Raw genomic sequence first — 43,475 nt, 5'->3', positions numbered from 1 at the left:
AGATTGATGGTTTCTGTCGCTTCAAAGATACTGTCATCAATGATGGGGATGGTGACGGTTTTACTGGTTTCTCCGTTGGCGAAGTTAACCGTAATTGCGGTGTTATTGTAGTCGCTTCCTGTGGTCGCTGTTCCATTTGTTAGGTTAATAGTTGCACTAACTGCACCATCACTTCCATTGGTACGAGTTAAAGTAACTGCGGTAACAGGGGTTCCATTTTCATTGATGGAGTAAGTCCCGTTGCTAAATTGAATGACTCCTGGTACTGCGTCATTATCAATAATCGTTAGGGTGGCGGTTTGTTGGGTTCCTAAGGTTGCGCCACCTGTGGGATTAGAAAGGGTTAAGTTGACGGTTTCTGTTGGTTCATAAATGGTGTCATTGATGAGGGGAATTGTCACCGTTTTACTGGCTTCTCCATTAGCAAAGGTGACAGTAATGGCGGTATTAGTATAGTCGTCTCCTGCGACTGCACTGCCATTACTAGGGGTTAGAATAACGCTAACTTCACCATCACTTCCATTAGTCCGAGTTAAGGTGATATTGGCGGTTCCGTTTTCGTTGACGGTGTAGTTGCTGCTATTGAGGCTAATAATTCCCCGTTGCGGTAAGTCATCGTTAAGAATGGTTAAAACTGCTGTAGTTTGGGTTCCTAATGTTGCGCCACCTTGGGGATTAGACAGACTGAGATTGATGGTTTCGTCTGTTTCAAATTGGCTATCGTTAACGATGGGAATGGTGACGGTTTTACTGGTTTCCCCATTGGCGAAGTTAACCGTAATTGGGGTGTTATTGTAGTCAGATGGTGCTGTTGCTGTTCCATTTGTTAGATTGATTCTGACACTAACTGCGCCATCACTTCCATTGCTACGAGTTAAAGTAACTGCGGTAACAGGGGTTCCATTCTCATTGACTGAATAAGTCCCATTGCTAAATTGAATGACTCCTGGTACTGCGTCATTATCAATAATCGTTAGGGTGGCGGTTTGTTGGGTTCCTAATGTTGCGCCACCTGTGGGATTGGAAAGGGTTAAGTTGACGGTTTCTGTCGGTTCATAAATGGTGTCATTATTGATAGGAATGGTGACAGTTTTACTGGTTTCTCCATTAGCAAAGGTGACGGTAATGGGTGTATTAGTGTAATCGTCTCCTGCGATTGCACTGCCATTACTAGGGGTTAGGATAACGCTAACTTCCCCGTCACTTCCATTAGTACGAGTTAGGGTGATATTGGCTGTTCCGTTTTCGTTGACGGTGTAGTTGCTGTTATTGAGGTTAATTGTTCCCCGTTGCGGTAAGTCATCATTAATGATGGTTAAAACTGCTGTAGTCTGGGTTCCTAATATTGCGCCAACCGTTGGATTAGAGAGGGTTAAGTTGACGGTTTCGTCTGCTTCCAATTGGCTATCGTTAACGATGGGAATGGTGACGGTTTTGCTGGTTTCCCCGGGGGCAAACGTCACCGTGAGCGGGGAGCTATTATAGTCACTCCCTGCGATCGCCGTGCCGTTACTTAGGTTGAGGGTGACACTCACCGACTCGGTAATGATGCCGCTACGCTCGATCGTCACTGGTGCGATCGCCATACCGTCTTCATTGACTCGGAACGTAGCGGCACTGAAGGAGAGAATCGCCGAAGCATTAATGCCAATCGGTACAGCACGGACATTATTTGTGTTATCGACCTCGCCTTGAGCATTGGAATTGTCGGCCACAAACAACAGGAAGCGATCGCCCGATACATTACCCGGTAAAGCGATGTTACGGCTAATGGTGTAGCTGGCTCCGGCGGCGAGGGGCGTTTGGCTGGCGATCGCTTCCGAGGTGATGAATATATCGGACGCATCGAGTAGGCTATCTCCTGACAGGTAAACCGCGTCCGACCAATCTGCCGAGGCTTCCGAAGTTCCCTGATTGGTGGTTGTCCACGACACAGCAATATTACTGCCCGTGATTGCGGTTGTTGGCGCATTAGCGGTGGAGACGATGAGATCGGGAGCCGTTACCACAATTTCAACGACTCGCTGGTTATTCGTCTCGTTGATTTCTCCCTGATTGCCAGAACCATCGGCCACGAAGATCAGGTAACGCGTACCGGGGGTAATACTGGCGAGGTTAACAGTTTTGTTGATCGTGTAGCTGCCGTCTGCCGCGAGGGGGGTTTGGGTGGAGATCGCTTCGTTGACGAGGAGCGTATCGGACCCGTCTAGGGTCTGGTTCAAGGATAGGTAAACGTAATCCCGCCAATCTTGGGGAGCTTCCCCTGTGCCTTGGTTTTTTACCGTCCAAGACAGGGTAATGGGGTTGCCGATGATGCCGCCACTCGGAGCGATCGCCGATTCCAGAACTAGATCGGCGGAGGAGATGTTAATCGGTAGGGCGAAAACGTTATCGTTCTCGTTGGTTTCACCCTGCCCATTGCCATAATTGTAGGCATCATCCGCAACAAAGAGCAGGAAACGATTGCCCGTTGTCGTCGTAGGTAGGGTGATATTAAGGGTTCCACTGTAATTGCTACCCGTTGCTAGGGGCGTATTACTGCCCGCCCAACGGGCGCCCAAGATGCGATCGCTTCCCCCACTAAAGGTCGCATCATCGGACAGGTAAACCGAATCGTACCAATTCGCATTCGCAGGAAATTGTCCCGAATTGGCCACTGTCCAGGTGACAGCGATTGTACTGCCTAGAGAAACCGAACTGGGTGCCGTCGCCCCCGTCACTGTCAGGTTCGGCGCGTTGAGGGTAAAGGGAACCGAGCGAACGTTATTATTTTCGTTGCTTTCTGCCTGATTAGCATTCCCATCGGCAACAAACAGCAGATAACCACTACCGCTTGAAGCCACATTCGGCAGGGTAATCGTCCGGTTAACCGTATAACTGAGTCCGGCGTTTAAGGGCGTTTGGGTGGCGATCGCTTCCGACGTAATCAGGGTATCGCTAGAGGGATTCCAGACCTCGTCCGTAGAAAAGTAGATGCGATCGCTCCAATCGGCGGGTGCTGTCACGGTACTGGTATTGGTAACTGTCCAGGAAACGTCGATCGCCCCTCCTAAAACCCCTGAACTAGGAGCCGTCGCTGCCGACACCGTCAGATCGGGAACCCCAATCGTGATCGGAACGGCACGAACGTTATTATTTTCATCCGTTTCACGCTGAGAGTTACCCCACCAATAGGCATCATCGGCTAGAAATAAGAGAAAATAGTCTCCGGCGGGACGGTTGGGTAAGGTGACATTACGAGTAAAGGTGTAGCTATTCCCTGCCAGCAGAGGGGTTTGGGTCGATATTAGATCACTGGCAATCCGAACGTCATTAAAGCCCTCAAAGGTATTATTTGTGGACAGATAGACCGAGTCGTACCAATCAGCCGCAGCATCCACCGTTCCTTGATTCGTTACCGTCCACGACACCGCAATACTCTGACTAGCAATGCCGTTTGTAGGCGCAGCCGCAGCAGAAACCACCAGATCGGGAACAGCGATCGCAATGGGCAGCGAGCGAACATTATTCTCTTCGTTGGTTTCCCCTTGCTGGTTACTGCTATCAGCACGGAACAGGAGATGATAATTCCCGGCAGCCACACTCGGCAGGGTGACAGTTCGCTCAATGGTGTAACTGCTGTTGGGATTTAAGGGGGTTTGGGCGGCGATCGAAACCGTGTCAGAGGTGATCGAACGATCATCAAAATCTCCCCAAATCGTATTCGTCGATAAACGAACTTCATCGCTCCAATCCGCCGAGGCTACGACATCACCCCCATTGGTTACTGTCCACGAGACATTTAGGGTTCCGTTAGTCACGGCTGTGGTGGGGGCGGTGGCAGCAGTGACGGTCAGATCGGGCGCGGTGAGGGTGATGGGAGTAGCAATGATATTATCGGTTTCGTTGGTTTCTCCTTGGGACCCTTGGGACAGAGAAGCGTCGGTGACAAATAACAGGTAGCGATCGCCAATACTGGTAGCGGGTAAGAAAATATTTTGATTATTGGTATAACTGGCATTAGGGGCGAGGGAATTCGGTCGGAAAAATTGGCCAATATTCACATCATTACTATCTAACAGCCCATCGTCGGATAAATAAACGCGATCATCCCAACCCGCAAGGGCAGAAACCGTTCCGGTATTGGTGACTCGCCAAGAGAGGGGAAGCGTTTGACCAAGTACCGCCGCCGAGGGAGGAGATGTGGGGTTAGAAATGACGAGATTTGGTGCGTTAACAGCGATCGCAACCGAACGAATATTATCGGTTTTATTACTCTCTAATTGCCCATTATAGTAATCTGTCTTAACCAGTAAATACCCGTTGCCCCCCACTGTGTCGGGAAGGGTGATATTTTGGGTAACGTTATAGGCTTCATCGGGATCGAGGGGTAGATTGGCAAAGGTAGAAGCCAAGATTTGCGTGAGATAAATATCGTCACCATTGCCAAAAACGGTATCCGATGAGAAAAAAATTCGGTCATACAACCAAGAGGTGTTGGTGACTCCCGTTCCTTGGTTCTGCACTGTCCAAGATACGGCGATTGTCTGTCGGGTGCTGGCGGTACTGGGGGCCGTGAAATTAGTAATAATTAAATTGGGTGCAGTAATATCAATCGCTTGAGCATAAACGTTATCGTTTTCGTTTGCTTCTGTTTGGTAGTTATAAGCATCTGTTCTCACTAGCAAATAACCGTTACTTACTACACTACTGGGTAAGGTAACGTTACGACTTACTGTATAGGTTTCATTGGGTTCTAAGGGTAATCCGTTGCTACTGGAGATAAATTGTTCAGTAAGATAAATATCATCACTATCCCCATAGATATCATTCTTGGAAAAAACTACCCGGTCATACCATAAAGAACTTCCTGTAGTCACAGAACCGTCATTTTTCCCTGTCCAAGATAGGGTAATAGTCTGACTAGCACTAGCGGTAGTCGGAGCGGTGACATTACTAATAATTAAATTGGGACTAGCAATATTAATCGCTTGAGTATAAACGTTATCGTTTTCGTTTGCTTCTACTTGGTAGTTATAAGCATCTGTCTTAAATAGCAAATAGCCATTACCTACTGCTGCACTACTGGGTAAGGTAACGTTACGACTTACTGTATAGGTTTCATTGGGTTCTAAGGGTAATCCGTTGCTACTGGAGATAAATTGTTCAGTAAGATAAATATCATCACTATCCCCATAGATGTCATTTTTGGAAAAAACTACCAGGTCATACCAGTTAGAACTTACTGTCGTACCTGAACCGTCATTTTTTCCCGTCCAAGATAGGGTAATAGTCTGACTAGCACTAGCGGTAGTGGGAGCGGTGACATTAGTAACAATTAAATTGGGTAGAGCTATATCAATCGCTTGAGCATAGACGTTATCGTTTTCGTTTGATTCTACTTGGTAGTTATAAGCATCTGTTCTCACTAGCAAATAACCGTTACTTACTACACTACTAGGTAAGGTAACGGTACTACTTGCTGTATAGGTTTCATTGGGTTCTAAGGGTAAGCCATAATAGCTGTAGATATAAGATTCAGTCAAATAAATATCATCACTATCCCCATAGATGTCATTTTTGGAAAAAACTACCCGGTCATACCAGTAGGAACTTCCTGTAGTCACAGAACCGTCATTTTTACCCGTCCAAGATAGTGTAATACTCTGACCAGCACTAGCGGTAGTCGGAGCGGTGACATTAGTAACAATTAAATTGGGTAGAGCTATATTAATCGCTTGAGCATAGACGTTATCGTTTTCGTTTGATTCTACTTGGTAGTTATAAGCATCTGTCTTAAATAGCAAATAGCCATTACCTACTGCTGCACTACTAGGTAAGGTAACGGTACTACTTGCTGTATAGGTTTCATTGGGTTCTAAGGGTAAGCCGTTGCTACTGGAGATAAATTGTTCAGTAAGATAAATATCATCACTATCCCCATAGATGTCATTTGTGGAGAATACCACTCGGTCATACCAGTAGGAACTTCCTGTAGTCAGAGAACCGTCATTTTTTCCTGTCCAATTGACAGTGAAAGACTGTCCTGAACCCACATTAGTAGGAGCAGTAGCCTCAGTAATCACTAAATTGGGCAACTCTCCCGTTAGGGTGATAGAGGGAGAAAATTCTGAGGTGTTTCCATCGGGATTAGTTGCTGTGCCAGTAATATAGCTATAGAGTCTCTCGGCATTAGGCAAGGAAAGGATAAAATCAGCACGACCATTATCATCTGTAGTAACAGTGATATAGGTACGGTAATCCTCTCCTTCTCCGTTACCACTAGGATCTTGTGTACGATTAGCAAAAATTTCAATCCTGTATTCCTTGTTGGCTTCACTATCTAGATAACCAATCAGGGTGGCTGTTCCTGCGACAACTTCAGCAGAGGTGAAAACGGGATAGTTTTGTAAAGCATTCGCTCCTGTATCGCTATCACCTTCATCATTAACGGTGACTCCATCCCGTCCTAAATCAATCCCTAAACCATAATTCTCATAGATACTATTGCCTTGAATAGTATTTTTCTGAGAGTTATCTACAGAAATGCCATTAGAGTTGTTATAGTTGATGGTATTTCCTGTAATTGAATTACCTTGTGCCTCTTCTTGGATACTCATCCCCTCGGCATTATTAAACAGAGAATTACCTGTAATTTGATTACCTGTTGCATCCGCTCCGCGAATAACAACACCGGTCGATTGATTATAATGGATGGAATTGCCTTGTACGAGGGTATTTTTTGCTCCGGCTAAATCAATCCCAACCCCATTAGGACGGGATGAAGTTCCCGATGAATCAAGACCAATGTAATTATTAATGACTTGGTTATTAATTGCAGTTTCACCATTAATTAATACACCTGTTCCCGTATTACCAGAGATAATATTCCTTTCACTGGTATATCCCCCAATCAAATTATTGGCAGATTCAATTAAAATACCGCCTTCTCTATTGCCCCAAAATCCCTCATAAATGTATTCAACATCACCAATATAATTACCTTGAATAATATTATTCCCTTGATCAATTAAGCGTATTCCATAACTACTAAACTGGGTAATAATTAAGCCACGGACGGTACTGTCACCGGCACTAATAACTAGACCTGATAATCCTTCACCTGCTTGATAACCACTAATTTGAATTATCGGCGTTCCCGCGTATCCCGGTTGACTGGTACCATCAATCAAGACAGGGGATGTAATTTCTGGCAAAGCCGATAAGGGAGTTATGGTATTTGTATAGTATCCACCCTCACCAATATTAAATACAATGGTATCTGTACCCGGATTATTATTAGACTCAGTTATTGCCCATCTTAGGGAACCTTCCCCATCATCGTTGGTATTAGTAACTGTGTAAGTAGTTCCTAGATTAGAGGTTGCAGTTGTTGTTTCCTGTACTGACAGAGGATTATTCATATCCTTAGCTCCAAGACAAAGAAGTTTAATACTGAGGCGTTCATCGTTGAGTATTTCTCAGGAAGTATAGCCTAAGCTACCTAGCTATGTCAAGAAGTTTTCAGTAATTTCATCTAGTCCTTTGAAAAACTTAACCAAATTTAGAGTATATAGCTATTGGCTATCCCCTTATTAGTTCTATATTCTGGGTTATAACTGTTGAGATTGTTTGGGCTGCCACCGGTAAGGCGATGTTTATATTCTTAAGTTATGTTAATAGCTTAATTTCTATGGTTTTCATAGTCTAAAAACAATAGTTATCCTCTTGTGTGAATAGGAGGAAAATCTAAGCTGGTATCTCCAATTCAGTCGCTCATAAGTGGGTGGGTGGAATTAAATATAAAATGAACGTAGGTTGGGTTGAAGCATGAAACCCAACGCCCGCATGGGTTACGCTACCGCTAACCCATCCTACAAATAATTGTGCCTCCCTACTTAACTAGATAATAGAAACTGTAGCGATTAATAAGTGCCTAAGCAAAATTAATTACACATTTAAGCCGCTACTCCGTCAGCTTTTTCAGTGACCAGTAAACAGTGAACTGAAAACTCAAATCTGATCCCTGATAGCTATCTCGGAGTCTCGGAGTCTCGGAGTCTCGACACGGCACAAATTCTCTCTAACTGGCGACTGTCAGAAATCCAGAAAACGAGTTCCTTCAAGAAACCAGTTTTCTCGATAATACCGTGAGATTGGGGGGGGATTATGGTGTTGAGATGAAGGTTATCTCTCAATTCCCCCCTCGCCATGAAAATTTTAGCGGGTGATGGACAAAAGGCGATCGCTAACGTCAAAGCTAGGCAGTTAAAGTATTTAACCAATTGATTAAATCTTCAACCGTAGAGAAGTCGAATAAAGCTTCTCCTAATGCTTCGACATCATCAATACTTAACTGCATGATTTTAGTTTCTAATGCAGGATTAATTTCCCCTAACTTGCGTTTAAGTTGGCGAATAATAAACGTCTTTTCGCGTTCGATACCTTGTTCAATACCTTGTTCGATACCTTGACGCATCCAACTGGTAGTAATTTGCATAACTCCCTCCTGTACGGGTTGACTAAATGTGCTAATCTCTTCTTGAAATTGTATCTCTTCGACCGGATTTAGATTGAGATAAGTATCAATAAATCCAGAAATTAATTGCATTCTCGCCGCATCTAACCGTAAAGTTATTAACAAGCGCAGACATTCCGCCTTAACTTTTGCTCGCTCTTTGTCGGCAATGTTCATCTTCGCCATCAAAGCCGAAGCAACCGGATTCGGCTGATTGAGAAAATCTCGCCAATTTAATCGATTTAATTGCACGACTTGATAGTTAAATTCTAATACCTTGAAATCGGGAAAATCGACTACATATTGACTAATTGCTTCTTTTTTTGGCTTTGAATAAGAAAAAATTACAATGGGATAAATCGGTAAGACAAATTTCTCATGAAAGCGAGCAAAATAAGTCAACATTCGCCGGTTAAACCCCTGGCGGGAACTTTGCTGCGCCTCCAGATGAATCAGAAAGAAAGATTCTTTTCCTCGAAACTTAACTTGTGCGACTAAATCGCTTTCATGCCTTTCTCCTTCCGTGACATCGGTAAATACTTCTTTGTCTAAAAAAGTAATCGAGTCCCTATCTAAATAATCCATCACTTGAGGAAAAAACAACTCAACAAATTCGACAAAAAAGGTGGAGATTAACTCCTTAAATAAGCGATCATGGTCAATATTATTAGTCATGTAATATAATTTTAACGAATCTGAGCGGTGAATGACTACCAGAAAATAACAACTTTTTGATTCTAACAAGTTTAAGGTTACTTTGTCTCCTGATACTAAATCTGGTTATTAAAGACTGATTATTTATTCCCCTTTTTGCATGAGGCATGAGTAGAAAACGGGTTTCTCCGAGAAACCCGTTTTCTGTGCGTTACTCAGTAATTACTACCACAAGCTACCGTTTAGTTAATGTTAGTTTCGCTTCTTTGCGGGGGGTATGGGAGAATAAATAAAGGCAATCTCCTGACTTGAAAGAGGGTGTAGGGTGTGGGTTGTGGGGTGTAGGGAAGGAAACCTCTTTCATCTGTGGGGGTGAAAATTTTTTCATCGGGACTGAATACTGAATACTGAATACTGAATAAGTACCTAAGCAAAATTAATTACACATATCTAACCACCTCTTGCCTCTTGCCTCTTGCCTATCTTCACTAGGAAATTAATTTTGCACGACTACTTACTGACTCCTGACTCCTGATTACTGTTTACTGATAACTGATAACTGAAAAGTTCCGCTAATCTTTAGATAAATTGCCAGAAACATACCAAGTAAAACCACCGCCGATAACTGCCATAACTGCTAAAGCTAATAATACCGGTCGGAGTCCGAATTGAGTTTCGGCGATACCCGCCACGGCTAAGGGTAAAGAGAGGGCAATATTAACGGCATTATTTTCTAAACCAAAGACTTTACCGCGCATTTCGGGGGGTGTATCTGCCTGTAGGGTGGTTTGCATGGGAACCCCGACTAAAGCGGCAAAAATCCCTAATAAAGCGGTCATAGCGAAGGCTAAAATTAAACTCTTTGTGGCTAGAGATAAACCGATTAAAGCTGCCGCCATACCCAGGGAACCCCAGAGACTTAATTGGGTGTGGGAGAATTTTTGGCCCCAATAACCCAAAGTAATCGCACTAACTGCCATTCCTGCACCACAGGAGGCTAATAAAAAGCCGAATTGAGAGGCTTTTAACCCGGGTAGTTTTTCCGCCATACTGACGGCTAATACCGATAGAGCAGCAAAAATACAGAATAAGATGACTAATTGAATCAGGGCGTTACGAACTTTATGATTTTTGTTGAGGTAACGAATGCCGTCGCGGATATCTTCCCAAACATGGGGCTGTTCTGCGGTAGGAATGACATATTTTTCGTTAGTTCGCAGGATAATTAGAATTAAACCGGCAATTATATAAAAAGCACCGACAATCATCACTTTGCCAATATCAAATTGTCCGGCTCTCGTGCCGAAAATGCTATCGGCAAAAGCTAATACCGGTTCACCGATGGCAAAACCGATAATTAATACCGCCATGGTGGTTAAAGTGTTGAGGGAATTAGCGGGTAGAAGATGACGACGTTTTACCACTAATGGCAGGGTAGATTGTTCGGCGGGGGCAAAAAATTGGGTTAAGGTGGAGACAAGAAAAGTAATGACTAACAACAGGAAAAAACCGAAGGGTAAGTTAAATTCTCCTTGTAGCCGGTAATGCCAATTTCTTAAACCGTCAGGCAACCAACCGAGGGGAACGGCTAAAGTTTGCTCGCGCACTAACCATAATAATAGGGGTATGACGAGGACAAAAGCCCCGCGTAAAAGGTTAGAAATAACTAAAACTTGTTTTTTTAACCATCTATCAACATATACACCCGCCACCGAACCCACTAACACCGCCGGAATTGTATTAGCAATCATTATCGCTGATACCCAGCCACTAATCGATTGATCGGCTTTTTGGTAATGGGTGGCAATTAGGGAGATCATCAGGACTAAATAGAATTTATCCGCTAATTGGGAAAAAATTCCCCCCGCCCAGAGAATGAGAAAGCGCGGGTTTTTTAGCACTGGGGCAAAACCCTGACTAGGATTGGATTTGGGCGCACGTTTAGGCAAGCGGTTCATGGTTTCTGCGTCGGATTGCCTCGGTGAGGAATCGGAAGAATTAAAAACAGGAGTGGAGGAGTCGCTAGAATTAGCGTCGCTAGTTTCTGAGTCAAACAGTTGCATTATGATGATTTTTGCTATCTGTTTAAAATTCTAAGGGAGATAAACCCTCAACTAATGCCGAGGAGCGAAAAGTTTTTCCTAGATGATATTGAGTATAGCGGCGCAGCAGGCGATCGAGGTTAATCCAAGCTAGTTCTGAGGTAAGGTTTTCTTCTGGGGGAAAATCGGTTTTTCCTAGGCATTGCAGTAATTGCAGTTCTTGCAACGTCAGTTTACTATCGATTTTGGGCGGGTTGATTGTTTCTGTTAGGGCAGCTAGATCTATTATTCCCCCTGCCTCGAAACTAAATCCTAGGCAATTGTCCCCAATTAAAGCTTTTCCCGTCAACAGGCAGTTATGGACTTGCGGCACTAAGCCGGCAATTGTTAAGAAATGAAAAATTGCTTGACAAAGGTAGGGAAGTATGTATTCATTCTCGTCGAGGACTTCAATTCTGGCCAGATGGCTGCAGATTAATTCGTATAATTCCCTCTGGGGTTGTTCGCTCAGAGCGATCGCCAAAACCAGTTCGCAGAGGTATTGACTAACGGTGAGTTTGGCGAGATTTTGACTTAATTTGGGATAAGATTCGATAGTTTCGGCTTGAACGACCTTATCTAGGGATTTTCCTGCGACTATTAACAGATTATTGACCACAAATAGTTCGCTTCTACCCCGCAGGGAAGATTTATACTTGCGCGCACCTGGAGCGATGGCTCTAATTAAACCATATTCGGCCGTCAAAATAGTTAAGAGGCGATCGGCCTCTCCGAAGGCCATTCCTTGCAGATTGATTCCAGTAGCTTGATAGGTACGAGACATCATTTAATAATTAACTAGCTAATTGTCTTCCCAAAAAGACTTGAGCTAATCACCAAGCAAAAGTGAATCAGTCAGGACTATGGGGGAGATGCTATGGAGGTTAGCGGACTCGAACCGCTGACATCCTGCTTGCAAAGCAGGCGCTCTACCAACTGAGCTAAACCCCCGATCTGGTTTTTAGGACACTTTCGTTATCATAACCTATAGTGAAAAATATTACAAGTTAATTTTCCCTTTGCTTGCCATGTCTTATCTAGTCGCCACTTTTTACCAGTTTGTGGCTTTGTCAGATTATCGTCAAAAACAGCCAGAAATACAAAAATACTGCCAAGAAAGAGGAATTAAAGGAACTATTCTTCTGGCAGCCGAGGGGATTAACGCAACGATCGCCGGGAACAGTCAAGCGATCGCGGAGGTGATTAGTTGGTTAAAAACCGATACTCGTTTAGCTAATCTAGAGGTGAAAGAGTCTGTTTGTGATTATTTGCCCTTTCAACGCCTAAAAATTCGCTTAAAACAGGAAATTGTGACTTTTGGTCAAGCCAAGGCTAATCCTCTCGAAAAAACAGGAATTCATCTCAAAGCTGAAGAGTGGAACCAATTGCTGAAAGAGCCGGACGTGGTAGTGATCGATACTCGTAATAATTATGAAGTGGCGATCGGTACTTTTGCGGGAGCGCTTAACCCAGAAATCCAGCATTTTCGCCAATTTCCTGAGTATATTCACGACAATTTTGATCGTATTAACAATAAGAAAATAGCTCTTTTTTGTACGGGGGGAATTCGCTGTGAAAAGGCGGCAGCTTTTTTATTAAATCAAGGCTTTTCTCAAGTTTATCAGCTAGAGGGAGGTATTTTGAAATACTTAGAAGAAGTTAGTCCTGATCAGAGTCTTTGGCAAGGAGAATGTTTTGTTTTCGATCAAAGAGTGGCCCTAACAGCTAATTTAGAGGTAGGACATTATGAAATGTGTCCCGCTTGCGGTCATCCCATCGATGCCAAAGATAAACAGTCCCCCAATTACCGAGCAGGAATATCTTGTCCCTATTGTAGTTGATTTTATCCTATCGTCCTGCTCCCATCTCCCTACTTTTCTAGGTTCTGGTTACTGTTTTTTGCGGATTTGTGTACCAGAAATCATGTCATGAAGGGCGCGTTTTTTCTTTGTCCAGGCTGCCAGTAAAAAGCCCAAATATAAGGGAGCAGTGGAGATAAATTTTAGTAAGTAGCGGCGATTGGCTCTTGCAAAAGATATGCGTCGGCCTTGGCTATCGGTGACGGATAAATCAAAAAACATTTTACCAATAGTGGCTTTAAAAAGATATTCTAAGAAAACATAATATAACCATTTAATCACTATTCCTAAACCGAGAGCGGTCAGGATGGCAATATGCTCGTGAGTAAAGTTAACTTTGGCTTGAATATTATAGATAATTGCTGCTATAAATAAAGCAAAACCAAAAATTGTTGTTCCAGCTGCACTTAATCCTGCTGCGTAGTAAACCCAGATTTCTTTGGCTATATCAAAATCAAGGTTTAAATCTTGAAAAGTTGACCATTGTTGTAAGCGAAAACAGATATAACCACCTAATAAAGCGGCGATAATAAGAACGATAAAAGAATCAATTAAAGAGGCTTTTAAACGGAGCCAAAACCCGGCATAACTGGGAGAAATTGCAGCGAGTAAAGAAATAAGTGCAGGATTGGGAATAGGAATAATTTTAGGTTTTTCAAGAGAAGAATTTTTAGTTTTTTTAGTTTTTTTAGTTTTTTTAGTTTGATGGGGATTGGCTTTAATATCAGTAATAATTTTTAGCAAAGTTTTGGTGTCTTTAGGTCGATCAATAGGTTTTTCTGCCATTAAATTATCGATAAAATCTGCTAATCGAGAAGGGATATTTGGCGCATATTTACGCCAGTTAAATTCATTGGTATTAATATTATAAATTTTCGGGTCACTGGGTTCTTTACCGGTTAACAAAAAGACGAAAGTTTTGCCCAAAGCATAAAAGTCTGACTGGGGGACAGAGTGACCGCGAGATTGTTCGGGAGGAGCATATCCAGGGGTATAAATTCCTGTATTTTTACCTCCTGCTAGGACGGTTTTAGTCACTTGTCGCGCCGCTCCAAAATCAATTAAAACTAATTGACCATCGGGTTTTAAGATAATATTAGAGGGTTTGATGTCGCGATGATAGAATTTATGTTTATGAACTTCGTAGAGAATATTAGCTAACTGAGTTAACCAATCACAAGCGAGATTATAATCAATCGGTTTAAATCCTCTTTGTTTTTGATATTCTTCTAAGTCAATACCAGCAATTTTCTCCATGACTAAACAGTGTAAAGCAGTTTGACTCTCCCGGGGATGATAAATAAAATAGTTTTCTCCTTTGGGAATACCGGGGTGATTTAATTGTTTTAAAAGATTGGCTTCCTGTTGAAATAAATCAATAGCTTTACTGGAATCGTAGGTAAGAACTTTTAATACTTTGGGTATTTTATGTTCATCTATCACTTCATAGGTATTACCAAATCCACCTTTGGCACTCAATAAATTTGTGACTCGATATTTACCATTTAAAAGCAAGTCGGAACCACAGGATTGACAGTAACGACTCTCCGGGATACTTTTCGGTTTAGGACAATGAGGATTAATACAAAAACTCATGGATTTTATTGGTAGAGTACAAAATAAACTTGATGATTAAAATATCCCCTGATATATTTAAGGTTTATTGCCAAGAAAAAAGCCGCGCAATCCCAAAGTGACCACGGCACTTAAAAAAGCTACAATCATGGGGATAATCAGAGATTTAAACCCTTTCAAGTCCGCAATATCTTTAACTAGGATTGCATAACTATCTTCGACTTTTTCCAGTCGTTTATCCATCGCTTCGACTTTCTGATCAAGAGTTTTAATATCTCCTTTGATTTCTGTGACTTCCACCTTTAAATCATTAACATCTTTTTGGAGACTGTCAAATTTTTGATTAACATCTTTTTGGAGACTGTCAAATTTGTGATCCATATCTCTTTGGAGATTGTCGATTTTCTGATTAACATCTCTTTGGAGGGTGTCGATTTTACTCTCGATCCTTGTCAGGACAGATTCGAGAGAATAGGTAACGGTTTCGCTAGTTTGTGTCATCATTAAAAACCTCTTGAAAAGAACTACTTTCTTGACATAAAAAATTAAGGTTTATTGCCAAGAAAAAAGCCGCGCAATCCCAAAGTGACCACGGCACTTAAAAAAGCTACAACCATGGGGATAATCAGAGATTTAAACCCTTTCAAGTCCGCAATATCTTTAACTAGGATTGCATAACTATCTTCGACTTTTTCCAGTCGTTTATCCATTGTTTCGACTTTCTGATCAAGAATTTTAATATCTCCTTTGATTTCTGTGACTTCCACCTTTAAATCATTAACATCTTTTTGGAGACTGTCAAATTTTTGATCCATATCTCTTTGGAGATTGTCGATTTTCTGATCCATATCTCTTTGGAGACTGTCAAATTTTTGATTAACATCTCTTTGGAGAGAGTCAATTTTCTGATTAACCTCTTTAATGCTATCTTTAATTTCTTTCAGGACAGATTCGAGAGAATAGGTAACGGTTTCGCTAGTTTGTGTCATCATTAAAAACCTCTTGAAAATAACTACTTTCTTGAATTAAAAAATTAAGGTTTATTGCCAAGAAAAAAGCCGCGCAATCCTAAAGTTACCACGGCACTTAAAAAAGCTACAATCATGGGGATAATCAGAGATTTAAACCCTTTCAAGTCCGCAATATCTTTAACTAGGATTGCATAACTATCTTCGACTTTTTCCAGTCGTTTATCCATTGTTTCGACTTTCTGATCAAGAATTTTAATATCTCCTTTGATTTCTGTGACTTCCACCTTTAAATCATTAACATCTTTTTGGAGACTGTCAAATTTTTGATTAACATCTTTTTGGAGACTGTCAAATTTTTGATTAACATCTTTTTGGAGACTGTCGATTTTCTGATCCACATCTCTTTGGAGACTGTCAAATTTTTGATCCATATCTCTTTGGAGATTGTCAAATTTTTGATCCATATCTCTTTGGAGAGAGTCAATTTTCTGATTAACATCTCTTTGGAGATTGTCGATTTTACTCTCGATCCTTGTCAGGACAGATTCGAGAGAATAGGTAACGGTTTCGCTAGTTTGTGTCATAATTAAAACCCTCTGGTCGATATAGCCAAATATAATTAGGTTATGCTGAAACAGTTTTTCGTGGGGGTGGGGGGTGTCGGGTGTGGGGTTTTAGCCATTTTCAGGTGGTCAATTACCCAATGTTCAGGGAAAAAGTCCCGGAATTTTCCCCCCTGATCACTCCAATGTCTGACACTTTTTGAGGGCAAAAAAGCCTAAAGATATTATCCAACAAAGTTTTTAGATTTATTCAGCCAGCCCTAATTATTCCCCTATTGCCTATTGCTAGGAGCCAAGGACGATTTTGCTACCGGAAAATTTTCAATTGTGGCCAGAGATCGATCGTGGTAATTTAAGAAAGCGATCGGGGAACTCTAACAGGGAAGATCCCGACCCTAGCGAGGGAGTGCCTGTTTAACCGTCTGTCCTATGTACAAGTCTATTACTGTTTTAACGCTGCTGACGGGAATTATTGCCGTTGATGTGGTTTTTGCTCAATCCACTGTTAATCTTCCCATCACAGTTAAACGGGGAGAATCCTACGAAGGATTATTGACTAGAGCATCGCAATTAGCAGAGAAAACTATCATCAGTCGTTTTAATCAACAACAGGGTCTTAATAAAATTGATTTATTGATAACGGCCGAAAAATCAGGGGCGATCGCACCTCTCCTCTCGGTGAAGGTATCCCGTCAAGATTGGTTTGGCCATCCCAATATTCAACGCTGGGCTAATGTTTTTCCCTTTGGCAAAGCTCTCCTCGGTTTTAGCTCTCCCGCACCCGTCGTCACCCCGAAAAGTCCCCCCGCTGCCGTTAATCCCACGCCATCTCCAGCACCATCTCCCAGTGCTACCACTCCTCCTCCTCCCCCTGCTTTACCCTTCGAGGATGAGCCGAATAATGCTCCCCCAATCCCCATTCCTAACCAAAGATTAACCACTCCAGCTAATCGTTAATCGATAGGAAAAGGAGGGGCTTTCGGCAGACATATTGACTTTTAAGTGGCAAAACGGGGCTGAAACCAGTCTAGGGGAAAAATATCATCTTCTTGGGCGGTTTCTGTCCAAACGGTGACGCTCTCAAAACCAGTCCCCGTCAAGTTAGCACCCCTCAAGTCCGCTCCCTGTAGATTTACTTCTTGTAAACGCGCTCCCGCTAGATTAGCACCCGCTAAATTGGCCCCGCGTAAATCACTACCCGTCAGACGTGCCTCGCTAAAATTAGCCCTTTCTAAATTAGCCCCCTGAAAGTCCACCTCTTTAAGAAAAGAGCCGCTAAAATTGGCTTCCCTTGCGGAAATCTGACGACATTTAGCCCCACTTAGCCGCGCCTCTTGCAAATTAGCCCAATTGAGATTGACTTTATCTAGGGTTGCCTCCAAGAGATTAACTAAGTATAAATTCGCCCCGCATAAATTCGCCCCGCATAAATTCGCCCCCCGGAGATTAGCATGGGAAAGATCCGCCCCACTTAATCGCGAGTTACGCAGGTTTGCCTGTACCATAAAGGCCCCGGTGAGATTAGCTTTGGTTAAGTCCGCTTCCACTAATTGCGCTTGACTTAATTTGGCATAGGTTAAATTCGCCCAATTCAAACTCGCTCCCCGCAGATTTGATTTAGTCAGAAAAGAGCGACTCAAATTAGTTCCGCGCAAATTGGCCGCCGCAAAATTGACAGCGATCAGAGTCACTTGTTGTAGGTCTAGACTCATCAAGTCAATGGCTAAAAAATCCCGCTCTCCTTGTTCGTAGAGTCTTAGTAACTGATTAACTTTCATCTCCCTTCTTCTACTTCTAAGATGGTGGTTAAGAAGTAATCAACAAAAGCACCTAAAAACTTTGTCCGATAACTCACTCTGCTTTTAGATGAGCAATTTACGAGGCCCTCCTTTGAGTTTATGTAAAGTTTTTTATCAATTTTTTAAGGGAAGATAACCCGAACAGCAAGTTAATTTTAATCATAGTTAAATAGCTTGGCTAAAACAGTTTGACTGGTTTTTCCAATTCTACCCCAGTCCATCGGGTAATTAGTATCTGAAACTACTCTTGTTAAAAAACTTATCTATTGTTTAAACTCGATTATATTTAGGGTCGGCTGAATAATGGTAAAACCCTTTGAAAATAAGGCTTTTGACCTGTTAAAATCCGATGTTCATGCTGCGAAAATCGGATTGGGACCCCCAAAAACCTGGCATTATCCTCCTTTCAGTACATAAGTTAGTACAAAAAGAGAGGGCAACAAAGCCTGAAACGACCGGCTACTGACGACCGACGACCGACGACCGACTCCTAACCCCACCAACAAACTTTTTGCCGCAAACCCTATTTAACCCAGCTAATTCCCCGTATTTTCTCGGATCAGGGCGGTGGAGCCGAGAGGACTTTCAGGGTATTTTTACCCAAATCAATAGAGACGTTGCCTAGCAACGTCTCTACAAAAGTGGTATTTAATCAAGCTACTCAGGAACAGACAGAGGGGAAACCTTTTGGGCTTGAGCGAGATAGTACCATCCCGACGGGACAAATACCAGTGCGCTTAAGGTGGTTCCGATTACCCCGATGGAAATACAGATAGCGAGGGGTTCCCAAAAAGCCCCGCCGTAGAGAAATAATGGCACAAATCCCGTCACGGTGGTTAAGGTAGTGGTGAGAATGTGACGGGTGGAAGCAATAACCACTTCCCGGATTGCCTTGCGTTGGCGTTGAAGATGGGGAGGTAAAGCTTGTAAAGCCGCTACCACGACAATAGAATCATTAACGGAAACCCCAACTAAGCCGATAGTGCCTAAAATGGACATGAATCCCAAGGGATATTCAAATAACCAGAGGGAAAATAAGGCTAGTCCAATTGAACTAATACCGACGACAGTAACTAGGGCAGCAAGACGGAAGGAGTTAAAAGAAAGAACAAGGGTTGATAGCATTAGAATCGCCAAGACTCCCACACTAGCAATTAGATTAGCCACAGCTGTATCTCTTTCTTCTTCCTCTCCGCCAAATTCGAGCCGATACCCTGGCGGAAGAGAAAATTTGCCCGATTCTAAGTTTTGGCGAAATTCGTCTAAAACCGTTGCAGCGATCGCATCAGCTTGAACATAGGCCTTCACCGTATTAATTCGCTTGCCATTTCGTCGAGGAATCGTGGCTAATTCGGGGAGAAAATCAAATTCTGCCACGGAGGAAAGGGAAATATTAGCCCGTTCAGCAGTGGCGGAATTACCGAGAATATTTAAAGAGGCAATTTGTGGCAGTTGCTCGCGATCGCGATTAGCGACTCGGACTCGTACGGGTAATTCTTCCGTTGCTTCTAAAATCGAGCCACCCACAGAACCTTCTAAAAGGTTATCCAATTGGCTGGCGATCGCCGCATTATCCAAACCAATTAGTCGAGCTTTTTCTTCATTAATTTTTAAGGCTAATTTAGCTTGAATTTCACTTAAATCAGCAACAGAATAGGTTATTTCGGGTATTTTTGCCAGTTCTTCCCGTAGGGACTCGCCAATTTTCCTTAACATCTCCAATTCTGAGCCATAAACCCTAATTTCGATCGGGGCGCCCACCGGTGGACCCTGTTCTAGGGGGCTAACTAATACCCTAGCCATCGGTAGAGCTTGACTTAATTGTTTTTGTAAGGTTTCGATCAATTGGGGTTCATCAGAAACTTGCCGAAGTTGAATCAACGCTTGGGCAAAATTAGGAGAGTCTTTGACGCCATCGGAGAGATTATAGTAGAAGGGGGGAGCATTACGCCCTAAAAACCAGTGAACTTCCCCAATTTCTTGATGATCTAGCAGTATTTTTGCAGCTTGAGCCACTTTTACCTGAGTTACTTCTAGGGTTGTGGTGGGGGCCAGTTCGATTTCTAGGGTTAACTGATCTCGTTCTGCTGGGGGAAAGAATTCTTCTGGGAGAGTGCCAGCGACAACAAAGCCAGTAATTGGGATAATCAAGCCAATAACCAGACCTAATACGGGAAAATAGAGATTCAACTTCAAAATTTGGCGATAAAACCCCGTTAGGAGCGGTAAATTAATTCCCGTATCCCACCAATGGGTTTTTGTCTGGTGCGAGCGATGAGTCAGTTGATATAAACGTAAACTGAGGACAGGAATAATCGTTAGGGACAAAATTAGAGAACTAACCAAGGCTAAGATCACTGTTTGGGCGATAGTACGCACGAATTCGCCAGTGCCTCCTTGCAAAAGAGCGATCGGCATAAAAGACAAAATCGTGGTTAGGGTAGAAGCTAAGAGGGGAATCCCTAACTGTTTAACGGTTTCAGCAACAATATGTTCGTGAGCTATTCCGGTCCGTAGTCCTTTTTGCAGTTCATCGACAATCACAATAGCGTTATCGATCAAAAGTCCCAAAGCAATAACAATTCCTGTCACCGACATTTGATGTAGGGGGATTTGCCAGAGATTCATACCGGCAAAGACCATCAGGATCGATAAAGGCAAGGATAAACTCACCACCAAGGCGGACTGCCATCCCATCATCACAAAAGCTGTCCCCATGACACAGAGTAACCCTAGGATCATGTTGCTGAATAATCCATCGAGTCGGTTAGCCACATAACGATTTTGGGCAAAAATTATCTTGAGGCTCACACCTTGGGGGAGAGAGGGTCGAAACAGGTCTAACTTGGCCTGGGCCGCCGCTGTCCATTCGTCTATGCGTTGGCCCGATTCCATCATAGCGGCCACCACAATAGCGGGTTTACCGTTAATAATGGTTAGTTCTGGTGGTGGTTCTTGAATTCCCTTGGTAACTAGAGCGATATCTCCTAAACGGGTAAATTGTCCCTCATTACTGTAACGAATCGGAATTGCTCGAATCCGAGAGAGTGATTCTAAACTGGTATCGACTTCCAATAATAAATTATTGCGATTACTGCGAAGTTGTCCGGCGGCGACCTTGGCATCACTGGTTTGAATTTGTTGGGCAACTTCGACGGCGGTTAGGCCCAGGGAGGATAATTTCACCGGATCGATTTCGACTAAAATTTCCTCGGCCGGAACCCCGACTAACTCGACCCTTTCGGTTCCCCAAAGGGCTTCTAATTCATCGAACAGTTCTTGGCCAAGTCGGCGTAAAATAGCGTAATTAGGAGCGGTATCTAGATCCCAAAGGATGGCAGTCAATAAACTAAAGGCTTTACTATATCCTTCTTCGTATAAGGGTCTTTGGGCTTCTGGGGGTAGTTCCGGGATGACATCGGTAATCCGATCGCGAATGCGTGACCAGACGGGATCCACATCAGTCACTTCATCTTTAAGTTCAATATTGACCGTGGAACGCCCTAATTCTGAGGAGGACTCAATCAGGCTAATTTCTTTGATGCTAGAGAGAGATTGTTCAATTTTTTCGGTCACTAGGGATTCGACCCGATAAGGACTGGCACCGGGTAAATTGGTGGTAATGGTGGCACCTCGATTAATTGTTTCGGGATCTTCCATGCGCGGCAAAATTTGAAAGGAAGACAATCCCCAGACAATAATCAGAATTAAGGTCAGAATTAGTAATCTAGGTTTACGTTCAAATAAGTTATTCATTGGAGATTATTAGGGATAATAAAGCTGATTAATGACCACTGACTACCAAATTTCCACCATTTGCCCGGGTACGATGCGGTGAACCCCTTCGACGATCACTCGATCACCGGAGGTGAGAGTCCCGCGCACCAACAAGCGATCGCCTTGAATCGCTAGAACTTCTAAATCTTGGCGTTTGACGGTAAACTGTCGAGGATTATCGGGATTAGCTTCTCCTAGAACATAGGAAGACCATAATCCTCTCGTGCCTTGTACTAAAGCTTCTGTGGGCAACCAATAGCCCGATTGTGGAACTGATTGAGATAATTCTAGGCTGACCACTTGCCCCGGAATCAGGCCCTGAGTCTGATTTAAACTTAAAATAACCGTGGCGGTACGGGTAGTTGGATCAATTTGGGGCAAGGTTGAAGTGACTTGTCCTGTTACTATTTTGTTACCAATTTTTAAACGATGTTTACTGCCAATTGGTAAGTTTTCGGACTGGTCAATGGGAACCCCTATACGCGCTTCCAGTTTATTACTTTCCACTAAACGAACGATCGGATTACTTGCAGAAACAACAGTGCCAATATTGACGTGAAGGAGGGCAATAGTACCATCGTAGGGGGCTTGAAGTTGGCTTTTCTCAATCTCTAATTTAATATTCTTCAGTTGGGCATCAAATTGGTCAATAACGGCTTTTTGCAGAGAAATCAATTCGGGACGAGTACCGGCCTTGAGTTCATCTAATTGACTTTGGGCTTCATCAATTCTCGCTTGTTGTGCATTAACATCTGTTTGCACTTCTTCGAGTTGTTCTCTAGTAATTGCCCCTTCTTGATACAATCCTAGCCGTCTTTGGTATTTAGATTGGGCTAAAGCTAATTGTTCCCTGAGATCTCGGACTTTTGCTTGGGCTGCGGCGATACTTTCTTTCCTGGAACCAGCTTGTAATTCTTGCAGTTTAGCCGTCGCTTGCGATCGCTGGGCGATGAGTTCTTGTTTTTGTGCTTCTAAATTGCGTGTATCTAGAGTAGCAATTAAAGTACCTCGGCGTACCTCTTGACCCTCTTGAACCAATAAACTAATTAATTGTCCCGAACGCTCAAATCCTAGTTCACTTGTCCGTTTAGCCACAATATTACCCGTATAACGGCGCGGTTCTTGGTGATGGGTGACAGGACTTAAAGTTAAGGTTCGCACAGGTAAGGCTGCCGTCTTGCTCTTATCGATTGCTAACGAAGCGGTTTCTTCTGAGGTGGTGGATTCAGAGGTGTCTTCTAAGAGGACATTACGCAGGGTAGGATAGGCAAAAACCGAGGTGGCCGCTAGGATCCCAGTAATAATTAATCGCCAGGGCAATCGCAGTTTTTTGATAGCAGTTTCTTGCTGTTTGGTGATGGGATTGGGGGAAGTCATAATCCAGTTCCAAATGAGTAGGGTTTAGTCAAAAGTAATAACAGATTAGCGAGGAAAGAACTATTTTTTGATCGCATAAGACCGGAGGACAAAAGCCGCTGCTAGGGATAATATACCGGCGGACAAAAAGGCAATTTGTACCCCCCAGGGGTTATCAGGAGTTTTCCCGAAAGAAAGGATTAATCCTGTTAGAAAAGACCCCGCACCTTGGCTAAATTGAATTAGGAGACCCCTAGTTCCAAAAAATATTGCTTCTCGTCCCATTCCCTGTTGCTCCGCATCTTGATCGATAATGTCCGATAACATGGCATTCGGCAGACTAAAAAAGCTGGCTAGGGCTAAATTAGCGATGATTGAAAGGATTAACCAAGGAATCAAAGAATCTTGCCACCAAAAGCGACCACAGGCCATGGCAATCATACCCAGGCCAACCCAGATTAAAGAACCTTGAAAAACCAGTTTTTTGCCATATTTTTGCGCTAAGGGTAAAACTAGGGTAAATCCAGCTAAGGCACTCCCCACGATAATAGTATTAATCACGGCGGCAAAACTTACCTCTCGTTTGAGGAGAGCAATTACTAAAAAAGTCGGAATCACCGAGATAATACTAATCACCATCCACGCCAAGATCATGGTGATCATATATATACAAAAAGTCCGATTGGTAAAAGCCGCCGTTAAGGTGGTTTTAAAGTTAGGATATTTCCCCTTAGAAGGACTATATTCTTCTTTTTCTAGCAAGGGCATAGCTAGAGTAATTAGCCCAATAAGACTAATAGCAATACCCATCCCATGAAAGCCATAACTATCAGTTAACCAAGGGGCAATAATCCCACCAATGGTGGCACCAACTAAACCAAAAATTCCGATTTGAGTTGATAATTTAACTCTTCCTTCTGGGCTTTTAGCGAGAGTGGGCAACCAGGCTAAATAGGGAACATGGTAGGATGCCATGCCCACATAAAACACCCAAAGCATGGTGACTAAATAAATGAAGTAAGTGGTTTGATTTAAGTTATTAGGGGGATTAAACAACAGGATAAAACCACCAATTAAAGGGACTAAACTGGCCAGTATAAATGGTCTTCTTTTGCCCCAAGGACTCCAAAAGCGATCGGAAAAATAACCGACTACTGGCTGCACAAAAGCCCCAGCAATACGGCTAATCATTATCGCTATCCCCACTAAAGCAGAGGGCAATAAAATGGATAAGTTATAGTCATTGGGAATGCCCGGGTCGTAGCGATAAATTAGCATGGTTAGAAGGGCATTATTAACGATAAAGTTACCAAACCAACCAGTGATATAAGGAAGATAATCTATTCGGAGATGTTGCCATTTGCTAGAAGTGCTAGAAGTCATTAGAATTGGGGGAGAGATGGGTAGTTAGCAGTAGATTGTTAGGCTTATTTAAAGAAATTCGTAGCGACCGGGTGAGAGAATGTGATTGGGATCCAAGCTGTCTTTAATTTTCTGGATTAAGCAACTATAATCGTCTTGGGCTGCGGGTAAACTATTCATAGAGTGGGTACTAAGACGATAGGGATAATAGCCTTGATTGATCAATTCTGCCAACATTTCATCGTGACAATTTAAGGCTTTTTGGTCTTCTCCTTCTAGCAATCGATCATAAAAAATGGCAGCATTGATGTTGATATTGCGCTCGGTAATACAGTTAATGCCGATATTGGGTTCATAACCATATTTTTGAGCGATGCTGCTGATAATATTGAGAGCATTTCTGAGATGATTTCCCAGAAAAGGAACAGCGGGAACACACCAAATCATGCCACAGGCATCCAGGTCTAAATTCAACCTATCGGTGGGGGGCGTTTTTTTGCGCCAATAAGCCATCTTCAGCACTTTTTCGGTAATCATTCCTCGTTGGGGATTTTTGTGATAAATTAAATCCACCTTGTCCTTAATTTCCACACCGGTAAATACTTTAAAAATGGGACTCATTTTGCTGGCCATTTTGAACTTATTTTCATCAAAAAACATAAGTTTATTGACAATTCCTTTCAAGGCTTTTTCAATTAGGTTTCTTTCGACTTTTCCCTGTTCTGGTGAAGCCGAATATAAAGCTCCTTCTCCTATCCAAACACCGCCGCCCCATTGATGACTTAATTGTTCTAATAAATCGGGGGGTAAAGGAGTTTTTTCTTGGCATTCCTGCCAGGGATATTGTTGTTGAATAGACAACATTCGGTAGTTATTATTAATGTGGAAGGTCGTTTTAATTACCCCTGCCATTTTCAGTTGACGTAGTTGATCGATCAATAACTCTAATTTATTTTCTTGATCGATGCTATAGAAAAAAGCCTGAAAATATTCAGGATAGGGCGTTAACCAAAAAGTCATTTTGGTGACGATTCCCAGGTTAGATTGGGTAAAAATTCCATCAAAATAGGGACCGACTCCCCAACGATTGACCGCCCCTATTTGGGAGTTTTCAAAGCGATTAAATCCCGTATGAACACATTCACCTGTGGGCAAAACTACTTCCATTCCACAGACATGATTAAAGCGATCTCCCAAAGGTCCTTTGGCTTCACCCCGTTCGAGAATATTGCCAATAATACTAGAATCAGGAGTCGAACCGGTGACACTCATTAATAATTTATTGCCATTTTTCTGCAAAAAATCGTAGAGTTGTCGCTGAGTAACACCCGCTTCAATAGTTACATAAGCTAGGGTTTCATTATAATCCAAAATCTGATTTAATCGACTCAAATCCATTAAAACCGAACCGGTGCGGCTAGGAACTCGCGAACCATAACCCCAATTTTTACCTGTACTAATAGGATAGACAGGGGTTTGATAGCGATTAGCAATTTTTAGAGATTCTTGGACTTCTTGACGATTACCTGGGCGAATAATTGCCGGGATTTTAGCATGGGTTTCGTAGGTAGCGGTCTCGGCTTCTAGGCGTTTTTTGTTATCGGTGCTGACATATTCGGAGCCTAATAAATTTTCCCATTCTTGTAGAGCGTTAGTTAAATTGTCGCTAATAATATTTTCGGAAACAATTAGAGAGTCCATAGTATTTTTTTTCTCCTTGAAATTCAGGTATGAGGGGTAATTAAAGGGCCGTAGGGAACCGGCCCTGCTATCCGTGGCAATTAACTTTTAAGCGGTTGCTGTTTGCGAGAGAAAATTGCGCTAAAACTAGGAATAAAACGGGGAGTATTGGCGAAAACTGCTTGATAATTGGTGTCTTGACTTAAAGCTTCTTCTTCAGCCGGAATGCGTTGGATTAATAACCAAGCATTCAGGAGACTAAAGACTATAGATGTCAGATAAGCGGTATGAAACAGGGGAACCACCGCTAATTCCGTGATCATGGCCCACCAGTTAGGATGACGGATATATTGATAAATGCCATTGTCGATCACGGGTGTCTGAGGAACCGTGACCACCTGATGAATCCAGCGATCGCCTAAAGCTTCAATGGAGGCATAGCGGAGCTTTTGAGCTAAAAAGGTAGTAATTAGGGAAAATAAAGCCAATGCTGGAATAAAAGGTCGATCGAGCAGATAAACTTCCCCGATCATGCAAAGCATCCAGCTAGATTGGAAAATCTTGACGAATCCCACATAATTAGAACTATGCAGTTTGCCACCTTCCGCTAAGACTTTGGCCATATTCTGTTTACTCAGACGAGTAACGCGCACTCGTTGGACAATAATGTAACTAATCAGGGCAATGAAAACTATTTGGCTTAACATCCTTAAATATCCTTAGAATTGAACTAAAATGGCTTCTTGAGCAAATCCAGGCCCCATGGAAATTATTAATCCGTAGGAACCCGTGGGAGGATGGGGACGGGAAAGGGTTTCATCGAGAATGCAGAGGATAGTAGCAGAGGCAATATTGCCAATTTCCGCCAAAATATCCCAACTAACCTGTAGAATATCCGGTTCTAACTGGAATTCTTCAACTATTGCATCGAGAATCTTTGGACCTCCCGGATGCACCATCCAACAGACAATTTCCTCGAGGGAAACTCCTGTTTTTTCCAGTAAAGATGTCACCGCTTTTCTCACCCCACCCTTGACGTAATCAGAGACTTCTGGGCGAAGAATTTGGCGAAAACCGTAGTCTGTTAAAGGTAATGCCATTAAATGCTCTGTGTGGGGCATTAACAGCGATTGAGTGCCGATAATCTTCAGTTTTGCTTTACCTTGCTTGACTAAGGGATGTTCATCTCCCGCTAAGAGCACAGTACCGACTCCATCACCAAATAAAGCCGCTACCACAAGGGTCATAATGATATTGCTATATTGAGAGGGATCTTCGGGTAATTGTCCCAATAATTCCGTTAAATCGCTATGAATTGACCCTTGCCAAAGGCCAGAGGAGGGATCGGTGGTAAACAAAATCGCTGTTTCGGTGGGATGTCCTTGCAGATAATCGTTTACTCTGGCTAATCCTTGGGCGCCCCCCAAACAGCCGACACCCGATAACGCTTGCCGCTTGATATCGAGGGAAAAATCTAGACGATTGAGGAGTAAACTTTCTAGGGAAGGAACGGAAGGAAGAACAGTAACGGAGGTAACTAGGGAGATTTCTTTAGGAGAAAGAGCGGCTTTTTTGAGCAAATTAGTTACTGTCGATGTTACTAAATCCATAGTTAGATCGACCATTTGACGAAAGGGTTGGGCGATTCCGGGAGGATTATCGGCATCGAATTCATCTAGGGGAATGGTGAAGTATCGCCCTTGAATTTTGACATTACTGAAAAAACGATGAATTTGTTCTAAATCAAAAAAGGTTTGTTCCTGGAAGTCGAGTTGATTTTCTCGGCAATAATCTTGAAGAAGATTAGCACAATGATTTCTGATATTGACTTCTAGAACTTCTTGGGGATAGTAATGTTCTGGAAAACCGGTAGCTGTCTCAATAATGTAGGGCATTGGAGTTAAGAGAGAGGGATTTCAGAGGGGGGGGAATTATCCTGGGAGATTTAAGCCAGTAATCGGCGAGCTAATCCTTGGGCTTCGCGTATATAACCCAATTTGTCAATCACTAAGGAGTGAGTACCGCTATGGTGTTTATTGTCGGCGCTTAAATTGGAACTAATTTGACGTTTTAGCTTTTCAAATTTATAGACAAACCGGGATTTTTTATCCTGAGCTTGTAGATAAGCGGCCACTAAATTACTTTGTTCTTCAAATACGCGCCAGTGGGTGCCAGTGGGATGAACCATTCCGATGACAAACAGGTTATTTTCCTCTGGGTGAAAAACATTCATATAGAGGTTAGGCTGGGTGGTTCCTTCTTGCCAATTCAAATCTGATTTGTCAATAAAAGAAAATTCAATTTTGTAACCAGTGGCGTAGATAATGAGATCAATTTCTTCTGTACTGCCATCGGCAAAAATAACTTTCTTTCCGTCTAATTGTTGAATATTAGGCTTATGGGTGACATCTCCATGCACATAATAACGATAGATTTGTTGGTCGCTGTTGGGAATAATTAGACCGTTACTTTTACAATCTGTAGGAATATTGAGCTTTTTGAGATTAACTCCTTGTAAGAATAGAGCTATTGGTGATAATAAAGCCATCATTTTCATGTGTTCTTGGGCTGGAATTAGATTCATGATTGGCGTGTTAATCATCACCCATTCTGGGGGCAAACCGAATAAAAATTTCGGCATACAGAGAAAGCCACGACGGGTACTATGGAAAGTTTTACTACCATTGATAGCCGCTTCGACGACTAAATCCATGGCTGATTGTCCCGCTCCAACTACTAGGACTTTTTTAGCATTTAATTGAGCGGGATTATCATAATCTTTTGAATGGATAATTTCCCCGTCAAAATGCCCAGAAAATTGAGGAATATTCGGTTTATTATGATAACCACTAGCGATTAAAACCCCTCGGTATCGTCTGGTTTCTTGGTTGCTAAGGGTGACATCCCAAAAGTTACCCACCTTTTTTACTTTCTCCACGCTGAGATTAAATTCCATGAAATCATAGAGATTGAAATGAGCGGCATAATTGCGAAGATATTCATAGACTAACCGATGATTGGGATAATCTGGGTAATCTTTTGGCATGGGAAAATCGGAAAAAGGTTGTGTGGTTTTATGGCCAATTAGATGCGTATTTTTATACATTGGACTATCGGGACGGTCATAAATCCAAATACCCCCAACATCCTGAGCAGATTCGATAACATTAAAGGGAATTTTGGCTTTGCTTAAGGCTCTAGCCGCCGCTAATCCTGCGGCACCAGCCCCAATAATACAGTATTGCTCTTTGTAATCTAAAGTCATGATTTTTCTCCCTTGAATAATTGGTTGATTAGGCAGTCATTTGTTCAGGAAACTCTCGTAAACTGTGGCAAATTATTTTCATAATTTTCTCCGTATGTTGATTGATAAAGAAATGTCCTCCGGGTAAGGTATGCAGGACAAAATCTTGATTGGTTTGCAGTTGCCATTGTTGTAATTGATCGGCAGAAACCTTGGCATCGTTGTGGCCTCCAAAAACGGTAATAGGACAATTTAAGGGTTGACCTTGTTGATAAGAATAGGTCTCTAGGAGTTTGAAATCTGCTCGTAAAATTGGTAAAAAAGCCGCCATTAAATCAGGATTTTTGAGGAGAGTTTCTGGGGTTCCTTGAAAATGACCTAAAGCTGTTAAAAATTGCTCATCTCCCAGACGATGAATGGGTAAATCGGGATTGACAATTTGAGGCGCTCGAAATCCAGACATAAATAAATGTTGGGGTAGATTTTGGCGAGTTTTAGCTAATTCTCTGGTTAATTCAAAACTGATTAAAGAACCCATGCTATGACCAAAAAAAGCATAAGGTTGGTCTAAATAGGGAGTCAGAATCGGAATGAGACGATTAATCAGGGATTTTAGCGATGTAATCGCAGTTTCCTGAAGACGCGTTTCGCGTCCGGGTAGTTGAATCGCCCAAAATTCCACTTCCTTGGGGCAGTAATTCAGCCAATTTTGGAATGCGGAGGCACCCCCACCGGCGTAGGGAAAACAAAATAGACGAATGCGGGCGTTAGGATTAGCTTGTTTGCGAATTAGCCAAAGTTTCGGATCATTAGAGATATTTTCGGCTTTAGTCGTCTTGATTGGTTTTTTCTGTTTTGAGGGGAGAGGAGTTTTGTTGCTAGTTGCAGGTTGGGAGTTTTGGATGATTAAGTTGAATATTTGCGGTAAAAACTGCTCAATACTCAATCCCGCTAGGTATTCTACGGGAACAATAATTTTTAAATCCTCCTCTAGTTGACGTCGTAATTGACTGGACATGAGAGAATCTAAGCCTAAACTAGAGAGCGGTTGCTTGCTATGTAGCTTAACCATGGATAAACCGGTAATCTGTTCTAAAACACCGATAATGTAGGTTTCTAGTTGTTTAAGCTGTTTCTCTGCGGGTGTGGCCAAAAGAGAGTCAAGGGTAATTAGATGACCAGAAGATGATGCAGTGGTGGTTTTGACAACTTCTGGCGGTTGAGGAGGTGTTTCTAGGAGATATTTCGACAATTTAGGCAATAATTGCGCTTCTTCTGCGGTCAAGTCGCCTGTTTTTAGCCAATAACTACTTCTTTCAAAGGTGTAGGTCGGTAAGATACAGGGTTTACTGTCTTGATTGGCCGTTATCTCTTGCCAATTCAGGGCGAATCCCCGCAGATAAAGCTGACTGACACTCTCGAGGATCTGTTGTCGGTCAGAGGTTTGACGACGCAAACTGGGCAACCAAAGACAAGAATAATTTTTATCCAGTAGGCTGCCCATGGCCGATAAAACGGGATGGGAGCCGCATTCGACAAATAGCTCATAACCGTTGTCCAGTAAGGTTTTTATCCCATCGGCAAAGCGAACAGAACACCGGAGATGACGACACCAATAATCGGGAGTAGTGACCTCAAAATTGACTAAGTTGCCATTAAGGTTAGAAATTAAGGCTCGTTGAGGGGGATGATAGGTGATAGTTTCAGCAACTTGTCGGAACTCGTCTAAAATTTCCTCCATCAGAGGGGAATGAAAAGCTTGAGAGACATTTAACCGGGTAATTTTCAGATTTTTGACCTGAAGCTGTTTTACCAGGGTTTCTATGGTCTCTGCAGCACCGGACAGGACAATATTATCCTGACCATTAATAGCGGCAATAGCGACCTGAGATTGATAGGGGGCAATTAAGGGAGTAATTTCAGCTTCACTAGCCGAGATAACGACCATTGAACCACTTTTTCCCACAGAATCCATCAATTTAGCCCGATAGAAGACTAATTTTAAGGCATCTTCTAAACTAAAGACTCCAGCAACACAGGCGGCCACATATTCCCCTAAACTATGACCCATAACTCCATGGGGGCTAATTCCCCAGGATTCCCAGAGTTTAAAAAGGGCGTATTCGAGAGCAAATAGGGCAGGTTGGCTGTAAAAAGTTTGATTGAGATGATTTTCTTGGTCAATAATCTCCGTTAGGCAATAGTCGCCATATTGACGGAGAATCTCAGCACAGCGATCGAGTGTTTGACGAAATAGAGGATAACATTGGTATAGTTCCCTTCCCATACCGGGGTATTGAGAACCCTGTCCTGGAAAGAGAAAGGCAATTTTTGCCCGATTTTTGCCATTAAATTCACTTTTTGGGCGAAAAGAACTCGGTTCACCTTGAACGAAAGCGGCTAATTTTTCTTGAAGTTGGCAGTGACTAGAGACAATACAGGTGAAACGATGGGGTAATTGGGAGCGACTGCGATTGCTAGTAGCACAAATGGAGCTTAAAGCCACATTTTTCGCATTTTCTAGGTAATGTGCGTATTTTTGGGCTAGTTTGATTAAAGCCGATTCGGTCTTGGCTGAGAGGGTGAACAGATAGGGCGATGAATCAGGTGCCGCAGTCGTTTGAGGTTCGTAAGGGTATTCTTCGAGAATAATATGGGCATTAGTGCCATTTAAGCCAAAAGAACTAACTCCAGCTAAACGAGCAGAATTTTCACTAACCCATTCACGGTTTTTAGTCGGAACTTTCAGCGGCTGATTTTCCCAGTCTAGATGGGGTGTCGGTTGCTGGAAGTGGAGATGGGGGGCAATTTGTCGATGTTGCAAGCATAAAATCACTTTCATCAGTCCGGCAATACCAGCGGCCGCTTCTAGATGGCCGATATTGGTTTTGACGGAACCAACCCAAACCGGGTGGGGATTTTTAGCAAAAACTGTCGATAATGCACCTAATTCAATGGGATCGCCCAAAGAAGTGCCAGTTCCATGGGCCTCAATATAGCTAATGTCCTCTGGCTTTACCTGAGCATTTTTTAAAGCTTGACGAATCAATTGTTCTTGACTAAGTTGATTGGGAACTGTTAAACCGCTACTCGTACCGCCATGGTTAACAGCCGAACCTTTAATTAGTCCTAAAATCAAGTTATTATCCCGAATAGCCGCAGATAAAGACTTTAAAACTATAATACCGCCGCCTTCTCCCCGCACATAGCCATTCGCTGTTCTATCAAAGGTTTTACAACGACCGTCAGGAGACAACATCTGGGCGCGGGATTCCATGATAGTAACGAAGGGAGTTAACATTAGGTTGACTCCCCCGGCTAGGGCAACTTCACACTCGTTATTGCGTAAACTTTGGCAGGCTAAATGAACAGCGACTAAAGAGGAGGCACAAGCAGTATCAACCGTTAAAGTTGGGCCATGAAATCCAAAAAGATAGGATAAACGTCCCGAAGCTACACTTTTAGCATTTCCCGTTCCCGTATAGGCATCAATCAGATCGGGATGATGGCTAAAATGGGAGTAATCTTGAGTCATCATGCCTATAAATACCCCCGTTTGACTTCCTCGCCGATTTAAGGGTGATATTCCCGCATTTTCCAGAGCTTCCCAGGCTAGTTCCAGCAGTAATCGCTGTTGCGGATCCATTTGTGCTACCTCCCGGGGAGAAAGACCAAAAAAATCAGCGTCAAATTGATCTATCGGTTGATTTAAGAAGCCACCGTGACGGGTATAGACTTTTCCCCTTGCATCGGGTTTAGGATCGTAATAATTGTCAATATTCCAGCGTTGCGGCGGAATTTCGCTGATGGCATCGGTTCCTGATTGCAATAATTCCCAAAAAGTTTCCGGGGAATTAGCTCCCTGGGGAAAGCGACAGGACATACCAATAATTGCAATTGGTTCATTTTTGGCTTTTTCTAGGGTATGTAGCTTAGTTTTTAAGACCTTAATTTGATTTAAGGCATCTTTTATTAAGCTCATTTGATCGGTTTTGGCAGGTATTTGTGTCATGGTAAACAGGTTATTTAGATAGGGTTTGAGGTCTGCTTTTCTAGCTTAAGGAATTTAACTCCTGTAGCAGTAAATCGGACAATTCTTCTAGGGATAAATCTTCTTCGTTGAGGGGATCAAGATTGTTATCTTGATTTAGTCCTATTGCTAAGGGTTTTAAACTAAAGTCAAGGTCAATAACTTCAGCTACTAGATAATCGACCAAACTGGTCACTGTTGGGTATTTAAAAGTGATAGTTGCCGCCAGAGATTTACCTAAATCCTTGGCTAAACGATTGCGTAATTCCACCGTCATTAAAGAATCCATTCCCAACTCAAAAAAACCTTGGTCAACTTGGGTAAATTCTCTAGCTGGAATACCGAGAATTTCCGCTACAATCCCTTGAACATGAGCAGTCAAAGCCGCAAAACGCTCCTCAATTGGTACTGTCCTTAAGACATTAATAAAATTATTGTCTGGGGTTAATTTTTGGGCTGAAAAACTCTGGAAATCTCGTAATAAAGGCGGAATTTTTTGATTCTCGAAACTGTTAAAAAAGCTATTCCAATTGAGAGAAGCGACAGTTACCTGTGTCCGAGAAGTCGTCAGCAATGTTTCGAGGAGATGTAAACATTTTTGGGGATCAAGAGGGGTAAAACCCTGTTTAATTAGCCTTTTTTTCGCTTTTTCGCCTAAATTTTCGGCCATACCACCCTCTGCCCAGGGACCCCAATTAACGGTCAGGGCCGGCAGTCCTTGCGCTTGACGATAATGGGCTAGACTATCTAAAAAGGCATTAGCACTAGCATAATTACTCTGTCCAGAAGACCCTAACACCGAGGCCATCGAGGAAAAATTAATAAACCAGTCTAAATCCACTTCTTGACTGAGGAGATGCAAATTCCAAGCGCCGAGTATTTTGGGGGAAAAGACGCGCTCAAATTTCTCCCAAGTCTGTTTGGATAAGCTGGCATCCTCTAACACCCCGGCCGTGTGAATAATGCCTTTTAAGGGGGGTAACTGTTGCTCGATTATCTCAAAAGCCCGACGCATTTGGCCAAAGTCGCTAACATCGGCGGCAAAAACTTCTACATTGGTTCCCTCTTGTCGCCATTGGTCTATAATTGGTTGGGTTTCTGGAGTTATTCCCCGGCGACTCAGTAAGACGAGGCATTTTGCTCCTTTTTTCCTTAACCAATTAGCCACTTGCTGCCCTAAGGCCCCTAGACCACCAGTAATAAGATAGGTGGCATTTTCGGCAATTTCTCGGTTTTTTAGCGACGATTTCGGGATAAATCGCCCTAAACGAGCCACATAGCTCCGGCCTTGCCGCCAAGCGATTTGATTTTCCTCCTCCGCACTTTGTAAAGATTGGAACACCTCTAGGGCTAAGGTGTGGCTATCCTGAAATTTATCTCCATCTAGACACAGACAGCGCAATTCTGGGTATTCTAGGGCAATAGTCCGTCCTAATCCCCAGAGGGAACTTTGGGCAAGGGCAATCACTGTGGGCTGAGAAGGAATGTATTGAGCCGATTGGGTGACAATATAGAGGCGAGGAGAGTAATTAACCTCTATTTTGCCTAGTTCTTGCACTATTTCCAGCAAAGTTCCACAAATTCGCTCTTGAGTGGCGGCTAGGTTTTGATTATTTTCTAAAGCTTGGTCGTCATCGATTCCCCAGAGATAAATTAGACCTTGATAGGGTTTTTTGAGGAGATATTGCCAAGTCTGGCGATTGTTTTCGGTGATAAGTTGGCATCTATGCCCTTGTTGCACCAATTTTTCGGCTAATTGTTGCCCCACTCCCTTTTTGTCAGCAAAAATTAACCAATCTCCTGTTTCTGTCCAATCCATTCCCGTCAAGTCCGTGGCTTGCCAAGTAATTTCGTATAAACTATCCTTGAGGTCGTTGGTCTGGGAAAAGAGGGTTTCTGGCCGGGCCTGTTGAAAGGTTAATCCGTCAATTTGGCTAATTAATTGACCCGATTCGCTGAAAATAGTCAAATCAGCGATTAAGATGCCGTTTTGCAAATTGCTATGGCTGAAGCGACCATGACAGTATATAGAGGTGTCCTTAACTCCCGAAAAGGTCAATCGGTCAATATTAGTGGGAAGATAGGTGGTATTCCCCGCGGGAAATAGTGCCGACATAGCGTGAAAGCAACCATCAAGTAAGACAGGATGTAGCTGGTAATCCACCGCTTGCGAGAGTAGATGGGAAGAAAGTTGAATTTTTGCGACAATTTCGGACTGATTGCGGTAAAGTTGCTGGATAACTCGAAAACTTTCCCCGTAGTTCACTCCTTTACTTACACAGTCCTGATAATGCTGTGCGATTTCGATTTTTTGGTGACAACGGTCCCGGATATCTGTCCAATTGCCGCTGGGTAAGTCCTGGTTTTCATTGGTTAAATTACCGGATAGATGCAGTAGGGAAACTTCCCCTTCCCCAAGACTGAGAATCTGAAATTGTCCCCCCGCTAGTAAGCTTAACTGTACCTTTTTACTCTGGTTTTCTGAGAAAATTAAGGGTCGATTCAGACTCAATTGGCCAATAGTAAACTGCTGATTGGGATATTGTTGACCGGCTGCCACTATAATCATCTCTAGATAGGCCGCGGCCGGGAAAACTACCTGGCCAAAAACTTGATGTTCTTGCAGATAGCTCGGAGAGCAGGGAGAAAGAGAGGATTGATAGTGAACATCCTTTGACCCCAATAGATGCAGCGGTTGCTGTAGGAGAGGGTGGAAAGCTACTGCTGTCGGGGTTTTTAGCTGAGAATCAATGTAATCTAACCAATAGCGTTTTCTTTGGAAGGGATAGGTAGGTAAGGGGATTTTTTCGCGTAAATAATCCAGGTCGAATCCATTCCAGTCAATTTTGACCCCTTTTACATAAAGGGTCGCTAAACTTTGGAGTAGGGTTTCCCAATTCGACTGTTTTGGGGATAAACTAGCTAACCAGAGACCTCGGTCGGGGAGATTTTGCTGACCTAGGTTAATTAATGTGGTTTTTGCGCCAATTTCTAGGAATATTTCCGTATTTAACTCTCCTAATCTTTCTATACCCCGGGCAAACTCTACGGGAGACAGTAGATGATTAACCCAATATTGGGAAGTTGCTATCTCTGCATCGATAACATCCCCAGTCAAGTTAGAAATAAGGGGAAGACGTGGGGAATTATAGGTGATAGTTTCGGCAATCTTGGCAAATTCCCCCACCATACCCGTCATTAAGGGAGAATGGAAAGCATGGGAAACCCCTAAAGTCTGACTTTCAATGCCTCTCTGATTAAAGTTAGCGATTAAATGGTTAATAGCCTCAGTTTCGCCAGAAATGACTGTATTTTCTCGACTATTGACCGCAGCAATGGTACAGATGCCCCTAATCTTCCTCAGATGATTGGTCACGGTGTCGGAATCGGTAAAAATTGCCGCCATTATGCCGTTTTTCGGTAATGTCTGCATTAAGCGTCCCCGATGGGCAATTAACTTCAAACCGTCTTCTAAGCTAAAGACTCCCGCTAAACAAGCGGCCACATATTCCCCTAAACTATGACCGATGAGAGCATCGGGTTTCACTCCCCAAGATAACCAGAGCTGGGCGAGGGCATATTCCAGAGAAAATAGGGTAATTTGACTGTAAAAAGTCTGATTAATCAACTGACTGGTTTTTTCGTCCCCATATAACACTTGCAGTAAGGATTTCACCCCATAGCTCCGTAAAATTTCGTCACATTTCTCTAAAGTTTGGCGAAAAGTCGGTTGCGTTTCGTAGAGTTCCCTAGCCATTCCGGGATATTGTGAACCCTGTCCCGTACACATAAAAGCCAGTTTAGGGGCTTTTTTCGAGGTTAAAAGACTTTTTTGACCTGAAAAGCGATTTTCACCCCTAATAAAGTCTTTTAAAGCTTGCTCAAGCTGTTTTTGAGCCAGAAAGGGAATAGCTAAACGATGCTCAAAATGCGATCGCCCAGTATTAGCGGTGTAGGCCACATTTGCCATGACCGTCTGGGAATTTTGACCGAAAAAATCGTAGTAGCGTTGAGCTAATTCCCGTAAGGCCGGCTCACTTTTCGCCGAAAGGGTAATTAAATGACAAGGACGTTCTAAATGAGGTTTTTCGTCACCAAGCCGCTCAAAATTGCTTTCCTCAACGATTAAATGGACGTTAGTGCCACTCATCCCAAAAGCACTCACTCCAGCCCGTCGGACTCCTTCTCTGACCAACCAAGGGGTAAGAGTGGTGGGGATTTTGACCGGCAGTTTTTCCCAGGGAATATAGGGATTAGGGTTCTTAAAATGAAGATTAGGGGCGATTTGCTGATTTTGTAGCTGTAAAACTGTCTTAATTAACGCCGCAATTCCCGCAGCTCCTTCCAGATGCCCCATATTAGTTTTCACGGTTCCCAAAATCAGGGGATTATCTTGGCTATGACCCTGGCCATAAATTTTCCCTAAGGATAAAACCTCGATGGGATCTCCTAAAGATGTACCTGTACCGTGAACTTCGACGTATTGTAGATCTTTAGGTTGAATTTTCGCTCTTTCGAGGGCTTGTCTGAGTAAAGCTTCCTGTGCCTGACCATTGGGGGCGGTTAAGCCATTACTTTTTCCATCGTGATTGACAGCCGAACCGCGAATTTGGGCGAAAATAAGATTGCCATCTCGGAGAGCATCACTGAGACGTTTTAAGACCACGACACCGCAACCTTCGCCCCGACCATAACCATCGGCCGAAGCATCAAAGGTTTTACTGCGACCCTGGGGAGAAACGGCTTTTAATTTACAATTACTAATCGCAGTGGCCGGGGTTAACATCAGATTCACACCCCCCGCTAAAGCGAGATTACATTCTTGGCCGCGCAGACTTTGACAGGCCAAATGTACTGCCAAGAGGGAGGAGGAACAGGCCGTATCAATTTGCAGAGTCGGACCGTGAAACCCAAATAGATAAGAGATTCTGCCGACGGCAATAGCGCGACTGGTTCCTAAACTGTTGTAAGCATCAATGTGATTGACTACGCCTTGATGAAAACATAATTGGGCATAATCATCGCGAAAAATGCCCATAAATACGCCAGTTTGACTATTAATCAAACTTTCTGGCGCAATAGCCGCATTTTCTAGGGATTCCCAACAGACTTCTAACAGTAACCGTTGTTGCGGATCCATGGCGGCGGCTTCCCGGGGTGAGATGCCGAAGAAAGCTGGGTCAAATTCGTCAACTTTGTCTAAAAATGCCCCTTCCCGACTATACATTTTCCCCGGAACATCGGCATCTTGGTGATAATAGTCGGCAATATTCCAACGTTCTAGAGGAATTTCCGTTACTGCATCGATGCCATTAACCAATAACTGCCAATAACTTGCGGAATCATTGACTCCTGCGGGAAAACGACAGCCCATACCCACAATAGCGATGGGTTCGGTTTGCGCTTTGACCATTGCATCGAGGTGTTTGTATTGTTCTAAAAAAGCTTGTTTTTGTTGATTCATCTTCCTAACAACTCTTGTCTTGTTATGTCACGTCACTTTCATCTCAGGTTATGCTCGGGAAAAAGTCACGGATAAGCGGGAAAAACCTTGATACTGTCGGGATGGGAAAATTTAGTAGCATAGTCACAATTGTCCCCGTGACTCCGAGGTGGGGGATAGGACAAGGGAAATTAGCTATCCTATCCCCACCAGCGATTAACTAAAGAAAGCAGAGATTTCTTCTTCGGATATTTGGGGTAAAACTGCTAAAATTTCGCTTTTTTCTCGATTATTTGCCGATTCAGCCCCATTATTGCTTTGATTAATCTGGTTAGCTAAATATTCTGCCAAACTATCAATAGTGGGATAATTCCAAACAATGGTGGCTTCGACGGGGATTCCCGACCAATCGGCAAGATCTTGGGCTAATTCCACGGCAAAAATTGAATCTAAGCCAAAATCAGCAAAAGACTGGCTGGTTTGGATAGTGGCTGGATTGACCTTTAATTTCTGGTGTAACCAATTACCTAACCACATTTCCACCTTTTCGGGAGTTTGTTGGCTAAGAAGGGACTTTTTCGGACTAGAGGGGCTATTTACTCGGTCTTGCCGCGGTTGACTAGCAATTTCGACCAGAGAAGTTTCAGCTTGAGGATGAGTCTGTTTAGCTTCTGGTTCCAACGTCAATAACTCGTCGAGTTGATAATCGGAACCCTCTAGACGTTGTTCGATATCATCAATAGATTGACTATAATCGAGGATACGATCGCGGATAGTCGCCACCGAAGAAGCAAAGTTTTCTTCGGGTGTTCCCCGGAGAGCTTTCTGCACACATAAATCAAACTGCAATTGACTCCAAGCTAGGGCATGACTGTACTTTTCCCCGGGGTGAATTTGGGACATTTTCGCTGTTGTTGCTACTAAAGCGGCGTAACAACCCAATTCTCCGATTAAAGAATAGGCCCAAGCTAAGGCGGCAGAACGATCACCCCAGAGATTAGACTGGAGACAACGCTGATTAATAGATTGGGCGGTGCTGTGGAGTTGCAGGGCAATCTCGGGCGCTTCCAGAACTTTTGTCAGAAATTCGCCTAATTTGTCCGTATGGGTGATACTTTTGCCCAAAAAGATTTTCAAACTTTCGTTAGGACCTTCGCCAATTCGTAAAACTCTGGCATCCCGGAGAATTTGCGGGGCAAGATTAGTTTCCATGTAACCTCTACCCCCGAGCATCTGAACGAGACTATCGGCCGCTTCCCAGAGGTAATCAGCCCCCGTAATCTTGGCAATAACTGCCATTTCCCTGGGAACGGCAACTTTTTGGTCTAAGGCGGTGGTGATACACTTTAAGAGACTGGACAAGGCCACCGTAGCCCCAGTTAAATGGTCAAAACGGGCTAAAGTAATCGGACTTTCTAGCAATTTACCGGTAGCGATCGAACGACGGCTGGCATAACGTAACATTAATTGTAAACAGCGTTTCATGCCGCCAACTGCCATCATGCCAATACCTAAACGGGCATAAAGTAAAGCATCGTCGGCGGGTTCAGTGCCATTGCCCAATTCTCCCAGCAATTGCTCTTTAGTGACTAAAACATCCTCAAAATAGATGGCATTTTGCATAATTCCCCGTAATCCCATAGTTAGGGATTCAGGTCCCAAACGCAGACCGGGGGTACCTTGACGGACAAGAAAACCTGTCAAACCGTTATTCCCCGGTTCTTCCGAATCAAGCAAACGGACAAAAACATTAATCATTCCGGCCCAAGCAGAACCATTCCAACGCTTAAGGCCGCGAATTCGCCATTTATCTCGGCCATCCGGCACTGCAACGGTACTAATTGCCCCGATATTCGCTCCTGCTTCCGGTTCCGTCATGCCAAAGGAGGATAATTGTCTTCCTGTCGCTAAAAGAGGTAATAATTCTTGCTTGAGGGAAATAGTCCCGTAGTTGAGCAGCGGACGGATACCTAAGCTGTTATTGAGACTGACCATCGTCGCCAGAGTTAAATCAATGGCGGCTAATTGTTCCATCACCTGCAAAAAATTGCGATTATTAAGGGCTATTCCCCCGTATTCTTCAGGAATCTGCATTCCCATCAGTCCTTGATTGCCAAAATCCATGACAATATAGGGCGGCACACAACGACGGTCATCAATCAGATGGGAATTAATGCGAGTTTTGGCGTAATCTCGCAACCAAGTCAAGATTTGCTCGGTTTTTTCTTGACTAGCGGTTGTGGGGCCAGCTTGGTGACTGCTGAGGGGGGGGGTTAGCGTCGGCATAGGAGATGAAATTAGTGGAAGTTGCTGGTTTAAATACTGTTGACGGCAAGCGTGGCGTTGAATTTTGCCGCTAGAAGTTTTGGACAGAGATGCGGGTTTGATAAAAGCGATATCATAAACTTGCAATTCGTGTTCTTGAAAAACCGCTCGACGAACTGCTTCTAGGGCTTTTTGCTGGTTAAAACGGCGAATTGCCGTTCTTTCCACCTCTTGAACCAGGACTAACTTTTCTTCTGCCTCGATTTCTACGGTAAAGGCGGCAGTTCCACTGGGGCAAAAGTCGGGATAGCATTGTTCTACGGTCTGTTCGATATCCTGGGGATAGTAGTTACCGCCGCGAATAATCATCAGGTCTTTCAAGCGTCCGGTGATGTATAGTTGACCCTGATGAATAAAACCTAAATCCCCTGTACGCAAATAAAAACCCTGTCCGGTATCGGCGATAACTGCTTGAAAAGTTTTTTCTGTAGCTTCGGGATGTTGCCAATAGCCTTGGGCAACGGTTTTGCCTTTCACCCAAATTTCTCCCACCTGCTGGGAGGGACAGCGTTGACAGGTTTCAGGATTAACAATGGCAATTTCTGTGTCGATTTCTGTTTGTCCACAACTGACTAAGGATTGAGAATTTGGGCTTTTTTCCGTAAAAACGATTTGATGACGGTTTAAAGCGGCTTTTTCAACCCAGCAGATTTGAGGAACTTGATTTTTCCTGACAGCAGCAACTTTTAAGGTGGCCTCGGCTAAACCATAACCCGGACAAAAAGCGGCAAACTCAAAACCACAGGGGGCAAATTTACGAGCAAATTCGCTTAAAATTTCTATTCTGACCGTTTCTGCGCCATTTAAAGCCACTTTCCAACTGCTTAAGTCTAAATCCGCCAGCTGCTCCTCTTTAATCTTGTCAAGACAACGTTTATAGGCAAAATTAGGGGCGGCAGTGTGGGTGGCCCTGTATTTGCTGATGGCATTTAACCAACCGAAAGGACGTTGTAAAAAGGAAACCGGGGACATGAGATAACAGGGAAATCCTCGATAAAAAGGCAGTAAAATGCCATAAATCAGCCCCATATCATGAAAAGTTGGCAACCATGTCACCATAACGCTCTTTTCATCGTGTTCCCAACCTAAATCTAAATCTCGGAGGTTGGTCAAAAGATTCTCGTGATTGACCATCACTCCTTTGGGAGTCCCCGTGGAACCGGAGGTGTATTGTAAAAAGGCTAAGGTCTCTGCTTTTATCTGAGTGGGGTGGTCTTCGGCTAAACTTTTGCCGGTTAAGCTATCCGTAGCTAGAAAGGGAATGTCCCTGTCTAGTTGCCTTTTTAATTGGTCTAATTCCGATTGTGTGCTTAAAAGTAAGCTTGCTTGCGAATTATTAATAATAGAAGTTAAGCGAGCCATCTTTTGGTTTTTCTTGGGCAAATTGACTGGAATTGCCACTACTCCTGCTAATAAACAGCCGAAAAACCCAGTAATAAACTCTAATCCCGAAGGGTATGCTAATAAAACTCGTTCCCCCGGTAATAGAATGGATTGGAGACTATTGGCAATCGCTTGCGCTTCCAGAAATAATTCCCCGTAGGTAAGGCGTTTTTCTTCGGTTTCGCCATCGACTAAAAAGGTATAAGCCGTTTTTTGGGGTTGGTATTGGGCGCGATAACGAATAATATCGACTAAATTGCTTATTTCTGACAAATTAAGCTTAGTATCTAAACAAAGAGTCATTTTTTTACTCCCTATTATTAAATGGAATCGAAGACAAAGATTTAATCCTCTCGCACCGGGAAAAGTTTCTGGTGACGGGGGGCGACGGTCACTCTAGGGGTGATTTGGGCTTAAATTAAAGGTTTCTCCGTAAATTTCGCCATAGCAGAGCTTCTGAGTCCCAAAACGTCCCCCATACTCGCTCAAGGGTTCATCAGCGTATCCCAAGGCTAAGAGACAACAGACATCGACCGTATCGGGAATTTGGAAATACTCGCGCAAGGGTTTAGCCACAAATCCTTCTAGGGGACAACTATCCACCCCCAAGCTTTGCGCCGCTATCATGAGATAAGTAACCGCAATCATAACCTGTCGGTTGCTCCAAGCTTCTGGAGACTGATAACAGGGTTTAAATTGGAAAAAAGGCGGAATGGCCATGTGCATGAACTTGGCCCGTTTTTCGGAAATCGTCCCCTCTTGTTTTCCTAACTCAATCACTTGATTAATGTAACCACGATGGTTAACTTGGCGATCGCCACAACAGATTAAAACCACGGGTGCATCGACTAATTTATCTTGTTCAAAGCCGAATTC

The 43,475-nt window shown here is 43.2% G+C and carries 22 protein-coding genes and 1 tRNA gene (1 of these 23 only partly in view); 2 read left to right on the top strand and 21 right to left on the bottom strand.

The features are described 5' to 3' along the window. The 5 genes from H6G48_RS23990 to H6G48_RS23970 form a co-directional block, all read right to left on the bottom strand. Nucleotides 1–7,403: Calx-beta domain-containing protein (locus tag H6G48_RS23990; protein WP_190723620.1), on the bottom strand; the 7,403-nt coding region annotated here is incomplete at its 3' end. Nucleotides 7,404–8,239: 836 nt separating this feature from the next. Then, complete coding sequence (locus H6G48_RS23985) at nt 8,240–9,172, bottom strand: DUF4351 domain-containing protein (RefSeq protein WP_190723619.1); 933 nt, start codon at nt 9,170–9,172, stop codon at nt 8,240–8,242. A 551-nt stretch (nt 9,173–9,723) separates the two neighbouring features. Beyond that, complete coding sequence (locus tag H6G48_RS23980) at nt 9,724–11,214, bottom strand: MFS transporter (protein ID WP_190723618.1); 1,491 nt, start codon at nt 11,212–11,214, stop codon at nt 9,724–9,726. A gap of 22 nt (nt 11,215–11,236) precedes the next feature. Continuing rightward, nucleotides 11,237–12,019 (bottom strand): DNA repair protein RecO, encoded by a 783-nt coding sequence (gene recO, locus H6G48_RS23975; RefSeq protein ID WP_190723617.1) that lies wholly within the window; start codon nt 12,017–12,019, stop codon nt 11,237–11,239. A 91-nt stretch (nt 12,020–12,110) separates the two neighbouring features. Further along, a tRNA-Ala gene (locus H6G48_RS23970) sits at nt 12,111–12,183 on the bottom strand. 77 nt (nt 12,184–12,260) lie between these two features. Here H6G48_RS23970 and trhO point away from each other — a divergent pair. Beyond that, nucleotides 12,261–13,073: an oxygen-dependent tRNA uridine(34) hydroxylase TrhO gene (trhO, locus tag H6G48_RS23965; RefSeq protein WP_190723616.1), complete on the top strand. Its 813-nt coding sequence runs from the start codon at nt 12,261–12,263 to the stop codon at nt 13,071–13,073. 48 nt (nt 13,074–13,121) lie between these two features. On the opposite strand, the gene H6G48_RS23960 is transcribed toward trhO, so the two are convergent. Genes H6G48_RS23960 through H6G48_RS23945 form a run of 4 tightly spaced genes read right to left on the bottom strand, consistent with a single transcriptional unit; the run spans nt 13,122 to nt 16,221 of the window. Next, nucleotides 13,122–14,687, bottom strand: a complete 1,566-nt coding sequence (locus H6G48_RS23960) for a protein kinase domain-containing protein (protein ID WP_190723615.1) — start codon at nt 14,685–14,687, stop codon at nt 13,122–13,124. A gap of 57 nt (nt 14,688–14,744) precedes the next feature. Then, nucleotides 14,745–15,167, bottom strand: coding sequence for a polyhedral envelope domain-containing protein (locus H6G48_RS23955; RefSeq protein WP_147072240.1), 423 nt, complete (start codon nt 15,165–15,167; stop codon nt 14,745–14,747). A 44-nt stretch (nt 15,168–15,211) separates the two neighbouring features. After that, nucleotides 15,212–15,655, bottom strand: a complete 444-nt coding sequence (locus H6G48_RS23950; protein WP_190723624.1) for a polyhedral envelope domain-containing protein — start codon at nt 15,653–15,655, stop codon at nt 15,212–15,214. Between the two features lie 44 nt (nt 15,656–15,699). Then, nucleotides 15,700–16,221 (bottom strand): ATP-binding protein, encoded by a 522-nt coding sequence (locus H6G48_RS23945; RefSeq protein WP_190723614.1) that lies wholly within the window; start codon nt 16,219–16,221, stop codon nt 15,700–15,702. A gap of 408 nt (nt 16,222–16,629) precedes the next feature. Here H6G48_RS23945 and H6G48_RS23940 point away from each other — a divergent pair, with 408 nt between their 5' ends. Continuing rightward, the gene (locus H6G48_RS23940; protein ID WP_002798966.1) at nt 16,630–17,157 is read left to right on the top strand and encodes a hypothetical protein; all 528 of its coding nucleotides are present in this window, start codon (nt 16,630–16,632) and stop codon (nt 17,155–17,157) included. Nucleotides 17,158–17,198: 41 nt separating this feature from the next. Here the strand turns inward: H6G48_RS23940 and H6G48_RS23935 are convergent, their stop codons facing one another. From H6G48_RS23935 to H6G48_RS23880, 12 genes are all read right to left on the bottom strand, one after another. Next, on the bottom strand, nt 17,199–17,978 hold the full coding sequence (locus H6G48_RS23935; RefSeq protein ID WP_147072238.1) for a pentapeptide repeat-containing protein: 780 nt from the start codon (nt 17,976–17,978) through the stop codon (nt 17,199–17,201). A 678-nt stretch (nt 17,979–18,656) separates the two neighbouring features. Further along, nucleotides 18,657–21,755 (bottom strand): efflux RND transporter permease subunit, encoded by a 3,099-nt coding sequence (locus H6G48_RS23930; protein WP_190723613.1) that lies wholly within the window; start codon nt 21,753–21,755, stop codon nt 18,657–18,659. A 42-nt stretch (nt 21,756–21,797) separates the two neighbouring features. Further along, on the bottom strand, nt 21,798–23,153 hold the full coding sequence (locus tag H6G48_RS23925; protein ID WP_190723612.1) for an efflux RND transporter periplasmic adaptor subunit: 1,356 nt from the start codon (nt 23,151–23,153) through the stop codon (nt 21,798–21,800). A 60-nt stretch (nt 23,154–23,213) separates the two neighbouring features. Then, complete coding sequence (locus tag H6G48_RS23920) at nt 23,214–24,515, bottom strand: MFS transporter (protein ID WP_190723611.1); 1,302 nt, start codon at nt 24,513–24,515, stop codon at nt 23,214–23,216. Between the two features lie 48 nt (nt 24,516–24,563). Then, entirely contained in the window at nt 24,564–26,195 is a 1,632-nt protein-coding gene (locus H6G48_RS23915; protein ID WP_190723610.1) for an FAD-binding oxidoreductase, read from the bottom strand. 80 nt (nt 26,196–26,275) lie between these two features. Further along, nucleotides 26,276–26,881, bottom strand: a complete 606-nt coding sequence (locus H6G48_RS23910; RefSeq protein ID WP_002731647.1) for an isoprenylcysteine carboxyl methyltransferase family protein — start codon at nt 26,879–26,881, stop codon at nt 26,276–26,278. Between the two features lie 12 nt (nt 26,882–26,893). Beyond that, the gene (locus H6G48_RS23905; RefSeq protein ID WP_190723609.1) at nt 26,894–28,069 is read right to left on the bottom strand and encodes a type III polyketide synthase; all 1,176 of its coding nucleotides are present in this window, start codon (nt 28,067–28,069) and stop codon (nt 26,894–26,896) included. 50 nt (nt 28,070–28,119) lie between these two features. Further along, entirely contained in the window at nt 28,120–29,439 is a 1,320-nt protein-coding gene (locus H6G48_RS23900) for a flavin-containing monooxygenase (protein ID WP_190723608.1), read from the bottom strand. Nucleotides 29,440–29,467: 28 nt separating this feature from the next. Then, a complete protein-coding gene (locus tag H6G48_RS23895; RefSeq protein WP_190723607.1) occupies nt 29,468–33,430 on the bottom strand; it encodes a type I polyketide synthase in 3,963 nt (1,320 codons plus the stop codon). A gap of 40 nt (nt 33,431–33,470) precedes the next feature. Next, on the bottom strand, nt 33,471–38,912 hold the full coding sequence (locus H6G48_RS23890; RefSeq protein ID WP_190723606.1) for a type I polyketide synthase: 5,442 nt from the start codon (nt 38,910–38,912) through the stop codon (nt 33,471–33,473). Between the two features lie 195 nt (nt 38,913–39,107). Continuing rightward, nucleotides 39,108–42,902, bottom strand: coding sequence for an AMP-binding protein (locus tag H6G48_RS23885; protein WP_190723605.1), 3,795 nt, complete (start codon nt 42,900–42,902; stop codon nt 39,108–39,110). 93 nt (nt 42,903–42,995) lie between these two features. After that, nucleotides 42,996–43,475 carry the 3' portion of a nitroreductase family protein gene (locus H6G48_RS23880; protein WP_002741314.1) on the bottom strand. It continues 180 nt past the right edge of the window, so only the last 480 of its 660 coding nucleotides appear in the window; the start codon falls outside the window, past its right edge; the stop codon is at nt 42,996–42,998.

This window comes from Microcystis flos-aquae FACHB-1344 (assembly GCF_014698375.1).
Classification (GTDB): Bacteria; Cyanobacteriota; Cyanobacteriia; order Cyanobacteriales; family Microcystaceae; genus Microcystis; species Microcystis aeruginosa.
The sequence above is the reverse complement of the archived record's forward strand: the minus strand, read 5'-3'. Positions and strand labels throughout refer to the sequence as shown.

What these genes read in the sequence shown, in the direction of transcription:
- H6G48_RS23890 (WP_190723606.1), bottom strand. Translation starts at nt 38,912, where the DNA reads ATGAATCAACAAAAACAAGCTTTTTTAGAACAATACAAACACCTCGAT.
- H6G48_RS23935 (WP_147072238.1), bottom strand. Translation starts at nt 17,978, where the DNA reads ATGAAAGTTAATCAGTTACTAAGACTCTACGAACAAGGAGAGCGGGAT.
- H6G48_RS23980 (WP_190723618.1), bottom strand. Translation starts at nt 11,214, where the DNA reads ATGCAACTGTTTGACTCAGAAACTAGCGACGCTAATTCTAGCGACTCC.
- H6G48_RS23900 (WP_190723608.1), bottom strand. Translation starts at nt 29,439, where the DNA reads ATGACTTTAGATTACAAAGAGCAATACTGTATTATTGGGGCTGGTGCC.
- H6G48_RS23885 (WP_190723605.1), bottom strand. Translation starts at nt 42,902, where the DNA reads ATGACTCTTTGTTTAGATACTAAGCTTAATTTGTCAGAAATAAGCAAT.
- recO (WP_190723617.1), bottom strand. Translation starts at nt 12,019, where the DNA reads ATGATGTCTCGTACCTATCAAGCTACTGGAATCAATCTGCAAGGAATG.
- H6G48_RS23985 (WP_190723619.1), bottom strand. Translation starts at nt 9,172, where the DNA reads ATGACTAATAATATTGACCATGATCGCTTATTTAAGGAGTTAATCTCC.
- H6G48_RS23960 (WP_190723615.1), bottom strand. Translation starts at nt 14,687, where the DNA reads ATGAGTTTTTGTATTAATCCTCATTGTCCTAAACCGAAAAGTATCCCG.
- H6G48_RS23920 (WP_190723611.1), bottom strand. Translation starts at nt 24,515, where the DNA reads ATGACTTCTAGCACTTCTAGCAAATGGCAACATCTCCGAATAGATTAT.
- H6G48_RS23905 (WP_190723609.1), bottom strand. Translation starts at nt 28,069, where the DNA reads ATGCCCTACATTATTGAGACAGCTACCGGTTTTCCAGAACATTACTAT.
- H6G48_RS23945 (WP_190723614.1), bottom strand. Translation starts at nt 16,221, where the DNA reads ATGACACAAACTAGCGAAACCGTTACCTATTCTCTCGAATCTGTCCTG.
- H6G48_RS23895 (WP_190723607.1), bottom strand. Translation starts at nt 33,430, where the DNA reads ATGACACAAATACCTGCCAAAACCGATCAAATGAGCTTAATAAAAGAT.
- H6G48_RS23925 (WP_190723612.1), bottom strand. Translation starts at nt 23,153, where the DNA reads ATGACTTCCCCCAATCCCATCACCAAACAGCAAGAAACTGCTATCAAA.
- H6G48_RS23955 (WP_147072240.1), bottom strand. Translation starts at nt 15,167, where the DNA reads ATGACACAAACTAGCGAAACCGTTACCTATTCTCTCGAATCTGTCCTG.
- H6G48_RS23950 (WP_190723624.1), bottom strand. Translation starts at nt 15,655, where the DNA reads ATGACACAAACTAGCGAAACCGTTACCTATTCTCTCGAATCTGTCCTG.
- H6G48_RS23915 (WP_190723610.1), bottom strand. Translation starts at nt 26,195, where the DNA reads ATGGACTCTCTAATTGTTTCCGAAAATATTATTAGCGACAATTTAACT.
- H6G48_RS23940 (WP_002798966.1), top strand. Translation starts at nt 16,630, where the DNA reads ATGTACAAGTCTATTACTGTTTTAACGCTGCTGACGGGAATTATTGCC.
- H6G48_RS23930 (WP_190723613.1), bottom strand. Translation starts at nt 21,755, where the DNA reads ATGAATAACTTATTTGAACGTAAACCTAGATTACTAATTCTGACCTTA.
- trhO (WP_190723616.1), top strand. Translation starts at nt 12,261, where the DNA reads ATGTCTTATCTAGTCGCCACTTTTTACCAGTTTGTGGCTTTGTCAGAT.
- H6G48_RS23910 (WP_002731647.1), bottom strand. Translation starts at nt 26,881, where the DNA reads ATGTTAAGCCAAATAGTTTTCATTGCCCTGATTAGTTACATTATTGTC.